A 56,124-nucleotide genomic window follows, 5' to 3' on the forward strand; every position below is an offset into this window, starting at 1 on the left:
CGTGATGGTGGCGACGACGGGGCCCTCCAGGGGCTCCGGCGCCTCGTGCTTGGGTGTCCACTTCGCCATGGGCAACAGCTTACGGGCCACGCCCGTCTACGCGCGGAGATAGCGCTCTTTCCCTTATATGTTCATACTGAAACCGTTTGTCTTTGACCACTTCTGTTCGTAGGAAACGCCAATGACCACCTCGGCCTCCGCCAGGGTCCCCGCCCCCGAGCAGCCGGGCGGCGCGCCCGCCCACGGTGCGCTCGACCGCTACTTCAAGATCTCGGAGCGGGGCAGCACGCTCGCGCGTGAGGTCCGCGGTGGCTTCGCCACCTTCTTCGCGATGGCCTACATCATCGTGCTGAACCCGATCATCCTGGGCAGCGCGAAGGACATGTACGGCAACCAGCTCGACAACGGTCAGCTGGTCACCGCCACCGCCCTGACCGCCGCCTTCACCACCCTCCTCATGGGCGTCATCGGCAATGTGCCGATCGCGCTGGCCGCGGGGCTCGGGGTGAACTCGGTCGTCGCGCTCCAGCTCGCCCCCCGGATGTCCTGGCCGGACGCCATGGGCATGGTCGTCCTCGCCGGTTTCGTGGTGATGCTGCTGGTCGCCACCGGTCTGCGCGAGCGCGTGATGAACGCCGTGCCGTTCGGTCTGCGCAAGGCGATCTCGATCGGTATCGGCCTGTTCATCATGCTGATCGGGCTCGTCGACTCCGGGTTCGTCTCCCGCATCCCGGACGCCGCCCAGACCACCGTCCCGCTCCAGCTCGGCGGCGACGGTCATCTCAACGGCTGGCCGGTGCTCGTCTTCGTCCTGGGCGCGCTGCTGACGCTCGCCCTGATCGTGCGCAAGGTCTCCGGCGCCATCCTGATCTCGATCGTCGCGATGACGGTCCTCGCGGTGATCATCGACGCGGTCGCGGACATCCCGTCCTGGGGCCTGACCACCCCGAAGTGGCCCGGCAACCCGGTCGCCTCCCCGGACCTCGGCCTGATCGGCGAGTTCAGCCTGTTCGGCGGGTTCGAGAAGGTCGGTGTGCTGACCGGTGTGCTGTTCGTCTTCACGGTCCTGCTGTCGTGCTTCTTCGACGCGATGGGCACGATCATGGGCGTCTCCGACGAGGCCAAGCTGACCGACGCCCAGGGCCAGATGCCCGGCATCAACAAGGTCCTGTTCGTGGACGGTGTCGCGGTCGCCGCGGGCGGTGCCAGCTCCTCCTCGGCCACCACGGCCTTCGTGGAGTCCACGGCCGGCGTCGGTGAGGGCGCCCGCACCGGCTTCGCGAACGTCATCACCGGCGGCCTGTTCACCGTCGCGCTCTTCCTGACGCCCATCGCCACCATGGTCCCCTCCCAGGCGGCCACCCCGGCGCTGCTCGCGGTCGGCTTCCTGATCCTCGCGAACTCCGTCAAGGAGATCGACTGGGCCGACTACACGATCGCGATCCCGGCGTTCGTGACGATGCTGATGATGCCGTTCACCTACTCCATCACCAACGGCATCGGCATGGGCTTCATCACCTTCGTGGTGCTGCGGCTCGCGGCCGGGCGGGGCAAGGAGGTCCCCGCGGCGATGTACGTCGTGGCGGCGGTGTTCGGCTTCTACTACCTGATGCCGGCGCTGGGCCTCACGTAAGGCCGTAGAACTTCTCTGTCTCTTCCACGGCGGTCTGGAACCGCTCGTCGAAGTCGTCGCGAATGAGCGTCCGGACCACATAGTCCTGGACGCTCATTCCTCTTTTCGCCGCATGGTGCCGGAGCCGTTCGAGCAGCTCCCCGTCCATCCGCAGGCTGAGCACGCTGGTCCCCATGGCTACGAGGGTCACCTCACGCGGCCGGACCGCGGGTCGCTTTCCGGATTCGGCTCACTCATATGGGTGACGGCGCGGTTCAGTGGCCAGGCTCACGGGGACGTGTGCGCGTGAGGCTGGTCTTTAGTCAGGGTAATGAGTTAACCTAAGGAACATGTCGGACCTTACCCATGGCGACGACGCTGCCGCCGTGAACTCCCTGCGCTCCGCGGTCATGCGGCTGTCCCGCCGGCTCAAGCACCAGCGGGTCGACGAGTCGCTGAGCCCCACCGAGATGTCGGTGCTCGGCACCCTGTCCAACTGCGGCCGGGCCACCCCGGGCGAACTCGCCCGCAAGGAGCACGTCCAGCCGCCGTCGATGACCCGCATCGTCGCGCTGCTGGAGGCCAAGGGCCTGGTCCGGCTGGAGCCGCACCCCGAGGACCGGCGCCAGAAGGTCGTCACGCAGACCGAGCAGGCCGAGGCGATGCTCGCCGAGAGCCGCACCAAGCGCAACGCCTTCCTGGCCACCCTGGTCGAGGGTCTCGACGAGGACGAGTGGGCGAAACTCCGCGCCGCCGCCCCCGTACTGGAGAAGCTCGCACACCTGTAAGCGTCATCCGAAGGAGGCGAACACTTTTGAGTACGGGATCCGGAGCAGCTTCCGCCCCCGCACCGGCCACCCCCACCACCCGCACATCCTCGATGTTCAGCTCGCTGCGCATCCGCAACTACCGCCTGTTCTTCCTCGGCCAGGTCGTCTCCAACACCGGCACCTGGATGCAGCGCATCGCCCAGGACTGGCTGGTCCTCAGCCTCACCGGCTCCGCGACCGCCGTCGGCATCACCACGGCCCTGCAGTTCCTGCCGATGCTGCTCTTCGGCCTCTACGGCGGCGTCCTCGTCGACCGGCTGCCCAAGCGGCCCACGCTGCTGGTCACCCAGGCGTCCATGGCCCTGACCGGCCTCGCGCTCGCCTTCCTCACCCTGAGCGGACACGTCGAGGTCTGGCACGTCTACCTCGCCGCCTTCGCCGTGGGCCTCGCGACCGTCGTCGACAACCCCGCCCGGCAGACCTTCGTCACCGAGATGGTCGGCCCCGACCAGCTGCAGAACGCGGTCAGCCTGAACTCGGCGAACTTCCAGTCCGCACGCCTCGTCGGCCCGGCGGTGGCCGGCCTGATGATCACCGGCGTCGGCACGGGCTGGGCCTTCCTCTTCAACGGCCTGTCCTTCGTCGCGCCCATGGCCGGGCTGCTGCTGATGCGCGCCCGGGACCTGCACGTCGTCGAGCGCGCCCCGCGCGGCAAGGGCCAGATGCGGGAGGGCCTGCGGTACGTCGCCGGACGCCCGGAGCTGATCTGGACCATCGTCCTGGTCGGGTTCGTCAGCACCTTCGGCTTCAACTTCCCCGTCTACCTCTCCGCCTTCGCCGACGACGTCTTCCACGCGGGCGCCGGCTCCTACAGCCTGTTCAACACCCTGATGGCGGTCGGCTCCCTGGCGGGCGCCCTGCTCGCCGCCCGCCGCGGCACCGCCCGGCTCAGGGTGCTGGTCGCGGGCGCGGTGGCCTTCGGCATGCTGGAGATCGTGGCCGCGCTGGCCCCGGCGCTGTGGATGTTCGCGCTGCTCATGATCCCGATCGGGATGTTCGGCATGACGGTCAACGTCACCGCCAACAGCAGCGTCCAGCTCAGCACCGACCCGGCCATGCGCGGCCGGGTGATGGCCCTGTACATGATGGTGTTCATGGGCGGCGCCCCGCTGGGCGCGCCGATCGCCGGCTGGATCACCGACGCGTACGGCGTCCGGGCCGGCCTGGCCGCCGGCGGGGTCGTCGCGGCGGCCGCGGCGGTCGTGATCGGGCTGGTCCTGGCCCGCGTCGGCAACCTCCGGCTGGCGCTCGGCTGGCACCGCGGCCACCCGGTGGTCCGGTTCGTGCCGAGGGAGCGGGAGCAGCTGGCACCGGCGGCCTGACTGGCAGGGTGGGCCCATGAGACTCTTCGCCGCGCTGCTCCCGCCGGACGACGTTTCCCGTGAACTGGCCACCGAGGTCGACCGGTTGCGGCAGCTGCCCGGCTCGGACGCCCTGCGCTGGACCGGCCGCCCCGGATGGCACTTCACCCTCGCCTTCTACGGCGAGGTCGACGACGACGTCGTACCGGAGCTGTCGGAGCGGCTCGCGCGCGCGGCGCACCGGACGCAGCCCTTCGCGCTGGCCCTGCGCGGGGGCGGGCAGTTCGGGCACGGCCGGGTCCTGTGGGTGGGCGCGGACGGGGACCTGCCGGTCCTGCGCCTGCTCGCCGACCGGGCCCAGGCGGCGGGCCGGAAGGCGGGGGTGGCGATGGGGGAGCACCGGCGGTACACGGCGCATCTGACGGTGGCCCGCAGCCGGTCGGCCGTGGACCCGCGCCCCTGCCTGACCGCCCTGGACGCCTTCACGAGCCGCACCTGGACGGTGGGGGAGCTGGTGCTGATGCGCAGCGAGCTGCCGGCGTCCGGGGTGCCGGGCGAGCAGCCCCGCTACGAGGCGGTCGCCCGCCTGCCGCTCGGACGGGCCGGTTAGGCTCGATGGCGTGGACCCGAAAACCCGGAACCGGATCATGGCCGGTGCGCTTGTGCTGATGTTCGTCGTGGTGGCCCTGGCCTCCGCCATCGGCGGGTGAGGGGAGCGCCCCGGCACCCGGCCGGACGCGCTCCCCTTCCCGCGCTACCAGGCGAACGCCTCCGGAGAGGGCCCCGGACCGGGGAAGATCTCCTCGAGGCCGGTCAGCAGCTCCTCGCTCAGCTCCAGCTCGGCCGCCTTCACCGCGGAGTCGAGCTGCTGCGCCGTGCGCGGACCCACGATCGGGCCGGTGACGCCGGGACGCGTGAGGAGCCACGCCAGGGCCGCCTCACCGGGCTCCACGCCGTGCTTGTCCAGCAGGTCCTCGTAGGACTGGAGCCGGGCGCGGGCGGCGGGATCGGCGAGGGTGTCGGCCGCGCGCCCGGAGGCACGGCGCCCGCCCTCCGCCTCCTTCCTGATCACGCCGCCGAGCAGACCGCCGTGCAGCGGTGACCAGGGGATGACGCCGAGCCCGTAGTCCTGGGCGGCCGGAATGACCTCCATCTCGGCGCGCCGCTCGTAGAGGTTGTACAGGCACTGCTCGCTGACCAGGCCGTACGAGCCGCGGCGGGCGGCGGTCTCGTTGGCCTGGGCGATCTTGTAGCCGGGGAAGTTGCTGGACCCGGCGTAGAGGATCTTGCCCTGCTGGACCAGGACGTCGATGGCCTGCCAGATCTCCTCGAACGGGGTGTCCCGGTCGATGTGGTGGAACTGGTAGAGGTCGATGTAGTCGGTGCCGAGCCGCTTCAGCGAGGCGTCGACGGCCCGGCGGATGTTGAGCGCCGAGAGTTTGTCGTGGTTCGGCCAGGCCGGGCCGTCGGCGCCCATGTTGCCGTACACCTTGGTGGCGAGGACGACCTTGTCGCGGCGGTCGCCGCCCTTGGCGAACCAGCTGCCGATGATCGACTCGGTGCGGCCCTTGGCCTCGCCCCAGCCGTACACATTGGCGGTGTCGAAGAAGTTGATGCCCGCGTCCAGCGCCGCGTCCATGATCGCGTGGCTGTCGGCTTCGTCGGTCTGCGGTCCGAAGTTCATGGTGCCGAGGACGAGTCGGCTGACCTTGAGACCCGTGCGTCCGAGCTGCGTGTACTTCATGACGGACCAGCCAACGCCGTAGAGCGGACTCGAAGCAAGCGTCCGTTACCGCAGTTCGGCGAACAGACCCCGTACGCGGCTGCCGTCCCGGGCCGTCCAGGGCCCGGCGACATGGCCGACGGCGCCCGCGGGAGGGGCTTCGGGGAGGCCGAGGCGGCGGTGGAGGCGGAGGGCGGTGCCGTTGCCGGCGGGCAGCTCGGTGCCGGCCTCGTCGTCCCGGGCCGGTCCGTGCGCCCGGAGGCCGCCGGTGCCGGTGAAGGAGCGGGCGATGTCCGGGTCCGGGGTGTTGTCGACGCTCTGCATCTGCGCCTGGGCGCGCCCTTCGACGAGAGCGAGCAGCTCGGCGACCAGCACCGGGTCGTGGCAGCCGTCGTAGGCCCAGCGCTTGCCCAGCACCCCGTGGTCCATGGTCCCGACGAGGGCGTGTTCGGCGCCGTCCAGCGGGGCGCCGCGGTAGGTGAGGGGGACGAGGTAGGCGACCCCGTCGGCGTCGGCCGCCACCATGAACTCGATCCCGACCTCGCCCGCCGGGTCGTCCAGCCGGAAGCCACCGGCCTTGGTCAGCTCCGGGGTGCCGTTGCCCGCGTACCAGGGGCGGGTGGGCAGCCACGTGGTGAGCAGGTCGAGCTTGGAGGGCTGGAGGGTGGTGTGATGAATGATCGCCATGCGCACTGATTCTGTCAGTCGCGGGGGAACTCGTCGGTCCTGAGGGTGAGGTCGACGACGGTGCCGGTGAGGTCCACCTCGTCACCGAAGGGCACTTTGGTCTCGGTGGCGTAGTCGTCGCCCTTGGGGTTCGTGTAGAGGTGACACCGACCCTGGTAGGGGTCGACGACCAGGTAGAGGGGGACGTCGGCGGCGGCGTAGGCGGACTTCTTGGGGCCGTAGTCGTTGGCGGCGGTGTCCTTGGAGATGACTTCGGCGACGAACTCGATGTCCTTGTACTGCCAGCGGCCCTTGTCGTCCTTCTGGGCGCCCTCCGCGAGAGCTGTCACATCGGTGGCGAACCCGTTGAGATGTCCGGGATAGTCGATGCGGACGTCGGACTTGACGCGCTGGCGCGGATACTTGGCGCGCAGCTGCTCGACGAGGTCCAGGATGATGTCCCAGTGATGGTCCCGCTGCGGCGACATGAAGATGTGCCCCCCGACGATCTCGGTCTTGTATCCCTCGGGGATGGGCATCTTCTCAAGCCACTCGAACATGACGTCCAGAGTGAGCTCGTCGTTGGCTTCGGCCATCTCGATCCTGTCGTCAAGGACGGTCATCGTGGCGCTCCTCCCCGGCTGCCGCTCGAACACGGTCAGCCGCGCAGTACAACGATACGAGCGGTCATGAGGTCACGAACCGCACTCAGGAACGTATTCCCCGCCGATCCCCCACCCCTGCCACAGCGCCTCCGCGAACGCCTCCGCGATCTTGTGCTCGCCGCTCGCGTTCGGATGGGTGCCGTCGTAGGTGTCGAGGGTGATGTCGTACGACGGCGGGGGCGAGGTCAGCAGCAGCGGTGAGCGGGGTTCGTCCAGGTCGGCGACGGCCTTCGCCAGGAGTTCGTTGAAGCGGGTGACCTGGGCGCCGAAATCCGGCTCGGACTCGGCCCGGATGTTGGGGACGACCGGCAGGATCGCCATCCGCACCGTCGGCCGGGCCGCCCGCGCCTCGGCCACGAACGCGCGCACGTTGTCCGCCGTCTGCTCCGGGTTCGTGTAGAAGCCCAGGTCGATCAGGCCCAGGGAGACCAGGAGCACGTCCGCCCGGTGGGTGCGCACCGCCTCGCCGATCAGCGGGGCCATGTGCAGCCAGCCCTCGCCCCAGCCCGCGAGGTGGGCCCGGGGGAAGTCGGGGTCGGCGTACTCGTACGACGTGGCCGCGCCCGTCGCCTTGTCGTACAGCGTCTCGCGCGGGCCGACGAGGGTGAAGGGGCTGCCGCAGGTGTCGCGCAGGTGCTGCCACAGCCGGTGGCGCCAGGTGTGTTCGCCGGCGCTTCCGATCGTCTGGGAGTCACCGACGGGCATGAACCTGAGCATCCGCTCATGATGAACGATCCGCGGGTCGGGTGGGGTGTGAGGCCGGACACGCCTGCCCGAACGGCCGGGCGGGATGGCAGGCTTGGCGGCATGCGCCGACCCTTCGCCGTCCTCGCCGCCGCCCTCCTCGCGGGCGCGTTCGCCGTGCCCGCCGCCGCAGCCGACGGCGACGACGGCTTCACCATCGAGGACCCGCGCATCACCGAGTCCAGCGGTCTCGCCGCCTCGCGCCAGCACCCGGGCATCTACTGGACCCACAACGACAGCGACGACGGCGCCTTCCTCTACGCGGTGGACAGCGCCACCGGCGACACCGTCGCCACGATTACCATGACCGGCGTCGGCGCCCCCCGTGACGTCGAGGCGATCTCCGTCGGTCCCGGCAACCAGCTCTGGGTGGGGGACATCGGCGACAACCTCGGCGGCACCTGGCCGCACGTGTGGATCTACCGGCTGCCCGAGCCCAAGGAGCTGCGGGACGCGACGGTCAAGGCCACCCAGTACGTCGTGAAGTACCAGGACGGGGCGCGGGACGCCGAGTCGCTCGTCGTGCACCCGAAGACCGGGCGCGTCTACATCGTGGACAAGCAGGACGGCGACAGCCACCTCTACGAGGGTCCGGCCGAACTCTCCGCCTCCGGCACGAACGTCTTCGAGCCCGTCGCCACCGTCGAGAACCTCCAGGCCACCGACGCCACCCTCGCCCCCGACGGCAGCACGCTCGTCGTGCGCAGCTACTTCGGCGCCGCCGCCTACGACTGGAACGGTGGCGACCTGAAGAAGACCGGCCGGCTGAGCGTGCCGTTCCTCGGGCAGGGCGAGTCGGTCACCTACACCGCCGACGGCTCGACGCTGATGTACGGCGCCGAGGGCGCGGAGAGCTCCGTCGAGCCGGAGGACGCCCCGGGGGACGCGGCGGGCACCGACAAGTCACCTTCGGGGGAGGGGAGTTCGGCGTCCGGCGGGGACGGTGAGGGGGGCGGGGACTACAAGGTCGGCGCCCTGGCCGTGGCCGCCGTCGTCGTCGCCGGGCTCGGTTTCCGGCGGCTGCTGCGGCGCCGCTGAGCCCCGCCCTCACTCCTCCCGGCGCCGGGCCACGAACACTTCGAGGCCGTCCAGGATGCGCTGGAGCCCGAACTCGAAGTGGTCGAAGTCGGGGCCCCAGGTGTCCTCGGCCAGCGAGGAGAGCAGGGGATACCGGCCGGACGTCAGGACCTTCTCCAGCATCGGCGTCTGCGCCTGCCAGAACTCCGCGTCGGTCAGGCCCGTCCGCCGCTCCGCCTCCTGCTGGTACAGCTGGGTGCGCGCGGCGCCCACCACATAGCCGTCGATCATGATGATCGCGGAGACCGTCTCGGGGTCGCTCAGGCCCATCGGCTTGAGCCGGGCCAGGATCTTCTCCATGCCGTCCAGGGCGCTCGGGCCGAGGAGCGGACGGGACTGGTTGACCTGGAGCAGCCACGGATGGCGGCGGTAGAGGTCGAGCGTCGCGCGGCCCAGCGCCTCCAGCGCCGAGCGCCAGCTGCCGTCGCCCAGGTCGGCGGGGTTCTCGGAGGGGCGCTGGACGCGGTCCAGCATCAGGTCGAGCAGCTCGCCCTTGCCGGGGACGTACCGGTACAGCGACATGGTGCCGGTGCCGAGTTCGGCGGCGACCCGGCGCATGGAGACCGCCTCGAGACCCTCGCCGTCCGCCACCCGGACCGCGGCTTCCACGATCTGGTCGAGAGTGAGGGCCGGTTTGGGGCCGCGGCTGGGGCGCTTGCCGGTGTCCCAGAGCAGCTCCATGGTGCGGGCGATGTCACCGCTGCCGCTGGTCTCCGTACCGCCCTTGCCGCTGGTCATGCCCTTCAGCTTAAGTCCTCCGACAAAAACTGGGTACGGCGTACGCGCAATCGGGTACGCTGTACTCAGTTACCGAGAAGGGGGACCCATGAGCGACGGATACGCCGTACAGGCCGAGGCGCTGGAGAAGCGCTACGGCGACAAGCGTGCCCTCGACGGCTTCGACCTGGCCGTCCGTGAGGGCACCGTGCACGGTCTGCTCGGCCCGAACGGCGCGGGCAAGACCACGGCCGTGCGCATCCTGTCCACGCTGCTGAGGCTGGACGGCGGCCGGGCGACGGTGGCCGGCCTGGACGTCGTCCGTCAGTCACGCCAGGTGCGCGCCAGGATCGGGCTCACCGGGCAGTACGCCGCCGTGGACGAGGTGCTCACCGGCCGGCAGAACCTGGAGATGTTCGGCCGCCTGTTCCACCTCGGCGGCAAGCGGGCCAAGGCGCGCGCCGCCGAGCTGCTGGAGCAGTTCGACCTGACCGACGCCGCAGAGAAGGGCGTCGCCAAGTACAGCGGCGGCATGCGGCGCCGCCTCGACCTCGCCGCCTCCATGATCCTGGCCCCCGCGGTGCTGTTCCTTGACGAGCCGACGACCGGGCTCGACCCCCGCAGCCGGGGCGAAGTGTGGGACTCCGTGCGGGCGTTGGTGGCGGGCGGCACGACCGTGCTGCTGACCACGCAGTATCTGGAGGAGGCGGACAAGCTGGCCTCCCGGATCACCGTCATCGACCAGGGGCGCGCCATCGCCGACGACACCCCGGACGGGCTGAAGAACCTCGTCGGCGGCGACCGCGTCGAGGTCGTGGTCGCCGACCGGTCGGAGATCCCGCGGGTGGTGAAGGTCGTCTCCCGGGTCTCGGACGGCGAACCCGAGGCGGACGAGGCCGAGTTGCGGGTCCACGCCCCGGTGACCGACCGGGTGAGCGCGCTCACCGAGGTCGCCCGCACCCTCCAGGACGAGGGCGTCCGGGTCGAGGACATCGGGCTGCGCAGGCCGAGCCTCGACGACGTGTTCCTGCGCCTGACCGGACACCGCACCGAGAAGGAGGCGGCGGCATGACCACCGTGGACCTGAACACGCAGGCCCCGGGCGGCCGTACGTACTGGCTGCTCTCCGACGTCTGGAACATCGTCCGGCGCGGGCTGACCCACTATCAGCGCCAGCCGGTCAACATCGCCTGGCAGCTGGGCTTCCCGATCCTCTCCGTCCTGCTCTACGGCTATGTCTTCGGCAGCGCCATGCAGGTGCCCGGCGGCGGGGACTACAAGGACTTCCTGATGCCCGGCATGTTCGTGATGACCATGGCCTTCGGCTTCATCAACACCGCGACCGTGGTGGTCTACGACTCCACCAAGGGCGTCCTCGACCGGTTCCGCTCGATGCCCATGGCCTCCTCCGCGGTGGTCGCCGGACGAGGGGTCACCGATCTGCTGGGTGCCTGCGCCGAGTTGGCGATCATGATGCTGACCGCGGTCGCGATGGGCTGGCGGCCGGACGGCGGGCTCAACTTCCTGGCCGCGTTCGGGCTGCTGCTGTGGCTGCGGTTCTCGCTGATCTGGATCGGGGTGTGGCTCGGACTGATCGTCCCCAACCCGGAGGCGGCGGGCGGCCTGTTCGCGGTCGCCTTCCCGCTGACGATGATCTCCAGCATCTTCGTCGCGCCGCAGCTGATGCCGGACTGGCTGGGCTGGGTCGCGGCCTGGAACCCGATCTCCTCCACGGCCGCGGCCACCCGCGACCTCTTCGGGACCCCGGTCGGCGGCGGCGACTCCTGGATCGAGCAGCACGCCCTGCTGATGGCGGGCGTCTGGCCCCTCATCCTGACGGCGATCTTCCTGCCGCTGGCGGTGCGCAGGTTCCAGAAGCTCGGCCGCTGACGGAGGTTCCCCAAGCTCCGGCGGTCAAAAGCGAGGGCGCCCGGCGATGTTCGCCGGGCGCCCTGCACTGCCGTACGGAGACTGCTTACAGCTTCTCGATCACGTAGTCGACGCACTTCGTCAGCGCCTCGACGTCCGCCGGGTCGATCGCCGGGAACATCGCGATCCGCAGCTGGTTGCGGCCGAGCTTGCGGTAGGGCTCGGTGTCGACGATGCCGTTGGCGCGCAGCACCTTGGCGACGGCGGCGGCGTCGATCTCGTCGGAGAAGTCGATCGTGCCGATGACCTGCGAGCGCTTGGCCGGGTCCGTGACGAACGGCGTCGCGTGCTTGCTCTCCTCCGCCCAGCCGTACAGCCGGGTCGAGGAGTCCTTCGTCCGGGCCGTGGACCAGGCGAGACCGCCCTGGCCGTTGATCCACTCCAGCTGCTGGTTCAGCAGGAAGAGAGTGGCCAGCGCCGGGGTGTTGTACGTCTGGTTCTTGCGGGAGTTGTCGATCGCCGTCGGCAGCGAGAAGAACTCCGGGACGTGCCGGCCGGAGGCGTGCACGCGCTCGGCGCGCTCGATCGCGGCCGGGGAGAAGACGCCGATCCACAGGCCGCCGTCGGAGGCGAAGGACTTCTGCGGGGCGAAGTAGTAGACGTCCGTCTCGGCGATGTCGACGGGCAGACCGCCGGCGCCCGAGGTGGCGTCGACCAGGACGAGGGCGCCCTCGTCGGCACCGGCCACCCGCTTGATGGGGGCGGCGACACCGGTGGAGGTCTCGTTGTGGGTGTACGCGTAGACGTCGACGCCCGCCTCGGCCCGCGGCTCCGGGTGCGTGCCGGGGTCGCTGGAGATGACGGTCGGCTCGGCCAGCCAGGGGGCGAGCTTCGCGGCCTTGGCGAACTTCGAGCTGAACTCACCGAAGGTGAGGTGCTGCGACTTGTTCTCGATCAGGCCGTGGGTGGCGATGTCCCAGAAGGCGGTGGAGCCGCCGTTGCCGAGGACCACCTCGTAGCCGTCCGGGAGCTGGAACAGCTCGCCGATGCCCTCACGGACCTGGCCGACCAGGTTCTTGACCGGGGCCTGGCGGTGAGAGGTGCCCAGCAGGGAGGTGCCGGTCGCGGCGAGGGCGTCCAGCGCCTCCGTCCGCACCTTGGAGGGGCCCGCGCCGAAACGTCCGTCCGCGGGCTTGATGTCAGAGGGAATCTGGATCTCAGCCACGGGGTGAGGTTAGCGGCTGGGGGAAACCGGGGCGAAATGCAGTCCGTCGGCTGAGACGTTTCGCTGGTTGAGTGGACGCATGACGGATCTAGAGGCGGAACTGCGCAAGGTTGTCCGGGGTGACGTCGGTTTCGGCAGCACCGCTCGCGCTCTCGTCACCATGGACGCGTCCAACTACCGGCGCGTCCCGCTCGGCGTGGTCGCCCCCCGCGACGCCGACGACGTGGCCGCCGTGCTGGAGGTCTGCCGGGCCCACGCGGTCCCCGTCGTCCCGCGCGGCGGCGGGACCTCCATCGCCGGACAGGCCACCGGGACCGGCGTCGTGCTGGACTTCACGCGGTACCTGAACCGTCTGGTCGCCCTCGACCCCGAGAGCCGTACCGCCGTCGTCCAACCGGGACTTGTCCTCGACCGGCTCCAGGAGGCCGCCGCGCCGCACGGCCTGCGCTTCGGCCCCGACCCCTCCACCCACAGCCGCTGCACACTCGGCGGCATGATCGGCAACAACTCCTGCGGCGCGCACTCGGTCGCCTGGGGGACGACCGCGGACAGCGTGCGCGAGCTGGACGTCGTCACCGCGCGCGGGCGGCGGCTGCGGCTCGGGCGGGAGTGGTCAGGGGCGCCGGAAGGGCTGCGCGGCCTGGTGGAGGGCGAACCGGCCCTGCTGCGTACCGGGTTCCCCGAGCTGCCCCGCCGCATCTCCGGCTACGCGCTGGACGCGCTGCTGCCGGAGCGGAGCGCGGACGTGGCCCGCTCCTTCTGCGGTTCCGAGGGCACGCTCGGGGTGCTCACCGAGGCGGTCGTGGACCTCGTGGCGGCGCCCCCCGCGCGGGCCCTGGCGGTGCTGGGGTACGCGGACGAGGCGGCGGCGGCCGAGGCGGCGGCGGGGCTGCTGCCGTACGGCCCGCTGACGGTGGAGGGCATGGCCGCGGACCTGGTGCCCGCGGCGGTCGCCCTGCCCCGGGGCGGCGCCTGGCTGTTCGTGGAGACGGGCGGGGAGTCGCCCGCGGAGGCACGCGCGCGTGCGGAGGCGATCGTGCGCGCCGCCGACGCCGTGGACGGCCTGCTCGTCACCGACCCGGCCGGGCAGCGGGCCCTGTGGCGCATCCGCGAGGACGCCGGCGGTACGGCGACCCGGATGCCCGACGGCAGTGAGGCGTGGCCCGGCTGGGAGGACTGCGCGGTGCCGCCCGCGCGGCTGGGGCCCTATCTGCGGGACTTCCGCGCCCTGCTGGCCGGGCACGGGCTGCGCGGCACGCCGTACGGCCACTTCGGGGACGGCTGCATCCACGTCCGGATCGACTTCGACCTGCTCACCGAGGCGGGCGTCGGGCGGTTCCGGCGCTTCTCGGAGGAGCTGGCCGACCTGGTCGTGGCGCACGGCGGTTCGCTGTCCGGCGAGCACGGGGACGGCCAGGCGCGGGCCGAACTGCTGCCGCGGATGTACGGCGAGCGGATGGTCGGCCTGTTCGAGCGGGTGAAGGACGTGTGGGACCCGGACGGGCTGCTGAACCCCGGCATGCTGGTCCGCCCGGCCCCCCTCGACTCCGGCCTGCGCTTCTCCGTCGTGCCCCGCGAACCCGTCGACGTGGCCTTCGGCTATCCCGCCGACGCAGGGGACTTCTCCGCGGCCGTACGCCGCTGTGTCGGCGTCGCCAAGTGCCGTACGGCCGCGGCGACCGGCCCCGCCGTCATGTGCCCCTCCTTCCGCGCGACGGGCGAGGAGGAGCACTCCACGCGCGGGCGGGCCCGGCTGCTGCACGAGATGCTCGCGGGCGAGATCGTGACCGACGGCTGGCGCTCGACGGAGGTCCGCGACGCGCTCGACCTGTGCCTGTCCTGCAAGGGCTGCCGCTCCGACTGCCCGGTCGGGGTGGACATGGCCACCTACAAGGCGGAGTTCCTGCACCACCATTACGCGGGGCGGCGGCGGCCGATGGCCCACTACACGATGGGCCGGCTGCCGGTGTGGCTGCGCTGGGTGGCGCGGCTGCGGGCGGCGCGGGTCGTCAACGCACTCGCCTCGGTCCGTGTGTTGGCGTCGGTGGGCAAGCGGCTCGGTGGGGTGGCCCCGGAGCGGGAGATTCCCCGGGTCGCCCCGCAGACGTTCAGCGGATGGTGGCGGCGCAGGCGGTCCACAGGTGTGGATGGCCCACTGGTCGTCCTGTGGCCGGACACCTTCACCGAACATCTCTCGCCCTCGGTCGGACGGGCGGCGGTGCGGGTGCTGGAGGCGGCGGGGCTGCGGGTGGCGCTGCCGCCGACCCTGCGGATGCGGGGGCGGCCGGTGGGGGACGGCCGTACGACATCGGCGGCGCCGCTGCTGGGCGCGGGGCGCCGGGGGAGGGTGTGCTGCGGGCTGACGTACCTCTCCACGGGCCAGCTGGACCGCGCCCGGGCGGTCCTGCGCACCACGCTGGACCTGCTCGAACCGGTACTGGCGGCCGGGGCCCCGCTGGTGGTCCTGGAGCCGAGCTGCGCGGCGGCCCTGCGCGCGGACCTGCCCGAACTGCTGCACGACGACCCGCGCGCGGCCGTGCTGGCGGCCCGGGTCCTGACCTTCGCCGAGGCGCTGGAACGCCTGGCCCCGGACTGGACCCCGCCCCGGATCGACCTCCCGGTCACCGGCCAGACCCACTGCCACCAGCACGCGGTCCTCGGGGACGCGGCCGACCGCCGCCTGCGCGAGGCCGCGCTGCTCTCCGGCGAACTGAGCGGCGGCTGCTGCGGCCTCGCGGGCAACTTCGGCTTCGAGAAGGGCCACGTCGAGGTGTCGGCGGCCTGCGCGGAGGACCAGCTGCTGCCGGCCGTGCGGCAGGCCCCGGACGGGGCGGTGGTCCTGGCGGACGGGTTCTCCTGCCGGACCCAGCTGGACCAGCTGGCGGGGGTGCGGGGTCGGCATCTGGCGGAGGTGCTGGCGGAGGGACTGGACCGAGTGTCAGTATCGAATTAGCTTCACACACCTGACATAGTCCACTACCCTGGACTCAGCAGTACAGCACGATGAACGATACCCGAGCCTCCAGGACTGCCCGTGACCTCCCCAGCGCCGACCACCACCGCCTCTGCCGCCTCCGTCCCGGCCGGTGCGCCCCGCGGCCGGGGTTCCCTCGGCCCGGTCGGGCTGGTCTTCGCCGGAGGGGTCTCGGTCCAGTTCGGCGGCGCCCTCGCGGTGACCCTGATGCCGAGGGCGGGCGCGCTGGGCGTGGTGACGCTGCGGCTGGCGGTGGCGGCGGTGGTCCTGCTGCTGATCTGCCGCCCACGGCTGCGCGGCCACTCCCGTACGGACTGGGGAACCGTGGTCGTCTTCGGCATCACGATGGCCGCGATGAACGGCCTCTTCTACCAGGCGGTGGACCGCATCCCGCTGGGCCCCGCGGTGACGCTGGAGGTGCTGGGCCCCTTGGCGCTGTCGGTGCTGGCCTCCCGGCGGGCGGTGAACCTCGTCTGGGCCGGTCTCGCCCTCGCGGGCGTCTTCCTCCTCGGCGGGGGAGGCTTCAGCAGCCTGGACCCGGTCGGCGTGGCCTTCGCCCTGGGCGCCGGAGCCATGTGGGCGGCGTACATCGTCTTCAGTGCCCGGACGGGCCGACGCTTCCCGCAGGCGGACGGGCTCGCGCTGGCCATGGTGGTCGCGGCGGTGCTGTTCCTGCCGCTCGGGGTGCTGGAGTCGGGCGGGAAGCTCCTGGATCCGGTCACGATCGCGCTGGGCGCGGCGGTGGCGATCCTGTCGTCCGTGCTCCCCTACACCCTCGAACTCCTCGCGCTGCGGCGCCTTCCCGCCTCCACCTTCGCCATCCTGATGAGCCTGGAACCGGCGATCGCGGCGGCGGCCGGTTTCCTCATCCTCAGCCAGGCCCTGGAAGCGACGGAGGCGATCGCCATCGCCCTGGTCATCGCGGCGAGCATGGGCGCGGTGCGGACGCAGGTGGGGCGGGGCCGGGCCAAGGCGCCTGCGGTGGCGCCCGAGGCCTGAACCCCCCGGCGGGGCTCAGGCGGCGAGCATGACGGGCGCGGCGGTCCGGTCGCGGCGGTCGGCGAAGACGTACAGGCGCAGCACGAGGAACCGGCCCACTCCGGCGAGCCCCGAGGCGCCGAGGTAGACGACCTGCTCGGTCGGCATCCCGGCGGCCGGGTGCGCCAGGTGCAGCACCGTGATGGCGAGGCTGGTGGCCAGGTAGGCGGCGGTGGCCGAACCCGCCGACTGCCAGTGCTCCCGCAGGCCCGCCCGGCGCCCCTTGCCGAAGGTGTACCGGGCGTGGAGCTCGGTGCACAGCAGGGTGGAGGCGACGGTGATCAGCGCGTTCGAGACGACCCACGGCACGGTGGTGGCCAGCAGCACGACGGCGAAGCTGGAGAGGATTCCTACGCCTCCGCCGAGGATCCCGAAGCGGAGGAAGGAGGTGAGTGATGACTTCACGGGGCTTCCTTCCTGTTTCTGATGATGGAAACGCTACGTTGCGTTCGAGATCTGGGCAACTGATTTATTGCACAGAAGGGCCGTCATTGCTGGTGACGGCGCGAAAATCATTGCAATGGTGCAGCGGAGAAAAGCAACGCCAGGCGAAGGTGCGTTGCAATGGAGAGGTGGTGAACGCACTGAGGGCCGCCCGCTGTGAAGCGGACGGCCCTCAGGGTGTTGCGAGCGGCTCTTGTGTCAGTCGAAGGCGCCGGCAGTGGTCGCGGCGACGAACCGGGCGAAGCTCTCGGGGGCGACGGTGAGAGTTCCGTGGGCGGGGTTCTTGGAGTCGCGGATGGCTATGCGGGGGGTGAGGTCGGCGACTTCGAGGCACTGGCCGCCTGTGTCGCCGCTGTACGAAGACTTACGCCAGGTCGCGCCCGTCAGGTTCAGGTTCGATTCCATACCGTTCCTCCATCACGCGGGCGATCAGGGCCGCCGAGTCGTCCACGGAGAGGGCGGCCGCCTGCAGATGATCGTAACGGACCGAACCCTCCCTGACGGCTTCAGGATTGGCCGTCATGTGCCCTTGGACGAAGTCCTCGGTGTAGACGATGTCGGGGTCCTTGTCGAAGCGCAGAAGGTTGAACGAACCCATCAGCCCCGTGTGTGCCCCGGCCTCGAACGGCAGCACCTGGATCTCCAGCCAGCGGCGCTTCTGCATGGCCAGCAGGTGGGTCAGTTGCTCGCGCATGACCTCCCGGCTGCCGATCTCCTGGTGCAGTACCGCCTCGCTCAACACAACCCACAGCACAGGCGGTTGCTCCCGCTCCAGGCCCCGTTGCCGATCCAGTCGGGCTGCCACCTTGCCGTCGAGATCACCCTCGTCCCGCGCACCGAGCACTGCCCGGGCGTACCCCTTCGTCTGCAGAAGACCGTCCACCAACTGCGCCTGGAACGAGGAGATGAACGCGGCCTTCGATTCCATCTCCGCATACGGCTGGAACCAGCTCGGCAACTGGCTCCGCAGAACCAGCCCCACCAGCCGGGAAAACGTCCCGCCCGTCCCCAGCGCCGCGTCCACTCGCTCGGAAAACTCCCGCTGTGGAACCTTCAGTGCCGTCTCGATCTGCCCGATCAGCGACCCCGTGCAGAACACGATCGACCCGAGCTGCGCCAGCGTCAGCCCCGCCGCCTCCCGTGCCCGGCGGAGTTCGTAGCCGTAGTAGTCCAGCGGTGACGCGCTCGGATCGAGTTGCCGGATGTTGGACACAGTGACCACCTCCCATCACCGAGAGTAGCCACAAGGGTGCGCACAGGTACGGGAGTTGTGGAAAACAAAATCATGCAAGCACGCTTGATTGATTCGGGGCCCGCTGCCATGCTCCACCCCATGGCCGACCCGACGCCCGTGTTCGACGACCTGCGTGCCGAAAGCGATGAACTCGACCGGCTGGTGGCCGAGTTGAGTCCGGGACAGTGGTCCCTCGCCACGCCCGCACCCCGCTGGACCGTCGCCCACCAGATCGCCCACCTCGCCTGGACCGATCACGCCGCCCTGCTCGCCGTCACCGACGCCGACGCCTTCGGCAAGGAGGTCGAGAAGGCGCTCGCCGCGCCCGAGACCTTCGTCGACGAGGGCGCCGAGGAGGGGGCGGGGAAACCGCCCGCCGAGATCCTCGCCGCGTGGCGCGCCGGACGTAAGGCTCTGGACGACGCCCTGCGCGCCGCTCCCGCCGGTGCCCGCTTCCCCTGGTACGGCCCGCCCATGGCCGCCGCCTCCATGGCGAGCGCCCGCCTGATGGAGACCTGGGCCCACGGCCAGGACGTGGCGGACGCTCTGGGTGTGGTGCGCACACCCACCGACCGCCTGCGGCATGTGGCCCGCATCGGGGTGCGCGCCCGCGACTACGCCTTCGCGATCCGCGGACTCACCCCGCCCGCCGAGGAGTTCCGCGTCGAACTCACCGCCCCGAGCGGTGAGGTGTGGACGTACGGACCTGAAGGCGCCCTCCAGCGGGTCACCGGCCCCGCCCACGACTTCTGCCTGCTGGTCACCCGGCGGGCCCACCGGGCCGACCTGGCGGTGCGGGCCGAGGGGGAGGACGCCGAGCGGTGGCTGGACGTCGCCCAGGCCTTCGCCGGCCCGCCCGGTGCCGACCGGGAGCCCAGGGGAGACGCCGCGTGACCCTCCGTATCGGCAACGCCTCCGGGTTCTACGGCGACCGCTTCGACGCCATGCGGGAAATGCTCACCGGCGGGGAACTCGACGTCCTCACCGGCGACTACCTCGCCGAACTGACCATGCTCATCCTGGGGCGGGACCGGCTCAAGGACCCCGGCGCCGGGTACGCGCGCACCTTCCTGCGGCAGCTGGAGGAGTGCCTCGGGCTCGCCCACGAGCGGGGCGTGCGCATCGTCGCCAACGCCGGAGGACTCAACCCCGCCGGACTCGCCGACGCCGTACGGGAACTGGCCGGCCGGCTCGGCATCCCCGTGCGGGTCGCCCACGTCGAGGGCGACGACCTCACCGCCGCCCACCCCGGCAGCCTCGCCGCCCACGCCTACCTCGGCGGCTTCGGCATCGCCGCCTGCCTCCGGGAGGGCGCCGACATCGTCGTCACCGGACGGGTCACCGACGCGGCCCTGGTCACCGGGCCCGCCGCCGCCCGCTTCGGCTGGGCCCCCACGGACCACGACCGGCTCGCGGGCGCCGTCGTCGCCGGGCATGTGCTGGAGTGCGGAGCACAGGCCACCGGCGGGAACTACGCGTTCTTCCGGGACCGGGACGTCCGCCGGCCCGGCTTCCCGCTCGCCGAGATCCACGAGGACGGCACCGCCGTCATCACCAAGCACCCCGGCACGGGCGGCTTCGTCGACATCGGCACCGTCACCGCCCAGCTCCTCTACGAGACCGCGGGCGCCCGGTACGCCGGACCCGACGTCACCGCCCGGCTGGACACCGTCCGGCTCACCCAGGACGGGCCCGACCGCGTCCGCGTCGACGGGGTGCGCGGCGAGGCCCCGCCGCCCACCCTCAAGGTCGGCGTCAACCGGCTCGGCGGGTTCCGCAACGAGGTCGTCTTCGTGCTCACCGGGCTCGACATCGAGGCCAAGGCCGAGCTGGTGCGCGCGCAGCTGAGCGACGCGCTCGCCAAGTCGCCGCCCGCCGAGACCCGGTGGGAACTCGTCCGCACCGACCGGGCCGACGCCCCGACCGAGGAGACGGCCAGCGCCCTGCTCCGGCTCGTCGTCCGGGACCCGGACCAGGCGGCCGTCGGGCGGGCGCTCAGCGGGGCCGCCATCGAACTCGCCCTCGCCAGCTACCCCGGGTTCCATGTGCTCGCGCCACCCGGAAAGGGCGCCCCCTATGGGGTCTTCGACGAGGTGTACGTCCCCCAAGGTGCCGTCGCCCATGTGGCCGTCCTCCATGACGGCCGCCGGATCCCTGTGGCGCCGCCCCAGGACACCCGCGTACTCGACGACCTGCCGGAGCCCGCGCTTCCCGAGCCGCCGGCGCCCGGCCCCCGTACCCGCGCCCCGCTCGGCCTCGTCGCCGGGGCCCGCAGCGGCGACAAGGGCGGCAACGCCAACGTGGGGGTGTGGGTCCGCACCGACGAGGCCTGGCGGTGGCTCGCGCACGAGCTGACCGTCGAGCGGTTCCGGGAACTGCTCCCCGAGTGCGCGGACCTGCCCGTCCGCCGCCACGCGCTCCCCGAACTCCGGGCCCTGAACTTCGTCGTCGAGGGCATCCTCGGCGCCGGAGTCGCCGCCCAGCACCGATTCGACCCGCAGGCCAAGGCGCTCGGCGAGTGGCTGCGCTCCCGGCACCTGGACATACCGGAGGCCCTCCTGTGACGGTTCTCAGCACCGCCCTCGACCCCCGGGGCGGCGACTACCGGGCCCACCGCGAGGCCATGCTCGCCAAGCTCGCCGACCTCGACGCCGAGCACGCCAAGGCCCTCGCGGGCGGCGGCGAGAAGTACGTCGAGCGGCACCGCAAGCGCGGAAAGCTCCTCGCGCGGGAGCGCATCGAGCTGCTCCTCGATCCCGACACGCCGTTCCTGGAGCTGTCCCCGCTGGCAGCCTGGGGGAGCGACTACGCCGTCGGCGCCTCCCTGGTGACCGGGATCGGGGTCGTCGAGGGCGTGGAGTGCCTGATCACCGCCAACGATCCGACCGTGCGCGGGGGCGCCAGCAACCCCTGGTCGCTGAAGAAGGCCCTGCGCGCCAACGACATCGCGCTCGCCAACCGGCTGCCCTGCATCAGCCTGGTGGAGTCCGGCGGGGCCGATCTCCCGTCCCAGAAGGAGATCTTCATCCCCGGCGGGGCCATCTTCCGGGACCTGACCCGGCTGTCCGCCGCCGGGATCCCCACCGTCGCCGTCGTCTTCGGCAACTCCACCGCGGGCGGCGCCTACGTCCCCGGCATGTCCGACCACGTGATCATGGTCAAGGAGCGCGCCAAGGTGTTCCTCGGCGGGCCCCCGCTCGTCAAGATGGCCACCGGTGAGGAGAGCGACGACGAGTCGCTGGGCGGCGCCGAGATGCACGCGCGGGTGTCGGGGCTCGCGGACTACTTCGCCGTCGACGAGCGGGACGCGCTGCGCCAGGCGCGACGGGTCGTCGCCCGGCTCAACCACCGCAAGGCGTACCCGGACCCGGGGCCGGCCGAGCCGCCCAAGTACGACGCCGAGGAACTGCTCGGCATCGTCCCGGGCGATCTGCGCACCCCCTTCGACCCGCGTGAGGTCATCGCCCGGCTCGTCGACGGCTCCGACTTCGACGAGTTCAAGCCGCTGTACGGGACGAGCCTGGCCACCGGGTGGGCGCGGCTGCACGGCTACCCGGTCGGCATCCTCGCCAACGCCCAGGGCGTGCTGTTCAGCGCGGAGTCGCAGAAGGCCGCCCAGTTCATCCAGCTGGCGAACCAGCGGGACATCCCGCTGCTCTTCCTGCACAACACCACCGGCTACATGGTCGGCAAGGAGTACGAGCAGGGCGGGATCATCAAGCACGGCGCCATGATGATCAACGCGGTGTCCAACTCCCGCGTCCCGCACCTGTCCGTGCTCATGGGCGCCTCCTACGGCGCCGGGCACTACGGCATGTGCGGGCGGGCCTATGATCCGCGCTTCCTGTTCGCCTGGCCCAGCGCCAAGTCGGCCGTCATGGGGCCCCAGCAGCTCGCCGGTGTGCTGTCGATCGTCGCCCGCCAGTCGGCGGCCGCCAAGGGGCTGCCGTACGACGACGAGGGGGACGCGGCACTGCGGGCCATGGTGGAGCAGCAGATCGAGTCCGAGTCGCTGCCCATGTTCCTGTCCGGGCGGCTCTACGACGACGGCGTCATCGACCCGCGCGACACCCGCACCGTGCTCGGCCTGTGCCTGTCCGCCGTCCACACCGCGCCCTACGAGGGTGCGCGCGGTGGCTTCGGCGTCTTCCGGATGTGAGGGACCAGCATTGATCACTTCTGTACTCGTCGCCAACCGGGGCGAGATCGCCTGCCGGGTCTTCCGTACCTGCCACGAGATGGGGATCCGGACCGTCGCCGTGCACTCGGACGCCGACGGCAACGCCCTGCACACGCGCGTGGCCGACACCGCGGTACGGCTGCCGGGGGCGACGCCCGCCGAGACGTATCTGCGCGGCGACCTGATCGTGAAGGCCGCCGTCGCGGCCGGCGCGGACGCCGTGCACCCCGGCTACGGCTTCCTCTCCGAGAACGCCGGCTTCGCGCGTGCCGTCCTGGACGCGGGCCTGATCTGGATCGGGCCGCCGCCGGAGGCCATCGAGGCCATGGCCTCCAAGACCCGCGCGAAGGAGCTGATGGGGCTCGCACCCCTGGGCGAGGTCACGGAAGGGGACCTGCCGGTCCTCGTGAAGGCCGCCGCTGGCGGCGGGGGACGCGGCATGCGGATCGTGCGCCGCCTGGACGAACTCGACGCCGCCCTGCAGGCCGCCCGCGCCGAGGCCACGAGCGCCTTCGGCGACGGCGAGGTCTTCGTCGAGCCCTATGTGGAACACGGCCGGCACGTCGAGGTGCAGGTGCTCGCGGACACGCACGGCACGGTGTGGGCGCTGGGCACCCGCGACTGCTCCCTCCAGCGCCGCCACCAGAAGGTCGTCGAGGAGGCACCGGCACCCGGCCTCCCGGCCCGGCTCGAGGAGGAGCTGCGCACGCTGGCCGTACGCGCCGCGCGTGCCGTCAGCTACGTGGGCGCGGGCACCGTGGAGTTCCTGGTCGCCGACGACACCGCGCACTTCCTGGAGATGAACACCCGCCTCCAGGTCGAACACCCCGTGACCGAAGCCGTGTTCGGCGTCGACCTGGTCGCCCTGCAACTGGCCGTCGCCGAGGGGCAGCCCCTCACCGGCGAGCCCCCACGCCCGCACGGCCACGCGATCGAGGCCCGCCTCTACGCCGAGGACCCGGCCCGCGACTGGGCCCCGCAGACCGGCACCCTGCACCGGCTCACCGTCCCCGACGGCGTGCGCCTGGACAGCGGCTACGGCGACGGCGACGAGATCGGCGTCCACTACGACCCGATGCTCGCCAAGCTGATCGCCCACGCCCCCACCCGCGCGGGCGCGCTCCGCAAGCTCGCCGGCGCCCTGGAACGCACCACGATCCACGGCCCGGTCACCAACCGCGACCTCCTCGTCCGCTCCCTGCGCCACGAGGAGTTCACCACGGCCCGGATGAACACCGGCTTCTACGAACGCCACCTGCCCGCCCTGACCGAGCCCGCCCCCGACCCCCACGCCCCCCTGGCCGCGGCCCTGGCCGACGCCCACCGCACGGGCTCCCGCTTCGGCGGCTGGCGCAACGTGCCGTCCCAGCCGCAGAGCAAGCGCTACGCCATGGCGGGCGAGGAGCACGAGGCGCGGTACCGCCACACCAGGACGGGCCTGGAGGCGGACGACGTACGCGTCGTACAGGTGGGCGCGGACCTCGTCGTCCTGGAAGTGGACGGCGTGCAGCGCAAGTTCGAGGTGGCCCGGTACGCCGACGCCCTGTACGTCAACGACACCGCCCTCGAACCCCTACCCCGCTTCCCCGACCCCACGGCCCAGCTCGCCCCGGGCTCCCTGCTCGCCCCCATGCCGGGCACGGTCGTCCGCGTCGCGGACGGCTTGGCCGTAGGAGCCGCCGTACGGGCCGGAGAGCCCCTGCTCTGGCTGGAGGCGATGAAGATGGAACACAAGATCACAGCACCGGTCTCGGGAACGCTGAGCGCTCTGGACGTAGCACCTGGCCAGCAGGTCGCGGTCGCCTCTCTGCTGGCGGTGGTCGAGCCCACCTAGGGGCGCGAGGAACTGCGCGACCAGCCACAACGAAGGAGCCACATGCCCACGATCGAGACCGAAGAACACAAGGCCCTCCGATCAGCCGTAGCCGCCCTCGGCAAACGCCACGGCCGCCATTACGACCGCGAAGCCCTCTGGGAAGACGCAGCCAAACTCGGTTATCTCGGCGTCAACCTGCCGGAGGCATACGGCGGTGGAGGCGGCGGCATCGCCGAACTCTCCATCGTCCTCGAAGAACTCGGCGCAGCCGGCTGCCCCCTCCTCATGATGGTCGTCTCACCCGCCATCTGCGGCACGGTGATCGCCCGTTTCGGAACGGACGCCCAGAAGCAGGAGTGGCTCCCCGCCCTCGCCGACGGCACCCGCACCATGGCCTTCGGCATCACCGAACCCGACGCCGGTTCCAACAGCCACCGCATCACGACCACCGCCCGCCGGGACGGCGCCGACTGGCTGCTCACCGGCCGCAAGGTCTTCATCTCCGGCGTCGACATCGCCGACGCGACCCTCATCGTCGGCCGCACCGAGGACGCCCGCACCGGCAGCCTCAAGCCCTGCCTGTTCATCGTCCCGCGCGACACCGAGGGATTCGAGCGGCGGCAGATCGACATGGAGCTCAACGCCGCGGAAAAGCAGTTCGAACTGACCCTGGACGACGTACGCCTGCCCGCCGAAGCGCTCGTCGGCGACGAGGACGCGGGGCTCCTCCAGCTGTTCGCCGGCCTCAACCCCGAGCGCGTCATGACCGCCGCGTTCGCGATCGGCATGGGCCGCTACGCCCTCGCGCAGGCGATCGCCTACGCCCGCGACCGCACCGTCTGGAAGGCCCCGATCGGCTCCCACCAGGCCATCGCGCACCCCCTCGCACAGGCGCACATCGAGCTGGAACTGGCCCGCCTGATGATGCAGAAGGCGGCCCATCTGTACGACGCCGGGGACGACATGGGGGCCGGGGAGGCCGCCAACATGGCCAAGTACGCGGCCGGGGAGGCCTGTGTGAAGGCGGTCGACCAGGCCGTGCACACGCTCGGCGGGAACGGCCTCACGCGCGAGTTCGGGCTCGCGTCCCTGATCACCGCCGCGCGCGTGGCCCGTATCGCGCCGGTGAGCCGGGAGATGATCCTCAACTACGTCTCCCACCAGACCCTGGGCCTGCCCAAGTCGTACTAGGCCGTCTTGGAGGAACGATGTTCCGCAGCGAGTACGCAGACGTCCCGCCCGTCGAACTCCCCATCCACGACGCCGTGCTGGGCCACGTCGCCGAGTTCGGCGACACGCCCGCGCTGATCGACGGCACGAACGGCATGACCCTCACCTACGCGCAGGTGGACCGGTTCCACCGGCGCATCGCGGCCGCGCTGGCCGAGGCGGGGGTCCGCAAGGGCGACGTCCTCGCCCTGCACAGCCCGAACACGGTGGCCTTCCCGACCGCCTTCTACGCCGCCACGCGCGCGGGTGCCTCCGTCACCACCGTGCACCCGCTCGCCACCCCCGAGGAGTTCGCCAAGCAGCTGAAGGACGCGGGGGCCCGCTGGATCGTCACCGTCTCCCCGCTGCTGGAGGCCGCCCGGCAGGCCGCCGGGCTCGCGGGCGGCATCGAGGAGATCTTCGTCTGCGACAGCGCGCCCGGACACCGCTCGCTGATCGACATGCTCGCCTCCACCGCCCCCGAACCGCAGGTCGGCATCGACCCCGCCGAGGACGTCGCCGCGCTGCCGTACTCCTCCGGGACGACCGGCGTGCCCAAGGGCGTGATGCTCACGCACCGGCAGATCGCCACCAACCTCGCCCAGCTCGAACCGGCGATGCCCGCGAAACCCGGCGACCGCATCCTCGCCGTCCTGCCCTTCTTCCACATCTACGGCCTCACGGCCCTCATGAACGCCCCCCTCAGGAAGGGCGCCACGGTCGTCGTCCTGCCCCGCTTCGAGCTGGAGACCTTCCTCGCGGCCATCCAGGACCACCGCATCACCGACCTGTTCGTGGCCCCGCCGATCGTCCTCGCCCTCGCCAAGCACCCCCTGGTCGCGCAGTACGACCTGTCGTCCCTGCGGCACATCGTCAGCGCCGCCGCCCCCCTGGACGCCCAACTCGCCGCGGCCTGCTCGCAGCGCCTGAACCTGCCGCCGATCGGCCAGGCGTACGGCATGACAGAACTGTCCCCCGGCACCCATGTCGTGCCCCTGCAGAGCATGCGCGAGGCACCCCCGGGCACCGTCGGCAAGCTCATCGCCGGCACCGAGATGCGGATCGTCTCCCTCGACGACCCCGCCAAGGACCTGGGCGTGGGCGAGGCCGGCGAGATCCTGATCCGGGGCCCGCAGATCATGAAGGGCTATCTCAAGCGCCCCGAGGACACCGCCGCCATGATCGACGAGGAGGGCTGGCTGCACACCGGCGACGTCGGCCATGTCGACGAAGGCGGCTGGCTGTTCGTCGTCGACCGGGTCAAGGAGCTCATAAAGTACAAGGGCTTCCAGGTGGCCCCCGCCGAACTGGAGGCACTGCTGCTGACCCACCCGGGCATCGCCGACGCCGCCGTCATCGGTGTCTACGACGACGACGGCAACGAGGTCCCGCGCGCGTACGTGGTCCGCCAGCCGTCGGCCGCCGACCTCTCCGAGGGGGAGGTCATGATGCACGTCGCCGAACGCGTCGCCCCCTACAAGCGGATCCGCCAGGTCCGCTTCATCGACGGGGTGCCCCGGGCCGCCTCCGGGAAGATCCTGCGGCGCGAACTCAGGGAGCACGCGTGACACTCATCGGCCGCACGCGTGCGCGTGGCGTCGAGACCCTCAGCCTCGACTCGCCGGGCAACCGCAACGCCCTGTCGGCGGCGCTCGTCGGCGACCTCACCGACGCGCTCGCCGACTGCGCCAAGGACACGGGCGTCCGCGCGGTCGTCCTCACCCACACCGGCAACACCTTCAGCGCGGGCGCCGACCTGCGCGACCCGCCCCACCCCGACGCGCTGGTCGGCCTGCTGCGGGCGATCGTCGAACTGCCCCGGCCCGTCGTCGCCCGCGTCACCGGCCACGTACGCGCGGGCGGCCTGGGCCTGCTCGCCGCCTGCGACATCGCCGCCGCCGCGCACTCGGCGACCTTCGCGTTCACGGAAGTACGGATCGGGGTCGCCCCCGCCGTCATCTCCCTCCCGCTGCTGCCGCGCACGGACCCCCGCGCGCTGGCCCGCTACTACCTCACCGGCGAGCGCTTCGACGCCCCCGAGGCGGCCCGCATCGGCCTGCTGACGGCTGCCGGGGACGACGTGGACGCCGTACTGGAGCCCGTCCTCGACGGCCTGCGGCGCTCCGCCCCCGAAGCCCTGGCCGAGACCAAGCGGCTGCTCACGGCTAGGGTGCTGGAGTCATTCGACCGGGACGCGGCCGACCTCACCGCGCTCTCGGCCCGGCTGTTCTCCGCCCCGCAGGCCCGCGAGGGGATGACGGCCTTCCTGGAGCGACGGGATGCCTCATGGGTGGTGTGAGTACGGCCGAACGCGACCGCGTTCCCAAGCAGGACCGCAGCCGGGCGACCCGGCAGCGGCTCCTGGAGGCCGCCGTGGCCTGTCTCGCCGAACACGGCTGGGCGGGCTCCACGGTGTCCGTCGTCGCCGAGCGCGCCGGGGTCTCCCGGGGAGCCGCCCAGCACCACTTCCCGACCCGCGAGGACCTGTTCACCGCCGCCGTCGAGTACGTCGCCGAGGAACGCTCCACGGCCCTGCGGGCACTGTTCCCCCAAGGCGCGGCGGGGGACCGGCGGGCGGTGGTGTCGGCGCTGGTCGACCTGTACACCGGGCCCCTGTTCCGCGCCGCCCTGCACCTGTGGGTCGCCGCGTCGAACGAGGAGCAGCTGCGCCCGCGCGTCACCGAGCTGGAGGCCCGGGTCGGCCGGGAGACGCACCGCATCGCCGTGGAGCTGCTCGGCGCCGACGAGTCCGAGCCGGGAGTGCGGGAGACCGTCCAGGGGCTGCTGGACATGGCCCGCGGGCTGGGTCTCGCGAACCTGCTCACCGACGACCAGGGGCGGCGCGAGAGGGTCGTGGCCCAGTGGGCCGCCCTGCTGGACGGGACACTTAAGGAAGGGACCCTCAGGGACTGAGCCGCTCCACCCGCCAGCTGCCGTCCGGCCGGATCACGTACCGCAGCCGGTCGTGCAGCCGGTTCTCACGGCCCTGCCAGAACTCCACCGACTGCGGCGCCACCCGGAAACCGCCCCAGTTCGGCGGCACCGGCACCTGCTCGCCCTCCGGGTAGCGGGCGGCCAGCTCCGCGTACGAGGCGTCCAGATCGGTCCGGGTCGTGATGACCGTGGACTGCTCGCTGGCCCAGGCGCCGAGCTGGGAGCCGTGCGGGCGGGTGCGGAAGTAGGCGGCCGTCTCGTCCCGCCCGGTGCGCCGCGCGATGCCCTGGACGATGACCTGCCGGGCCATCGGGTGCCAGGGGAACAGCAGCGAGACGTGCGGATTCTCGGCCAGGTCACGGGCCTTGCGCGAGTCGTAGTTGGTGTAGAAGACGAAGCCCTGCTCGTCGAACTGCTTCAGCAGCACCGTGCGGGAGCTGGGCCGGCCCTCGGCGTCCGCGGTGGAGACGACCATGGCGTTCGGCTCGAACAGATGAGCCTCGCTCGCGGCCTGCTTGAACCAGCGCGCGAACTGTTCCACCGGGGTGGCGGCCAGCTCGTGCTCGGCGAGGCCCGCGGCCCGGTACTGCTGGCGCATCGCGGCGGGGTCCGGCGGTACGGCGTCTCGGTCGGTCACGCGGTCATCTTGCCGCATACGGCAAGCCCGTTCGGCACGGTGTCCTTCATCACTGCGTGGCACTCAGTGCCGCAAGCCCTCCCCAAAGGTGGCACTCGGGGATATCGTTCTGATGCCGTTCGGTTGGGTGACCGCCAGTCGCACGGGGCATCACTGGGGTACCGCCCAGGACCGCGAGTCCTCCGAGCCACGACCGCGGATCCACCGGGCGCGCAGCCGTCCCTGCCCCACCGGAACACGGTCCGCACCATCGCCCCTACGACACCATCACCCCCACAACACCATCTGTCCCACACATCACGAGGGAGCCGCCTGATGTCCGACTTCGTACCCGGACTCGAAGGAGTCGTCGCGTTCGAGACGGAGATCGCCGAACCCGACAAGGAGGGCGGCGCACTCAGGTACCGGGGCGTCGACATCGAGGACCTCGTCGGCCAGGTCTCGTTCGGCAACGTCTGGGGTCTGCTCGTCGACGGGGCCTTCAACCCCGGCCTGCCGCCCGCCGAGCCGTTCCCGATCCCGGTGCACTCCGGTGACATCCGCGTCGACGTCCAGTCCGCGCTCGCCATGCTGGCGCCCGTGTGGGGCCTGCAGCCGCTGCTCGACATCGATGCCGAGCAGGCCCGTGAGGACCTCGCCAGGGCCGCCGTCATGGCCCTGTCCTACGTCGCCCAGTCCGCGCGCGGGCAGGGCCTGCCGATGGTGCCGCAGCGGGAGATCGACAAGGCGCAGTCCGTCGTCGAGCGGTTCATGATCCGCTGGCGTGGCGAGCCGGACCCCAAGCATGTCGCCGCCGTCGACGCGTACTGGACCTCCGCCGCCGAGCACGGCATGAACGCCTCCACCTTCACGGCCCGCGTGATCGCCTCCACCGGCGCGGACGTCGCCGCCGCGCTCTCCGGCGCCGTAGGGGCGATGTCCGGGCCACTGCACGGCGGTGCGCCCTCGCGCGTGCTGCACATGATCGAGGAGATCGAGCGGACCGGTGACGCCGAGGCGTACGTGAAGCAGGCCCTCGACAAGGGCGAGCGGCTCATGGGCTTCGGGCACCGGGTCTACCGCGCCGAGGACCCCCGCGCGCGCGTGCTGCGGCGTACGGCGCGTGAGCTGGGCGCGCCGCGCTTCGAGGTCGCCGAGGCGCTGGAGAAGGCGGCCCTGGCCGAGCTGCACGCCCGGCGTCCCGACCGGGTGCTGGCCACCAACGTGGAGTTCTGGGCGGCGATCGTCCTGGACTTCGCCGAGGTGCCGGCCCACATGTTCACGTCGATGTTCACGTGCGCGCGCACCGCCGGATGGTCGGCGCACATCCTGGAGCAGAAGCGCACAGGCCGACTGGTCCGGCCGTCCGCCCGCTACATCGGGCCGGGCTCGCGGGACCCCCGTCAGGTCGAGGGATACGACGACATCACCCCCTGAGGCGGGACGCCGACGCAGACGACCCGCGAGCTCGGATCCTCCGCCATGCGACGGAGAAGCCGGCCGGACGCACCGGCGAGCTCGCGGGTCGGGTGACTGCCTGGGATTGGGCCGGCTGCACGCATCTGTCACGTGCGGGTCCGGCACCGCAACTAATGGGGTGCTGGGCCGCTAGCCCGCAGCCACCTCACGCGTCCGGTTTGCATACATCTGCCGAACCACCTCCCTTCTCGTGTGCACCACACATTAGGAAGTGGTCCCGGCGGCTTCAACCGCTTTTTTCTCCGAGGTTGAGCGCTGCGCTCCCTGGGGAGATCCCTGACGTGAATGATCTTCAAGTCGTACCGGTGGACGGCGACCGCATGCTGGAGCAGTGGCGTCATGTCCACAACCTCATCGTGCCGCCCGACGAGCTGAGCCCCGCCGAGGTGCGGGAACGCAGTGGGCGGCACCGGCTGGAGAACGCCTATCTCGGGGACGAACTCGTCGGCTGCTCGACCGTGCGTCCGCCGGAGGGCGAGGGCGCCGTGGCGACGGTCATCGCGCGGGTGCTGCCCGAGTACCGCCGGCGCGGATTCGGCACGGCGCTGTACGAGCACTGCCTGGCGCAGGCGCGCCTGCTCGGTGCCCAGGGCATCCAAACCGTCGTCCTCGCCGCCAACAGTGACGGGTTGCGGTTCGCCGAGGCGCGGGGATTCGTCGAGGTGGAGCGGTACGTGGCGCCCGAGGACGAGACGGAAGTGTGGCTCACGCTGAGACTCGAGCGGTGAGTGGTACGACGTTTCCGGCGTACAACGATTCTCTCAATCTTGTGGGAACCCGATGTGTGCTGCGTCACGTTCGAGTTGAATGATTGTTAGTGGGAGAACCGCCGTACATATGTGTGCGGACGTGGCTTGGCAGGGGGTCCAGGTGAGTGCTTCCCGGCGTAGTGGGACCACCGACGAGCTGGGGCCGGACGAGCCCGAGGGGACCGGTCCCGAGGGCTCCGGCGGCTCCGACCTGCTCGCCGCGCTGCTGGACGGGATGGACGCGGCGCTGTGCGCCTTCGACGCCGACGGTGTCGTCACGCACTGGAACCGCGAGGCCGAGCGGATCCTCGGCTGGACCGCCGCCGAGGCGGTCGGGCGGCACGGCTTCGCCGGCTGGGCCGTGCGCAGCGCCGACGCCGAGGAGGTCGAGGGGCGGCTGATGTCCGCCATGGACGCCCCCGGACGGCAGGTGAACGAGTTCGCGCTGCTCACCAAGGACGGCGGCCGGGTCCTGGTCCGCACCCAGTCCGCGGCCGTCCGCGGACCCGACGGCAAGCCCGCGGGCGTCTACTGCGCCTTCAGCGAGGTGCACGCGCAGATCGACCTGGAGCGGTCCATCGCGCTCAGCGAGGCACTGTTCGAGGACGCGAGCTGGGGCGTCGTCCTCGTCGACGCCGACCTGCGCCCCGCCGTCGTCAACGCGCACGCCGCCCGCGCGCTGGGCATCGGGCGGACGTCCGTCCTGGGCCGCCCGCTCGGCGAACTGCTCGCCCAGGGCGTCGAGGAACTGGAGAGCGCCCTCACCCACGTCCTCGCGGAGGGCGCGCCGCCCGCCCCGGCCGAGATCTGGGTGAGCGTGCGCACCCCCGACGGCGAGCAGCGGCGCTGCTGGCGCTGCGGCTTCGTACGGCTGGCCTCACCGCTCGCCGAGGAGCCGGTGCCGCTCGGTGTGGGCTGGCTGTTCCAGGACGTCACCGAGGCCAAGCAGGGCGAGCAGGAGGCGGCGCTGCTGCGCTTCCGCACCAACCAGATGCACCGGGCCGCGCGGGCGGCGGCCGAGTGCGAGGACCCCGCGGAGGCGGCCACCGTCCACCTCGACTTCGCGCTCGCCGGATTCGCCGACCATGCCCTGGTCGACCGGATCGCGGGCGGCACCCTGAGCGACGCCGACGCGGCCGGCCCGGTCCGCCTGGTCAGGACCGCGGCCACCCCCTCGGGCGCCCCGGGCCCGAGCCTGCCCACCGGCGCCGCCGGTCTGCCCGTGCGCTACACCGAGGGCCACCCGGCGCTGCAGTGCGTGGCGCGCGCCGGCTCGGTCCGGGCCAGCGTCGGGAAGGTGCCGCCGGAACAGGCCCGCGTGTGGGCCGAGGCCCGCCAGTGGCCGCCGGACGCCGTACACGCCCTATGCGCGGTCCTGCGCAGCCGGGGCCGCACGCTGGGTGTGGTGACGTTCCTGCGGGGCGGCGGCCGGACCCCCTTCGAGCGCTCCGACGCGGCCTACGCGGAGGACGTGGCGGCCCGTATCGCGACGGCCCTGGACCTGGCGGCCACCGGCTGAGGGCTGCCGGCGGGGCTCATCGCCGGTAGAAGATCCGGTCCCCGTACTCCTCCATCACCCGTCCGTTCCACTCGTGCCCGCCGTCCACGTTGCCCGAGCGCAGCAGCGGCGGCTCGATGCCCCGGTCGGCCAGGGCGCCGGCCGCCGTGGCCAGGACGGCCTGGAGCAGGGCGGTGGTGACGACCGTGGACGCGGGTGCGAAGGGCGCGGGCACGGTGTCCAGGGTCAGCTCGGCGTCCCCGACGGCGATCTTGGAGTCGAGGACGAGATCGCAGTGGTCCCTCAGATACGTTCCGGACACATGGCGGGACGTGGTCTCGGAGGCGTACGCCACGGATGTCACGCCGATGACCTTCACGCCCAGCGCGCGGGCGTTCATGGCCATCTCCACGGGCAGTGCGTTGCGCCCGGACAGCGAGACGATCACCAGCACGTCCCCCGCGCGCAGCGGCGAGCTGTCCAGTACGGCGGCGGCCAGTCCGTCGACCCGTTCCAGCGCCGAGCCCAGGGTTGCGGGCATCACGTCGACGCCCACCACCCCCGGCACGGCCAGCAGGTTCATCAGCGCGAGGCCGCCCGCGCGGTAGACGACGTCCTGCGCGGCGAGCGAGGAGTGTCCGGCGCCGAACGCGAACAGCCGCCCGCCGTCTTCGACCGTGTCGGCGAGCAGCGTGCCGGCCGCCTCGATGGCACCGGCCTCCTCGTCGCGGACCCGCTGGAGCAGCCCGATCGCGGCGTCGAAGAACTGGCCGGCCAGCTTGCGGTCGCTCATGCGCGGGGCCCCTTTGCCTGCGGAGTGTTTGCCTGCGGAGTGCGGTGGCGGTCGTGATCTGTGTCGCGGATCACCGTGCGGTCTGGACCAGTGCGGTGTCAATACGGCGGTACGGCGGCCGTGAGGCACCCTGCGGGGGCGGCCCCGCGCCACCGGCCGGGAGCGCGAAACCCCCTGGTTTCAACGGCGCGGCACGGTTGTCAGCGCTATGCGTCAGAATTGAGGCCAGGGCCAGCGCACGCGCCGCGAAGCTGTCGCGCTTCCGGCAGATCTCATCAAGGGGCACGTATGTCCGGACTGATCGACACCACGGAGATGTATCTCCGCACCATCCTCGAGCTGGAGGAGGAAGGTGTGGTCCCCATGCGTGCCCGGATCGCCGAGCGGCTCGACCAGAGCGGGCCGACCGTCAGCCAGACGGTGGCGCGGATGGAGCGGGACGGACTGGTGTCCGTCGCCTCCGACCGCCACCTGGAGCTGACGGACGAGGGCCGCCGCCTCGCCACCCGCGTGATGCGCAAGCACCGCCTCGCCGAGTGCCTGCTCGTCGACGTGATCGGCCTGGAGTGGGAGCAGGTGCACGCCGAGGCCTGCCGCTGGGAGCACGTGATGAGCGAGGCCGTGGAGCGCCGGGTGCTGGAGCTGCTCCGGCACCCCACCGAGTCGCCCTACGGCAACCCGATCCCGGGTCTGGAGGAGCTCGGCGAGAAGGACGGCGCCGACCCCTTCCTCGACGAGGGCATGGTCTCGCTGGCCGAGCTGGACCCGGGCGCGGAGGGCAAGACCGTCGTCGTGCGCCGGATCGGCGAGCCGATCCAGACGGACGCGCAGCTCATGTACACGCTGCGCCGGGCGGGCGTGCAGCCCGGCTCGGTGGTGAGCGTGACCGAGTCGCCGGGCGGGGTGCTGGTGGGCAGCGGCGGTGAGGCTGCCGAGCTGGCGGCGGACGTCGCCTCGCATGTGTTCGTCGCCAAGCGCTGACCGTAACTACCGGGTCCGAGGGGGAAGTTGAGGCGAACGACGCGATCTCGTCGTTTCCGAGATTCAGTCCGCCGAATCGCAGCGCTGCGGCGCTTCGCGTGCAAGGCTGTCGCGAGGGGCATATGACCTGAGGGGGCGGAGAATGCGCCGCAGACGTGTTGAGGGCCCCGGCGCCTTGCGGCGCCGGGGCCTGTCCTCCCCTGTGCTGACCCGGAGCCCCGAGCTCTCAGGGTCATTCCCCTCGGACCGGTTTCCCCGAGCGGTCCGCCTCCCGTTGAAGATCTCCCCTCGGCTGCGGCCGTCAATCCCTGAGGGAGGTCACTCGAATGAGGGGTGTTGTCCGCCAAGACCGCGTTCTCGAATGAGGGTTCGATAATCTCCGGGTGACACCGGTGCAACGGCACGGCAGGCGGAGCTAGGGGGGTGCCAGACCTATGGCGCGGCGAATCGACGTGACCGGGACGGGCGGGGTACGCCTCGCGGCCTGGGAGTTCGGGGACCCACCCAAGCTCGACCGGCCGGCGTCCGCCGAGGGCGAGCCGGGGCAGGGCGTGCTGTTACTGCACGGGCTGATGGGCCGGGCCTCGCACTGGGCGGCCACGGCCCGTTGGCTCTCCGAGCGGCATCGCGCGGTAGCCCTGGACCAGCGGGGGCACGGGCGCAGCGACAAGCCGCCGCAGGCCGCGTTCACCCGCGAGGCATACGTGGAGGACGCCGAGGCCGCCCTGGAGCAGCTCCGCCTCGGGCCGGCCGTCCTGATCGGGCATGCGATGGGCGCGCTGACGGCCTGGCAGCTCGCCGCGAAGCGGCCCGACCTGGTGTCGGGCCTGATCATCTGTGACATGCGGGCCTCCGCGCTCGGCACGGCCTCGCAGCGGGAGTGGGCCGACTGGTTCAAGTCATGGCCCCTGCCCTTCGCGACGCTCGCCGACGTACGCAAGTGGTTCGGTGAGGACGACCCCTGGGTGGAGCGGCCCAATCCCGCGCGCGGGGAGTTCTACGCCGAGGTCATGCAGGAGGGCGAGGACGGCTGGCGGCCGGTGTTCGAGCCCGAGCAGATGCTGAAGTCCCGGGAGACCTGGGTGTACGACGCGCACTGGGAGGAACTGGCGCAGGTCCGGTGCCCGACGCTGGTCGTGCGCGGGCTGGACGGGGAGCTGGGCCGGGCCGAGGCGCAGGAGATGGTGCGGGTCCTTCCCAGGGGCGAGTACGCGGAGGTGGCGGACGCCGGTCACCTCGTCCACTACGACCAGCCGGAGGCCTGGCGCGGCGCGATCGAGCCGTTCCTGGACGCGGTACGGACGGTGTGAGGGGGCTGTCCTCCCCTTCCCCTCAGCCCTTGCTCACCGCCGTCAGGATCTCCGGGAGTCTCGCCGCCGTCCGCGGCGCGGCCAGCCGTAGGCCCAGTGCCGCGATCCCCGCCCCGTAGGCCGCCCCGACCGGCAGCAGCAGCCAGGTCAGGTTCTCGCCGTCCGCCGACACGTTCAGCCAGATCGTCAGGGCGATGTGGGGCGCGCAGAGCAGTGCCGCCGCGACCATCCCGCCGAAGATCGAGATCCAGGCCAGCCCCACCTGCCCCGGGGCCACGTTCTTGTAGCCCTCCTGCGGAATCGAGTACGGGAAGCGGGCCGAGGTCCAGGCGCCGGTCGCCAGCATCGCGCCGAGCAGGGCGAAGGACAGGCCCAGCGCCTCGGGCAGCCGGGTCCAGTCGCCCAGCAGGGCGGCCGTCAGGACGGTCACCAGCGTGGCGTACGGCAGGGTGATCAGCAGCAGCGTGCAGGCACGCGCGCGGAGCTCGACGTAGGCGTCCCGGGGCGACGAGATGGTCAGCGCGACCATCCAGAAGGCCGAGGTGTCCTGGCCGAACTGGTTGTACATCAGGATCCCGAGCATCCCGGCCGCGAAGCAGGCGAAGTAGATCGAGCCGGTGCCCTGGACGGCGTTGAACACCGGCACGATCAGGCCGATGGCGAGCGAGGTCACCCAGGCCGCCTTGGTCTTCGGATCCCGCCACATGTACCGCAGGCCGCGCTCCATGACCGTCCCGGTGCGCCCGGCGGGCAGCAGCCTGGCCAGGCCCGCGGACTGCCGTACGGCCGTCTCGCCGGCCGTGGGCAGGGTCGAGCCGTCCGGTTCGGTCATCAAGCGGGTCAGATGCCGGGACCATACGGCGATCAGGGCCGCCAGCGCCGCCGCCGCCAGGCCCAGTTGCAGCAGCGCGACACCGTAGGAACCCTCGCTCGCCGCGTCCACCGCGCCGATCGCCGACGCCGGCGGGAGCCAGCGCACCAGGTCGGCCGCCGGGTCGAGCTCCCCGAGCCCGGAGGAACCCAGGCGCTGGGCGCCGAAGTTGACGGCCTGTGCGCCGACCGCGATGACCAGACCGCTCAGGACCGCCAGATCTCGGCCCTTCCGGCTGGTCAGCAGGCGGATGTTGGCGGCGGCGACGGCCCGCGCGAGGGCCACGCACACCAGCAGCGCCAGGACGGCCCCGACGACGCCCACCACGTACGCCAGGACGCCGTGCGCGACCGCGATCACCGAGCCGGCCAGCAGGCAGAGGGTGAACAGCGGGCCGATGCCGACCAGGGAGGCCGTGAGGAGGGCGCGCACCAGGGCGCGGGGGCGCAGCGGGAGCATGACCAGGCGGGTCGGATCGAGGGTCTCGTCGCCGCCGGGGAAGAACAGCGGCATCACGGCCCAGCCCAGTGCCAGCACCGCCACCAGCAGGACGGCCAGGGACGCGGCGTGCGCGTGGCCGCGCAGGGCGATCAGGCCGATCAGCTGCAGCGCGGCGAACAGCAGCGTGACGACGACGGAGGCGACGTAGGCGGCGCGACGGCCGCTGGACTGGCGCAGGCCGTTGCGCAGCAGCGACAGCTTCAGCCGCACGAAGACGGAGGTGACGGAGGCGGCCGGCGCGGCCGGGGCGGTCGTGGGCGCGCTCATCGGGCCCCGCCGCCCAGCCAGTCGAGGTCGGACCCGGTGTCGCGCGCCTGGGCGCCGACCAGTTCCAGGAACGCCCGCTGGAGGGAGGGCGCGTCCCCGCGGACCTCGGCGAGGGTGCCGTGCGCCCGGATGCGGCCCGCCGCCATGACGGCCACCCAGTCGCACAGCGACTCGACGAGCTCCATGACGTGGGAGGAGAAGACCACGGTGGCGCCGGAGGCGGTGTAGCGCTCCAGGACGCCCCGGATGGTCTGTGCGGAGACCGGGTCGACGCCCTCGAACGGCTCGTCCAGGAAGAGCACTTCGGGGTTGTGGAGGAGAGCGGCGGCGAGCCCGATCTTCTTGCGCATGCCGGTCGAGTAGTCGACGACGAGCTTGTGCTGGGCGCCGGCCAGGTCCAGCACGTCGAGGAGCTGCGTGGCCCGCTTGTCGACCTCGGCGCCGGGCAGGCCCCGCAACCGGCCGGAGTAGGCGAGCAGTTCGCGCCCCGACAGCCGTTCGAACAGCCGCAGCCCTTCCGGCAGTACCCCGATCCGTGCCTTCACCGCCACCGGGTCCCGCCACACGTCGTGCCCGCCGACCTCGACGGATCCCTGATCGGGCCGCAGCAGGCCGGTCACCATGGAGAGCGTGGTGGTCTTCCCGGCCCCGTTCGGCCCGACCAGCCCGATGAACTTCCCGGCGGGCAGTTCCAGATCGATCCCCGCGACGGCGACTTGCTGCCCGAACCGCTTCCAGAGCCCCCGCACCACCACAGCTGACGTCATGCCCGAACCCTACGGCGCAGGCTTAGGCCCTGTCGTTTGGATCACCCCGGCGTCGCGGGCCCTGGCACGCACTCCCCCAGAGGGGGGACCCCCAGCCGCGTTGTCGTCGGTTGCCGACGCTCCGCGTCGACGCCCTCCTCCGCCTTGCAGCTGCACGCACCAGACCCCGCTCGGGTCGACCGAGAGAAGCCGCATCTCATAGCCGGGCTGATCCAAACGACAGGGCCTAACGGTCCCGCCCGCAGGCGTAGGCGAGGGGGGAGATCAACTCCTCGGCGTCCGGCAGCCAGCGGTTGGCGGGGGTGGGGCGGCAGGCCCACTGCACGGCGCCCCGGGAGCCGAACCGGGTCGGCGGAGCGGCCACCCAGCTGCCCTCGCCGAGCGGGTGGAGATCGAGCGAGGACGGCGACCAGCCGAGCTTGCGCACCAGGTCGGGGACCTTCGCCCCGGCTCCCGGCAGCACGAAGAAGTGCATCCGGCGGTCCGGCGCCAGGGTCACGGGGCCGAGCGTGAGCTCCATGCGCTCCATGCGGGCCAGCGCGAGGAACCCGGCCGTCTCCGGCACCGAGATCGCGTCGAAGGTACGCCCGGTGGGCAGCAGGATCGACGCCAGCGGCTGCTTGGACCACATCCGGCGGGCGACCGTCGCACTCCCCGTGGCCTGCGTCCCCCAGTCCGCGCGCGCGGGATGCGCCCCCGGCGCATCGCACGAGGCGTCGCCGCACGAGCAGCGCTGCATCCCGTCGACGGCTTCCAGCCAGGTGCCGGGAAACACGTCCCAGTGGCGCTCCTCGGCGTAGCGAACGGCGGTCTCCAGCAGCGATTCCCCGCGCTGCTTCGGAATCTGAGCGGCTTCAGTGCCCGCGATCGTCTCTTCCACGCACATCACAACTCCCGCACCCACCTCGGGTTACGGGCGTAGCGCGCGCGGGGGAGGAGCATCGATTCGGCATCTGGGGCGCATGGATGCATGTGTGGGGGCGCGCGGGAGGATCCGCGGTGGGAGCTGGGTAGCCACGAGTGGGGTCGGACACAGGTCTTACCCCGGCAATCCTCGCATGTCTCGCATTTTCGGTATGTCCGCGGGGCATTGATCTTCCCGGCCGGATCTTTTCGGTGCGAAGACACGTCAACTCGGTGCGTCGGCAGGCACCGCAGCCACAGGGGGTACGCCATGGCCGCAAGGCCGCTCGTCGCGCGGCAGCCGAACGAAAGGTTGCAGGCGCTCATCCAGGAAGCGGGCTGCTCGAACGCCGGGCTGGCCCGCAGGGTCAACATGTGCGGCGCCGAGCACGGCCTCGACCTGCGCTACGACAAGACGTCCGTGGCCCGTTGGCTGCGCGGACAGCAGCCGCGCGGACGCGCCCCGGCGATCATCGCGGAGGCCCTCGGCCGCAAGCTCGGCCGCACGGTCACGATCGACGAGATCGGCATGGCCAACGGCAAGAACCTCGCCTCCGGGGTCGGGCTGCAGTTCTCGCCGACCGTCCTGGGCGCCATCGAGCAGGTGTGTGAGCTGTGGCGCAGTGACGTGGGGCGGCGGGACTTCCTGTCCGGCTCGTCCGTCGCCGCTTCCGCGCTCGTCGAACCCAGCCGCGACTGGCTGATCTCGGCGCCCGACTCCCAGGTCGCGCGCGCGGCGGGCCCGCGCGTGGGCCAGTCCGACGTCGCCGCCGTGAAGGCGATGACCCAGGCCCTGGTCGACCTGGACCACCAGTACGGCAGCGGGCATGTGCGCCCGGTCGTCGTGCACTACCTCAACAGCGTCGTCTCGGGGCTGCTCGCCGGGTCGTACCGGGAGGCCGTGGGGCGCGAACTGTTCGCCGCGGTCGCCCGGTTGACCGAGCTGGCCGGCTACATGGCGATCGACACCGGCCAGCCCGGCCTCGCCCAGCGGTACTACATCCAGGCCCTGCGGCTCGCCCAGGCGGCCGGGGACCGCGGCTACGGCGGTTACGTCCTCGCCGCGTCCATGAGCCATCTCGCCGCGCAGCTCGGGAACCCGCGCGAGATCGCGCAGTTGGCACGGGCGGCGCAGGAGGGAGCGCGCGGTCGCGTCACCCCGCGCGCGGAGTCCATGTTCTACGCGGCCGAGGCCCGTGGCCACGCGCTCATGGGCGACGTACGGGCGGCGCAGACGGCGTCCGGGCGGGCGGTGAGCGCGCTGGAGGCGGCGGATCCGGCCGCCGGGGACGACCCGGTGTGGATCGCCCACTTCGACGAGGCCTATCTGGCCGACGAGTTGGCGCACTGCCACCGCGACCTCGGGCAGGCCGAGGCGGCGGCGCGGCGGGCGCAGGAGTCGCTGGCCGGGCTGCCGGAGAGCAAGGCGCGGCGGCGCGCGATCGGCTATGTGCTGCTCGCCACGGCGCAGGTCCAGCAGCGCGAGGTCGAACAGGCCTGCCACACCGGCCTGAAGGCCGTGGAACTGCTGGAGACCCTGCGGTCCAACCGGGGCGCCGACTATCTCGAGGACTTCCAGCAGCGGCTGGAGCCGTACCGGGAGGAGCCCGTGGTAAGGGAGTTCGGCGCCCGGCTGGATCTCCAGGCGGCCGCGTGAACGGGGCACGCTCCCGGCCGTGAACACAGGGGAAACCGCGGCACGGAAAGGGAGAGGAGGACGGGCAGGGGAAATGGGGGACCGCTCTGTAACGGCGGTCACAGGGACGGGCGTCGCGATCTTCGCTGCGTGGCACGCGGCTCTCGGGACCCGGTAGCGTGAGCCGACGATCCCGAAGGTCCCCCATTAGTAGGAGTCCCGGTGACGCAGAGTGGACAGGGCGAGGAGCCCTCGGCGCGACCCGCGCGCGAAGGCATCGTGCTGCCCTCCGACGGAGGCGAGCCGTTGCTCCCGGGCACGACCGGCGGACCCGGCGGCCCCCAGCAGTACGCCCACCCCGCCCCGCCGCCCGCCCCGGCGGCCCCGCCGGGCGGCCAGTCCTGGAACGGCGCCTGGGGTCCCGAGCAGCCCCAGCCCCCGGCGGCCCCGTCCCCGGGACCGGGCTGGACGCCCGCGCCCGCCCAGCCGTGGGCCGGACCGGAGCAGCCCGCCGCGGCCTGGGGCGCCCAGGACGGGACGCCGGCCCCCCGCCAGCCGCTCCCGCCGGAGAACGCCCCGGCACCGTCGTACGGCACGCAGGACTACGGCACGCAGGACTACCGCACCCAGGGCTACGGCACGCAGGACTACCGCACCCAGGGCTGCGGCACGCAGGACTACGGCACCCCGTCCCCGGGCTACGACTCCCAGGGCGCCGGAGCGCTGCCGCCCGCCGCGCCCTACGGTGACGACGGCGCCACCCAGTACCTGCCGCCCGTCGCGGACGGCGCCACGCAGTACATACCCCCGGTCGCCGGTGACGCGGCCACCCAGTACATCCCGCCGGTCGGCGGCGGAGCCCTGCCGCCCGAGGTCACCCCCCAGGCCCCCGCCGAGAGCACCCAGGTGCTCGGCCGCATCCGGCAGAACGCGGGCCCGGTGCCCGCTCCCGCGCCGAACCCGGACGCCGAGGCCACGCAGTACATCGCGCCGGTGCCCGCGGGCGACGGCGGCGAGCGGCAGCCGCCCGCCGAGTTCGACAACCTCTTCCGCAGCGAGCCGGGCGGCGAGCCGCCGGCCGCCTCCACCCAGCAGATGCCGCGGTTCCAGCAGCCCCGGCCGGGGGCCCACGGCGGCGGGCAGCCGACGTTCATCCCGCGACGTGAGACCCAGGACGACGAGGACCGGCGCCAGGGCGGCCGTACCGGCTCCCGGGTGACGCTCTTCGCCGCCATCGGCGTCGCCATCGCCGTGGTCGGCGTCGGCGCGGGCGCCCTGCTGGCCAGTGGCGGCGGGGACGACACCGGCGACAACGAGACCGTCGCGGCCACGGCGCCGGCGAGCGAGTCCGCCGCCTCGCCCTCCCCGTCCGTCGACCCGGTCCGGCAGCAGGCCGTGGAGCTGGACAAGCTGCTGGCCGACAGCGGCAACAGCCGGACCATGGTCATCAACGCGGTCGCCGACGTGAAGGCCTGCACCAACCTCCCCCAGGCGGCCAAGGACCTGCGGGACGCCGCCAAGCAGCGCAACGACCTGGTGACCAAGCTGTCCACGCTGGCCGTGGACAAGCTGCCGCGGCACACCGAGCTGACCACCGCCCTCAACAAGGCCTGGCAGGCGTCCGCGTCGGCCGACAACCACTACGCGGCCTGGGCCGACCAGGTCGCGCAGCGCAAGGGCAACCTCTGCAAGAAGGGGCAGGCCCGGTCCACCCCGCAGACCCAGGCCGGCAACACGGCCAGCGGCACGGCCAGCACCGAGAAGGCCAAGGCCGCGGGCCTGTGGAACTCGATCGCCAAGAGCTACGGCCTGACCGAGCGCCAGCCGACCCAGCTCTGAGCGGTCAGCCGAGGTCGGCCTGCTGAAGGGTCTTCGTCACATCGATGAAGCCCTTCCGGGCCGACACCAGCCGGCCGTTGCGTACGACCTGGAGGGTCACGTCGGCGTTGACCAGCTGAGGAAAGCCCACCGAGGCGAGGCTCTCGGTGTACTCCCAGTTCAGCGGCGGGGTGAGACCGCCGGTGCTGATCTCCAGACCGTCGTCCAGGGCCCGGCGGACCGAGCGGGCGGTCACCTCGCCGCCGCCGAGGGAGTCGATGACGGACCGGAACACGGTGTAGGCGATCCAGGTGGTCTGCACTCCGGCGTCCGCGGGGTCGATGCGGTTGTCGCCGAAGGCGTGCGCGCTGATCACCTTCTTCATCTCGTCCCAGCGCTGGTCGCTGGCGACGGGATACCAGCCGGTGATGTACGCGCCCTCGTAGGGCCCGGACTTGCCGCCCGAGGCGTTGATCACGGTCTGGTCGACGCTGCCCAGCACGGTCGCCGTGCGCACGTCGGGGTACTCCTCGCGGCCGCGCCGGAAGGAGTCCATGAAGGTGCTGGTGCGGTCCCCCAGGGCGGGCACCACACAGCCGGGGTTCGCCGGGTCGGCGCCGGTGTACGCCAGCGCCCTGTTCGCCTGCCCCGAGTACTCGGTCGCGTCCTCGGCCGCCAGCTGGTCGCCCGCGTCCGCGTGGCCGCCCGCGGAGAGGCCGGAGTTCAGCAGAGCGGGCAGCTCGTCACCGGCGATGCTGTCCGGCCGTACGAGCGCGACGGGCCCGCAGTCCTTGGCCAGCTCCCGGCCGAGGCCGGCCAGCAGAGTGGGCTGGCCGCCGTTGACGGGGTAGGAGAGCGGGCTGGTGAACTCGGCGCCGGTGACGCCGTAGCCGCCGATGTACGGGATTCCCGCGCTCTCCAGCGTGGGGAAGAAGGAGTCGCCGTGCTGGCTGTAGGAGCCGACGACGGCGACCACCTTCTCGTCGACGGCGCGCTCGGCGCACTTCGCCGCGAAGACGCTGTCGTTGCGGTCGTTGCAGTTCAGGACGCGCAGCTTGCGGCCGTTGATGCCGCCCTGGGAGTTGATCCAGCGGGCGTACGCCACCGCGAGAGCGGGCATCCCGGGCTTGTTGGTGGCGGTGGTGTCCTGCGGTGCCCAGGTCATGATGGTGATGGGATCGTCCCCGGCGCCCCCCGAGACACCGGGGATGACCCCGCAACCGACGGCGAGGGACGCGCACCCGATCAGGGCCGCCGCTCTGACGGTGCCGGCTCTGACAAATCGGGTGAGCGCGGGGAGGTTGGAACTGCGGAAACAACGCCTGCCGGTCATGCACACGCACGATTCCCTCACACAGCTAACCCTCGAGTCATCCATGGTCAACAGAAGGTGACGTCACGGTGAATTACGGGGGGCCGTGACCAGCGGCCGGGCGGGAACGTACGATCGATGACCGTGCAAGGTTCGGAGAACTCTTCCCGTCGCGGCCGTCGCTCATCCACCATGGGCGGCATGCCACTGAACGACATGCCGTGGTGGCGCTGGCGCAGCAATGTGCGCTCCGCGCTGCACATGCTCTCCGACCCGGTGTTCCAGCGCGATGCCTGGCTGGCCGGCGTCGACGGTTACGGAGACGTCACCGACGCCGTGTACCGCCTGGTCGAGGACACCTGGCTGGACAACTGGTCCGCCGAGAAGTACGTCGGCACGATCTTCCGGGACTCCCAGGAGGCGGCGCTCGTCGACACCGCCGTGCTGCGGGTGCTGCGGATCATGCACCAGGTCGGACCCGACGCGCCCGTCGCCGCGTACCTGGAGCACCAGGGGTGGCCGGACGCGGTGCGCGCCGCGCGGGACGCGCACGTACGGATGGCGGCGAGCGACGGGGACGACCCGGACGCACCCCCGCGCACCCTCGAAGTCCTGCGGATCATGACCAGGTCCGCCTAGCGGGACGACCGTGATCGGCGGGCTCGGGGTGTGGGACCCTGTGGTGCATGAACGAGCAGTCCGGCCGAGCCGCGGTCCCCACCGACCAGTACGTCCTGACCCTGTCCTGCCCCGACAAGCAGGGCATCGTGCACGCCGTGTCGAGCTACCTCTTCATGACCGGCTGCAACATCGAGGACAGTCAGCAGTTCGGCGACCACGACACGGGTCTGTTCTTCATGCGCGTCCACTTCTCGGCCGACGCGCCGGTGACCGTGGACAAGCTCCGGGCGAGCTTCGCGGCGATCGGTGACTCCTTCCAGATGGACTGGCAGATCAACCGGGCCGACGAGAAGATGCGCATCGTCCTGATGGTCTCCAAGTTCGGGCACTGCCTGAACGACCTGCTCTTCCGGGCGCGGATCGGGGCGCTGCCGGTGGAGATCGCCGCGGTGGTCTCCAACCACACCGACTTCGCCGAGCTGGTGGGCTCGTACAACATTCCTTTCCACCACATTCCGGTGACGAAGGACACGAAGTCGCAGGCCGAGGCGCGGCTGCTGGAGATCGTGCGCGAGGAGAACGTCGAGCTGGTCGTGCTCGCCCGCTACATGCAGGTCCTCTCGGACGACCTGTGCAAGCAGCTGAGCGGCCGGATCATCAACATCCACCACTCCTTCCTGCCGAGCTTCAAGGGCGCGAAGCCGTACCACCAGGCTCATACGCGGGGTGTGAAGCTGATCGGGGCGACCGCGCACTACGTGACGGCCGATCTCGACGAGGGGCCGATCATCGAGCAGGAGGTCGAGCGGGTCGGGCACGGTGTCACGCCGGACCAGCTGGTGGCGGTGGGGCGGGACGTGGAGTGCCAGGCGCTGGCGCGGGCCGTGAAGTGGCATGCGGAGCGGCGGATTCTGCTCAATGGCCGACGGACGGTTGTGTTCGCCTAAGGGCTCGGTGGTTCCGTCGCGCAGGCGGCTGCGGGTGCTTCGTGGTTGCTCGCGCAGTTCCCCGCGCCCCGTCTCAGGGGCGCGGGGAACTGCGCGAACGGCCCCCACCGGCCCGCAGCCGCCGATGAAGCCGCCACCCACCCCTACATCCGGCTCAGCGACGCCACCGAGAACAGCACGTCCCTGATGGCCTCGCGGTCGCCCACCTGCCCCGCTGCCGCCTCCGTCGGAGACACGTGGCCCGCGGCCAGGTGGCAGAACTCCACCCCGTCCAGCGCGACATGGGCCACCTCCCACTCGGTGGAGCCCACGGCCGCCGGGGAGTCCAGGGGGATCAGCCACTCGCCGCCCCCGGATCCCTCGATCTCCAGCCGGAGGCTCCGGCCGGGACCGCCGGCCAGGCCCAGGTGGCGGCCGTGCGGCGGGGCCGCCAGCCCCTCGCGGCGGCGTCCGGCCAGCGCGGCGGGCAGCATGCGGGCCGCGAGGTCGATCATGGCGTGGAGATGGCGGGCCGAGGGCGGGGCGTAGGGGTAGTCCACGGCCTCCGCGATGTCCTCCGCGTGCACCCAGCACTCGAAGGCCCGGTCCAGCATCGCGTCGTGCAGGGGCAGCTCGAAGTCGCCGTAGGGGACCGGCATTGCGCCCGCCTGGCCGCCGGTGAAGGAGACCGTCCGGACCAGGTCGTGGCTCTGCTCCCGCCACGGCGCCCGGACCGAGCGGGTGGGCGGGAAGTGGGAGGCGCGCCAGTACGCCTCGGTGCGGGAGGACGGGGTGGGGCGCTCGGCCGGGATGTCGCCCAGCGGGTCGTCGAGGCCGAGGGCGACGGCGACCAGGCCGTCGACGCTCAGCAGATGGGCGATCACCCCGGCCACCGTCGTACGGCGGGTCGTCGCCTCGTCGGACCTGAACCACCGCAGCCGCACGGGCGCGTGCCACTCCGCGTCCCCGAAGTCCTGCAGCAGCGCGTCCAGACGCGCGGTCTCCGCGTCGTACGCCGCCGCCCAGCCCGGCACCGGAATGCGCGGCGGGCGGCGCTCCAGGCAGCTCGACAGGACCCGGGTGCGCAGGGCGGGGTCCAGGTCGAGGCTCTCGGAGGGGTGCAGCAGGCCCACGGCCTCGCGCAGCCGCAGCGCCTCGTCGGCGCAGGAGCCGCAGTCACCGAGGTGTTCCTCGACGGCGGTCGTCTCCTGCGTCGAGCACGCGGCCAGCGCCCACGCGCCGAGCAGCGACTTCAGCACCCGGTGCTCCAGGACCAGCGGCACCGGATCCAAGGCGGGCTCGGGCAGCGGCCTGCCGGTGTCCTCCACGGAGGCGCGGGGCAGCGGTATGCGCGGCGGCTGCTCAGGGCCGCCGCCCCGGTCTTCGTGACCCCGCTCGTCCTCGGGCTCGTGATCGGGCTCGGGCTTGTGGTCGGGCCCGTCGTTCGTCTCGTTCCCGGGGTCGTTCTTGAAGTCGCCCTCTTCCTCGTGCGCGTCGAACGGCTCGAACCGCTCCGGGTCGTTCACACCGCACCCCCGTATCCCGGCGGGGCGCCGGCGTCGTGGGCGGTGGAGAGCAGTTGCAGTCCGAGGCGGAGCCGGCGGCGGGCCTCGTCCTCGGTGACGCCGAGGTCGGTGGCGGTCTGGCGGTAGTCGCGGCGCTGGAAGTAGGCCAGCTCCAGCGCGGCGCGCAGCGGCACCGGCATGGCCTGGACGATGTAGTCGGCGCGGGCGGCGACGGAGGCGTGCCGCACCTTGCGCTCCAGGTCCTCGGTGGTGCCGTGGCCGCCCTGGGCCAGCGCTGCGGTCTCGGTGGCGCGCAGGCGCTGCACGGCGAGGCGGTGGGTGAGGGTGGCCACCCAGGAGCGCAGCGGGCCCTGCTTGGGGTCGTAGGCGTCGGGGTGCTCCCAGACGTGGGTGAAGACCTCGCGGGTGACGCTGTCGGCGGCGCGCTCGTCGGCGAGGACGGTGTGGGCCAGGCCGTGCACCAGGGAGGCGAAACGGTCGTAGAGCTCCCCGAGGGCGGCCGCCTCACCGCGTGCGAGCCGCTGCTGCATCTTGCGGTCCCAGCGGGGCGGTGCGTCCTTCTTCGCCATGCGGCCCCCTCACCGTGCCTGTGCCCTGGTCAAGCCTGCTCCCACTGTCTCCTCGAATGTAGTCGGCACCTCTGACAGCGCACGCCCCTTTGTCGCAATGTGCGCCCCCCGATGGGCCCCGGGTGATAGTGGATCGTCGCCTACCCGGTCCGGTACTGATCGAACAAGACCGGAGATGACGGAAACAAGACTTTTCCGCTCTCTTTCTGTTTCTGGGCCGGTGTTTCAGGGCACAGCCGCTGGGCAGCCGCGCTGCATGGAAGCGTAGGGGCAGCTTCCGTTTGCGGGGGGTCCGGCGAGCGAAGGGCATGGCGGTGGCGTTCAAGGTGACCTGCGGAGAGCAGGACGGCTGGGCTGTCCTGCGGGTGTCGGGCGAACTGGATCTGGTGACCTCCCCCGCGCTGCGTCAACGCGTGCACGACGAAGTGGCCGAGGGCCGGCACAGCCTGGTGCTCGATCTGTCCGAGGTCTTCTTCTGCGACTCCAGCGGTGTGGGCGTGCTCATCGCCTCCCGCCGACTCGTCCGCTCCTGCCGGGGCCGGCTGCGCCTGATACTGCCCGCGCAGGGCGCGGTGGAGGGCTCCCACGTCAACCGCGTCCTCGGGGCGCTCGGTGTCCGCCGCCTCTTCGAGGTCCACCCCGACGTGGACTCGGCCACCGCCGACGAGTCGGGGCCGCTGTCGGCGTAGCTCCTCGCACTGCCACGCCGTTGTCCCGAAATTCCCCCGGTCTTGGCACATCCGTCGCTTTCCCGCTCCCGGACGGCCCCTGACGTCGTACGCTCCCTGGGAAAGCCGGGGCCCCGCGCCCCCCGTGACGTAAAGGCGGCACGAAAAGACATGGTCAGCAGCGAGTACGAGGGCAAGATCGCCGCCCGCTTCGCCACCTTCGACCAGGACGGCAACGGCTACATCGACCGTGCGGACTTCAGCGCGGCGGCCAAGGCGCTGCTCGCCGAGTTCGGTACGGCGGCCCGGTCCGACAAGGGTCAGGCGCTGTACAGCGGCGCCGAGGCGTTCTGGCAGGGCATGGCGGGAATAGCGGACCGGGACGGCGACCAGCGCATCACCCGGGGCGAGTTCGTGGACGGCGCGGTCAAGCGGCTGCGCGACAACCCCGAGGGATTCGCCGAGATCGCCCGCCCCTTCCTGCACGCGGCCCTCGCCGTGGCCGACACGGACGGCGACGGAGCGGCCACCGTCGCGGACGCCGCGCGCGTACTGACCGCCCTCGGGGTGGACGCGGACACCGCGAAGGCCGCGGCCGCCACCCTCGACGCGGACCGCGACGGCCGGGTGGAGGAGTCCGAGGTCGTGACCGCCTTCGCCCGCTACTTCACCGTCCCCGAGTAGCGCTCCCGCAGCTTGTACTTGAGCACCTTGCGCAGGGTGTCGTTGCGCGGAAGGGCGTCCACCACCTCCAGTTGCTCCGGCAGCTTGTGCACGGCCAGCCCTTCCGCGCGCAGATACGCCGTGACCTGCGCCAGGCTCAACTCGTCGGCCCCCGGCGGCTGTTCGACCACGGCGCACACGCGCTCCCCGCGCTCGGCGTCCGGCAGCCCGATGACGGCCGCGTCCGCGACCGCCGGATGCCGGTGCAGCAGGTCCTCGATCTCCCGCGCCGAGATGTTCTCGCCCTTGCGGATGATCACGTCCTTCAGCCGCCCGGTGAGCACCAGATGCCCGGTGCCGGTGAGCCGCCCCAGGTCGCCGGTGCGCAGGAAGCCGTCCTCGTCGAAGGCGCGCGCGGTCTGGTCCGGGTCGAGATAGCCCCGGCACACCGCTTCCCCGCGCAGCCGCACCTCCCCGTCCACGACCCGGATCTCCATCCCCTCGGGCGGCCGTCCCTCCGTGCCGGCGAGCAGTTCCGGGTCGTCGTCCGGGTCGCCCATCGTGATCATCGGCACCTCGGTCATGCCGTACCCGTGGGTCAGCTGCACGCCCATCTCCCGCACCACCGCGTGGTACAGCTCCGGCGGCTTCGGCGCCCCGCCGCCCGCCAGCAGGCGCAGCGTCGGAACCACTTTGGTGCCGGGCCGTTTGCGCTGCTCCGTCAGGAACATCGAGTAGAACGCCGTGGAACCGCCGGCCATCGTCACGCCGTGCCGCCGGTACTCCGCGAGCGCGTCCGGCAGCGCGAACTGCTCGAACAGCACGGCCGGGAAGCCGTACAGCAGCAGCATCACCAGGTAGTCCGGGCCGCCTATGTGGGCGTAAGGGAAGGCGATCGAGCCGACGTCGGCGCCGGTCGGGCGCAGGGCGTGGGCGAGGCAGGAGCCGCCGGCGATCAGCGAACGGTCGGTGTGCAGCACGCCCTTGGGGTCGGAGGTGGTCCCGGAGGTCCAGTAGATCCAGCGCACGGAGGTGCCCTCGGCCGGCGGGGCGGGCAGCCCCCGGGGATCGCCGTCCGGGAGCCGGTCGTACGCCTCGAGGACGCCCTTCGCGCCGAGCCGCCGCACCATCGCCGTGTGGTCGAAGCCGCGCCAGGTGCCCGGTACGGCGACGTACTCGGCCCTGGACTCGCGCAGGGCGAAGCCGACCTCACGGTCCCGGTAGAAGGGGATGACCGGGGACTGCACGGCGCCGAGGCGGGCCAGGGCGAGGGAGAGCAGGACCGTCTCGATCCGGGTGGGCAGTTGCCAGGCGACGACCGTGCCGGGGCGCACCCCCAGGTCGTGCAGGCCCGCCGCCACCCGCTCGGCACGCGCGCGCAGCTCGCCGAAGCTCACGGAGCGGTCCCCCTGGAGGAGGACGGGCCGGTCCGGGGTGCGGGCGGCGCGGTGGACGAGCAGCTCCCACAGGGTCCGGGCGGAGCTCAGGTCGGGTGCGGTGTCGGTCACGGCGGCGACCCCCTTTGCTGACGATGCGTCAGATAGTGGGCAGAGCGTAGGGCGCCCCGCCTTGTCGGTCCAGGGGTGCGGGGCTAGCCTGAGCTGACGGACCGTCAGATAGGGGCTCGCCGGATGGACCTCACGTACACGCCCGAGGAGGAGGAGTTCCGGGCGCGCCTGAGGCGGTGGCTCGGCGAGGTGCTGCCGAAGCTGCCCCCCGTGCCCGCCCCCTCCGACTGGCCCGGCCGGCGCGCCTACGACCTCGACTGGCAGCGCATGCTCCACGACGCCGGGTACGCCGATGTCCACTGGGACGCCTCCCCGACCACCCGGCTCATCTACCTGGAGGAGACAGAGCTTGCGGGCGCCCCCTACGTCGGCGCCAACTTCGTCGGACTGCTCCACGCCGGCCCCACCATCGCCGCCGAGGGCACCTCGGAGCAGCGGGCGCGCTGGCTGCCGCCGATCCTGCGCGGGGAGGAGGTCTGGTGCCAGGGCTTCAGCGAACCCGGCGCCGGATCCGACCTCGCGGCGCTGCGCACGCGCGCGTGGCGCGACGGCGACGCCTATGTGGTCACCGGGTCCAAGATCTGGACCTCCCACGCCGAAGTCGCCGACTGGTGCGAGCTGTTGGTGCGCACCGACCCAAAGGCGCCCAAGCACCGGGGCATCACCTGGCTCGCCCTGCGCATGGACGCGCCCGGCGTGACCGTACGGCCGCTGCGCACCCTCGCCGGGTCCACCGAGTTCGCCGAGGTCTTCCTCGACGAGGTACGGCTGCCGGTCGCGCACCGGGTCGGCGCGGAGAACGACGGCTGGCGCGTCACGATGGTCACCCTGTCCTTCGAGCGCGGCACGGCCTTCGTGGGCGAGGTGGTGGCCTGCCGCCGCGTCCTGCGCGAACTGGCCGCCCGGGCCCGCGGGAACGGCCGCTGGGACGACCCGGCGCTGCGGCGCAGACTCGGCCGCCTGAACGCCGAGTTCCGCGCGCTGTGGCGGCTGACGCAGTGGAACGTGAGCGAGGCATCGGCGAGCGGGGTGCCGGGTGTCGGCGGTTCGGTTTTCAAACTGAGGTACTCGCACGCCCGCCAGGAGCTCTACGACGCCGCCGCCGACGTCCTCGGACCCGACGCCCTCGACCTCGACCGGCCCTGGGTCCTCGACCGGCTCTCGTCGCTGTCGTACACCATCGCGGCCGGTACCTCGCAGATCCAGCGGAACATCGTGGCCGAGCGGATCCTGGGGCTGCCGAAGGGGCGGTGAGCATGCGTTTCCAACTGACCGAGGACCAGCAGGCGTTGCGGGCGGGGGTACGGGAACTGCTGGACCGGCGGTTCGGCGCCTGGGCGCTGCGGGCGGCGGCGGCCGAGCCCGTACTGGACCGGGCGCTGTGGCGGGAGCTGGGGAAAGCGGGGTTCTTCGCCCTGCGGGTGGCCGAGGCGGACGGCGGGGTCGGACTCGGGATGCCGGAGGCGGTGTTGGCGTTCGAGGAGGCGGGGCGGGCGCTGCTGCCGGGGCCGTTGACCGCCACGCATCTCGCGGCGGGCTCGGTGCCGGGGGCGGCCGGCGGGGAGGTGGTCGTGACGGCCGTGGACGGCCCCCTCGTGGAGTGGCTGGCGGGGGCCGACGTGGTCCTCGGCGATGCGGCGGGGGCCGTGCCCCTGCGGTCCGTGGACCCGCTGACGCCGCTCCACCGGGTGCCCGTACCGCGGGGGACGGAACCCCGCGCCGTCCTGCTCACCGCCGCCGAGCAACTGGGCACCGCCACGCGCGTGTGCGAGCTCGCCGCGCAACACGCCCGGACCCGGGAACAGTTCGGACGGCCGGTCGGCGCCTTCCAGGCGGTGCAGCATCTGTGCGCCGACATGCTGGTGCGGGCGGAGACGGCCCGTGCCGCCGTCTACGCGGCCGCCGTGACCGAGGACCCCGCCGACATCGCCGCGGCCCGGCTGCTGGCCGACGAGGCCGCCGTACGCGGCGCCCGCGACTGCCTCCAGGTGCACGGCGGAATGGGCTTCACCTGGGAGTGCGAGGTCCATCTGCATCTCAAGCGGGCGTGGGTGCGGGCTCAGCGTGCCGGTGGCGGAACGGAGAGTGAGGAAATGCTCGCCGCCGATCTGCTCGCATGAAAAGCCAAAAGCGTGCCGGCCTGCGGATCCGATAATGCGGCGGCCATAGGTGTCGCGGATTGTGGCGTACCGGAACTACGGAGCGTTGATATCGGGTTGTGTCCGATGTGTGACTCGTCACGGCCCGGAGTCGCCGTCGTGCTCCGGTACCTTGTGTGGGATGCGAGTGGTTCCGAGAACGAGCCATGCCGGAGTTGCCCTTGAGGCGGCTCCGGATCCGGCGGTGCGCGCCGGTTCTCGCAGGGCGGGCGCGGTTTTGTCCCCCGCCTGTTCGACTCCCCGTCAGGAGCGTCGCACAGTATCCCGCAGGGGTACTCCTTCGCGCTGGAATATGCCCGAAGCGCTTGTTGGGGTGACTGTACGTCAACCATGCTTTCCCGTAAGGGATTCACGTTCCGTGACCCTGGCTCCGGCCATTGTTCTGGTCATGCAAAAAATGGCTACGATCGTGGCCCTCGTGAAGCGCGGGGCTATGAGTCCGCCGGTTCGGATGGTGTGAGCGGTGCAGGTGCTTCAAGTGCAGCTGGAGATCCGGCCCGACCCCGCTGAAGTGGGGCGAGCCCGGAGGTGGGCCCGCTCGCGGCTCGCCGGATCCGGGATAGGGGTCGACGAGTCGCTGTCGGAGACCCTGATCCTGCTCGTGTCCGAACTGGTCACCAACGCCGTGGTGCACACCGGCTGTCCGGCCGTGCTACGGCTGTTCCTGCCCGGGGTGGCGACCGGCGCGGAGTCGGTCACCGTACGCCTGGAAGTGGTGGACGCGAGCGGCCGGGCCCCGGTGCCGCGTTGCGCGGGCGGCGGCGAGACGGGCGGGCGCGGCCTCGCGCTCGTCGACGGTCTCGCGGACCGCTGGGGCTGGATGCCCGAGGGGCCCGGCAAGCGGATCTGGTGCGAACTGGACCAGTGCGCCCAGGGGCGCGAGCCGGTCGTGACCTACGGCGGCGGGGCCTATGAAGGGCTGGCCTTCGAGGCGGTCTGAGGGTGAGCCCGCGGAGTCGGTGCGCGGGCGTCCGCGGAGTGGGCGGAGGCGGTCCGAGGTGTCCGCGGCGTGGGCGGGGCGGTTCGAGGCGTCCGCGGAGCAAGTGGGGGCGGTGTGCGGGGCGTCCGCGGAGTATGCGGCAGCCGTCGGTCCGGACCCGGCCGGATCGCTTGCGCCGGACGCGGTGCGGTGCGCCGGGACATGCTTCCACATGCGCCCGTCACATAGGGGACGTACATCATAAATCCCCGAGCAGGTGTTGACGAAGCGTGTCCGTTTGATCACGCTTGTGGTCAGCGATTCGCCGTGAGGGGACGACGAGGGTTCCGGTGACGGGAGCCCTCGACGAGTGTGGGTCGTGATTCGGCGTCGGCTCCCTCAGGATCCGAGGGGCAGCCGGGGCGGGAGCGCCGGAGTCGGATGGCGGTGCGCGCTGCCGTGCTCGGGGCGGGCAGATCGCGCGCCGCCAGCCGCACTTCAGGCTCAGAGGACGGCGACCGGTGCCACCGGGGCCCCCGTCGCGCCGACGAAGGGCTCGGGCGTCGCCGCCAACAGGAAGGCGTACCGCTCCTCTTGTCCACAGGCTGTGGACAACTTTTCGAGATTCCAGTTCTGCCCCTGCGGCATCCCCATCTCCACCAGGTGGAGCGCGTGCACGGCCAGCCACAGGTCCTCGATCTCCGGCGGGAAGATCTCGAAGGTGAGGGTGTCGTTGGCGACGGCGGCCACATCGCGCGCGTGGAACCACTCCGGCGTGCGGATCGAGAGCCCCGGCGAGGGATGGGCGTAGCCGTGCCGGTCCCCGGCGAGGTACAGCCCCATCTGCCCCGTGCGGACGAGCACGATGTCGCCGGCTCGCACGCGCGTGCCCGCGAGTTCCTCGGCCGCCTCCAGGTCCTCGGGCGTCACGGCGTGCGCACCGTCGAGCCGTTCCACGCCACGCGCGCGTGCCACGTCGAGCAGCACCCCGCGCGAGACGACGTGCCGCGCGGTGGCCATCCCCGCGAACCCGGCGCCGCCGTGCGCGGTGACGGTGCCCGCCGGGCGGCCGTTGTAGAGCCGCCCCGAGTGCGAGACGTGCGGCAGCGCGTCCCAGTGGGTGCCCGCCTGAAGGCCCATGGTCACCGCGTCGTCGCTGCACGCGACCGTGCCCGGCCCGAAGAGCTCCTGGTTGATCTGCACCATCGCGTGCAGCGGATTCACCCGCCCGGGGATCATCCCGGTCTGCACGCCGTCCTGGCGCAGCGGCAGCGCGAGCGGGATCCGGCGGCCGGCCCGGACACCGGCCGCGGCCTCGCGCACGACCTCGTCGGTGATCAGGTTGAGGGTGCCGATCTCGTCGTCGGCTCCCCAACGGCCCCAGTTGTTCACGCGCTTGGCGATCTCGTGGAACGCGTCCGGCAGTGACATCGGTCCCTCCCCGGGGCTTGTCTCCGGCTGTCCGGCGGGACATAGAATCTAACGGTCCGTCAGAAACCGCGGGAAGGGGCCGGGCATGGGGAACTTCTTGGCAGGCAAGGTCGTCGCCGTGACCGGTGCCGGGCGGGGGATCGGGCGGGCGGTGGCGCTGGCGGCGGCGGACGAGGGGGCGCGGGTCGTCGTCAACGACTACGGGGTGGCGGTGGACGGCGGCTCACCGGCGAGCAAGGTCGCCCAGGGCGTCGTCAAGGAGATCGAGGCCGCCGGGGGAGAGGCGGTCGCGGTGGCCGACGACATCTCCACCATGGCGGGCGGGCAGCGGGTCGTCGACGTGGCCGTGTCGTCGTACGGGCGGATCGACGGGGTCGTGTGCGTCGCCGGGATCCTGCGCGAGCGGATGCTGTTCAACATGACCGAGGAGGAGTGGGATCCGGTGATCGCCACCCACCTCAAAGGGACGTTCACGGTGTTCCGCGCGGCCTCCGCGGTGATGCGCGGGCAGCGCTCCGGGACCCTGATCGGATTCACCAGCGGAAATCACCAAGGGTCCTTCTCGCAGGCCAACTACAGCGCGGCCAAGGGCGGGATCATCTCGCTGGTGCGCAGCGCCGCGCTGGGTCTGCACAAGTACGGCGTGACCGCCAACGCGGTGGCCCCCGTCGCCCGTACGCGCATGTCGGCGAAGGTCCCCGCGGAGCTGACGGAGATCGGGGAGCCGGAGGACGTGGCGGCCCTCGTCGTCTATCTGCTGTCGGACCGCGCCAAGGAGCGGTCCGTCACCGGGCAGGTGTACACGATCGCCGGGTCCAAGGTGGCGGTGTGGGCGCAGCCCAGGGAACTGCGGGCCGCGTACGCCGAGGGCCCCTGGACACCGGAACGGCTCGCGGACTTCCTGCCCGGGACGGTGGGCGTGGACCCGATGCCGCTGCTCCGGCCGCCGAACACCCCGTAGCCGCCCGGCATCAGGAGGAGACCGGTGGACTTTGCATTCAGCGCCGAGGACGAGGCGTTCCGCACGGAGGCCGCGGTCTGGCTCCGCGCGCACGCCGACCCCGCCGTGGACCGCCGCGCCTGGGAGCGCACCCTCGGAGCGGCCGGCTGGATCGGCCTGTCCTGGCCCGGGACGGGGTACGGCAACCGGTCCGCCACGCTCACCCAGCAGGTCGCCTGGGCCGAGGAGTACGCCCGCTGCGGGGCGCCCCCGCGTTCCGGCCACATCGGGGAGAACCTGCTGGCGCCCACCCTGTTCGCATGCGGCACCGAGGAGCAGAAGGACCGCTTCCTGCCGCCCATAGCCGCCGGCGCCGAACTGTGGTGCCAGGGGTACAGCGAGCCCGGCGCCGGGTCGGACCTGGCGGCCGTGCGC

General features: G+C 72.0%; 54 protein-coding genes (2 of these 54 only partly in view). 33 read left to right on the forward strand and 21 right to left on the reverse strand.

The window, feature by feature from the left end; translation table 11 throughout:
• On the reverse strand, positions 1-69 hold the 5' end (the start) of the coding sequence (locus M8H82_RS08730; RefSeq protein WP_250071917.1) for a DUF2530 domain-containing protein. The gene continues 183 nt to the left of window position 1, outside the view; only the first 69 of its 252 coding nucleotides appear in the window; the start codon lies at positions 67-69; the stop codon falls past the left edge of the window.
• A 112-nt stretch (positions 70-181) separates the two neighbouring features.
• Here M8H82_RS08730 and M8H82_RS08735 point away from each other — a divergent pair, with 112 nt between their 5' ends.
• Entirely contained in the window at positions 182-1,633 is a 1,452-nt protein-coding gene (locus M8H82_RS08735) for an NCS2 family permease (protein ID WP_250071918.1), read from the forward strand.
• Here the strand turns inward: M8H82_RS08735 and M8H82_RS08740 are convergent.
• The gene (locus M8H82_RS08740; RefSeq protein ID WP_250071919.1) at positions 1,626-1,808 is read right to left on the reverse strand and encodes a BrnA antitoxin family protein; all 183 of its coding nucleotides are present in this window, start codon (positions 1,806-1,808) and stop codon (positions 1,626-1,628) included. The genes M8H82_RS08735 and M8H82_RS08740 overlap by 8 nt on opposite strands.
• A gap of 154 nt (positions 1,809-1,962) precedes the next feature.
• On the opposite strand from M8H82_RS08740, the gene M8H82_RS08745 reads away from it, so the two are divergent.
• Genes M8H82_RS08745 through thpR form a run of 3 tightly spaced genes read left to right on the forward strand, consistent with a single transcriptional unit; the run spans position 1,963 to position 4,353 of the window.
• A complete protein-coding gene (locus M8H82_RS08745; protein ID WP_250071920.1) occupies positions 1,963-2,400 on the forward strand; it encodes a MarR family winged helix-turn-helix transcriptional regulator in 438 nt (145 codons plus the stop codon).
• Positions 2,401-2,426: 26 nt separating this feature from the next.
• Entirely contained in the window at positions 2,427-3,764 is a 1,338-nt protein-coding gene (locus M8H82_RS08750) for an MFS transporter (RefSeq protein WP_250071921.1), read from the forward strand.
• A 16-nt stretch (positions 3,765-3,780) separates the two neighbouring features.
• A complete protein-coding gene (gene thpR, locus M8H82_RS08755) occupies positions 3,781-4,353 on the forward strand; it encodes an RNA 2',3'-cyclic phosphodiesterase (RefSeq protein ID WP_250071922.1) in 573 nt (190 codons plus the stop codon).
• A 144-nt stretch (positions 4,354-4,497) separates the two neighbouring features.
• Here the strand turns inward: thpR and M8H82_RS08760 are convergent, their stop codons facing one another.
• The 4 genes from M8H82_RS08760 to M8H82_RS08775 all read right to left on the reverse strand — a co-directional run bounded on the left by M8H82_RS08760 (position 4,498) and on the right by M8H82_RS08775 (position 7,514).
• The gene (locus M8H82_RS08760; protein ID WP_250071923.1) at positions 4,498-5,487 is read right to left on the reverse strand and encodes an aldo/keto reductase; all 990 of its coding nucleotides are present in this window, start codon (positions 5,485-5,487) and stop codon (positions 4,498-4,500) included.
• A gap of 45 nt (positions 5,488-5,532) precedes the next feature.
• Positions 5,533-6,153, reverse strand: coding sequence for a 1,4-alpha-glucan branching protein (locus M8H82_RS08765; protein WP_250071924.1), 621 nt, complete (start codon positions 6,151-6,153; stop codon positions 5,533-5,535).
• Between the two features lie 14 nt (positions 6,154-6,167).
• The gene (locus M8H82_RS08770) at positions 6,168-6,755 is read right to left on the reverse strand and encodes a Uma2 family endonuclease (RefSeq protein WP_250071925.1); all 588 of its coding nucleotides are present in this window, start codon (positions 6,753-6,755) and stop codon (positions 6,168-6,170) included.
• 72 nt (positions 6,756-6,827) lie between these two features.
• A complete protein-coding gene (locus M8H82_RS08775; RefSeq protein WP_250071926.1) occupies positions 6,828-7,514 on the reverse strand; it encodes an SGNH/GDSL hydrolase family protein in 687 nt (228 codons plus the stop codon).
• Positions 7,515-7,604: 90 nt separating this feature from the next.
• On the opposite strand from M8H82_RS08775, the gene M8H82_RS08780 reads away from it, so the two are divergent.
• Positions 7,605-8,579 carry an esterase-like activity of phytase family protein gene (locus tag M8H82_RS08780; protein ID WP_250071927.1) on the forward strand — a complete coding sequence of 325 codons (975 nt, stop codon included), beginning with the start codon at positions 7,605-7,607 and terminating at the stop codon, positions 8,577-8,579.
• Between the two features lie 9 nt (positions 8,580-8,588).
• On the opposite strand, the gene M8H82_RS08785 is transcribed toward M8H82_RS08780, so the two are convergent.
• Complete coding sequence (locus tag M8H82_RS08785; RefSeq protein ID WP_250071928.1) at positions 8,589-9,356, reverse strand: TetR/AcrR family transcriptional regulator; 768 nt, start codon at positions 9,354-9,356, stop codon at positions 8,589-8,591.
• A gap of 88 nt (positions 9,357-9,444) precedes the next feature.
• Between M8H82_RS08785 and M8H82_RS08790 the strand changes: the two genes are divergently transcribed.
• Positions 9,445-10,407, forward strand: coding sequence for an ATP-binding cassette domain-containing protein (locus M8H82_RS08790; RefSeq protein ID WP_250071929.1), 963 nt, complete (start codon positions 9,445-9,447; stop codon positions 10,405-10,407).
• On the forward strand, positions 10,404-11,225 hold the full coding sequence (locus M8H82_RS08795) for an ABC transporter permease (protein ID WP_250071930.1): 822 nt from the start codon (positions 10,404-10,406) through the stop codon (positions 11,223-11,225). Before M8H82_RS08790 ends, M8H82_RS08795 begins: the two co-directional genes overlap by 4 nt.
• An 85-nt stretch (positions 11,226-11,310) precedes the next feature.
• Here the strand turns inward: M8H82_RS08795 and serC are convergent, their stop codons facing one another.
• Positions 11,311-12,429 (reverse strand): phosphoserine transaminase, encoded by a 1,119-nt coding sequence (gene serC, locus M8H82_RS08800; protein WP_250071931.1) that lies wholly within the window; start codon positions 12,427-12,429, stop codon positions 11,311-11,313.
• Positions 12,430-12,508: 79 nt separating this feature from the next.
• On the opposite strand from serC, the gene M8H82_RS08805 reads away from it, so the two are divergent.
• Positions 12,509-15,382: an FAD-binding and (Fe-S)-binding domain-containing protein gene (locus tag M8H82_RS08805; RefSeq protein WP_250071932.1), complete on the forward strand. Its 2,874-nt coding sequence runs from the start codon at positions 12,509-12,511 to the stop codon at positions 15,380-15,382.
• A gap of 81 nt (positions 15,383-15,463) precedes the next feature.
• Complete coding sequence (locus M8H82_RS08810) at positions 15,464-16,402, forward strand: DMT family transporter (protein ID WP_250071933.1); 939 nt, start codon at positions 15,464-15,466, stop codon at positions 16,400-16,402.
• Positions 16,403-16,417: 15 nt separating this feature from the next.
• Here M8H82_RS08810 and M8H82_RS08815 read toward each other — a convergent pair whose 3' ends face one another.
• The 3 genes from M8H82_RS08815 to M8H82_RS08825 all read right to left on the reverse strand — a co-directional run bounded on the left by M8H82_RS08815 (position 16,418) and on the right by M8H82_RS08825 (position 18,098).
• Positions 16,418-16,846, reverse strand: coding sequence for a GtrA family protein (locus M8H82_RS08815; RefSeq protein WP_250071934.1), 429 nt, complete (start codon positions 16,844-16,846; stop codon positions 16,418-16,420).
• A 237-nt stretch (positions 16,847-17,083) separates the two neighbouring features.
• The gene (locus tag M8H82_RS08820) at positions 17,084-17,290 is read right to left on the reverse strand and encodes a DUF397 domain-containing protein (protein ID WP_250071935.1); all 207 of its coding nucleotides are present in this window, start codon (positions 17,288-17,290) and stop codon (positions 17,084-17,086) included.
• Positions 17,250-18,098, reverse strand: coding sequence for a helix-turn-helix transcriptional regulator (locus M8H82_RS08825; protein ID WP_250071936.1), 849 nt, complete (start codon positions 18,096-18,098; stop codon positions 17,250-17,252). The genes M8H82_RS08820 and M8H82_RS08825 overlap by 41 nt, the downstream gene beginning before the upstream one ends.
• Positions 18,099-18,218: 120 nt before the next feature.
• Here M8H82_RS08825 and M8H82_RS08830 point away from each other — a divergent pair, with 120 nt between their 5' ends.
• From M8H82_RS08830 to M8H82_RS08865, 8 genes are read left to right on the forward strand one after another with little or no spacing between them, the layout of a single operon-like run.
• A complete protein-coding gene (locus M8H82_RS08830) occupies positions 18,219-19,013 on the forward strand; it encodes a TIGR03084 family metal-binding protein (protein WP_250071937.1) in 795 nt (264 codons plus the stop codon).
• Positions 19,010-20,683 (forward strand): acyclic terpene utilization AtuA family protein, encoded by a 1,674-nt coding sequence (locus M8H82_RS08835; protein WP_308293239.1) that lies wholly within the window; start codon positions 19,010-19,012, stop codon positions 20,681-20,683. Before M8H82_RS08830 ends, M8H82_RS08835 begins: the two co-directional genes overlap by 4 nt.
• On the forward strand, positions 20,680-22,278 hold the full coding sequence (locus M8H82_RS08840; RefSeq protein WP_250071938.1) for a carboxyl transferase domain-containing protein: 1,599 nt from the start codon (positions 20,680-20,682) through the stop codon (positions 22,276-22,278). Before M8H82_RS08835 ends, M8H82_RS08840 begins: the two co-directional genes overlap by 4 nt.
• A gap of 10 nt (positions 22,279-22,288) precedes the next feature.
• A complete protein-coding gene (locus M8H82_RS08845) occupies positions 22,289-24,133 on the forward strand; it encodes a biotin carboxylase N-terminal domain-containing protein (RefSeq protein ID WP_250071939.1) in 1,845 nt (614 codons plus the stop codon).
• Between the two features lie 42 nt (positions 24,134-24,175).
• A complete protein-coding gene (locus M8H82_RS08850; protein WP_250071940.1) occupies positions 24,176-25,306 on the forward strand; it encodes an acyl-CoA dehydrogenase family protein in 1,131 nt (376 codons plus the stop codon).
• Positions 25,307-25,323: 17 nt separating this feature from the next.
• Complete coding sequence (locus M8H82_RS08855; protein WP_250071941.1) at positions 25,324-26,892, forward strand: 4-coumarate--CoA ligase family protein; 1,569 nt, start codon at positions 25,324-25,326, stop codon at positions 26,890-26,892.
• Complete coding sequence (locus tag M8H82_RS08860; protein ID WP_250071942.1) at positions 26,889-27,623, forward strand: enoyl-CoA hydratase family protein; 735 nt, start codon at positions 26,889-26,891, stop codon at positions 27,621-27,623. Before M8H82_RS08855 ends, M8H82_RS08860 begins: the two co-directional genes overlap by 4 nt.
• Positions 27,611-28,237, forward strand: coding sequence for a TetR/AcrR family transcriptional regulator (locus M8H82_RS08865; protein ID WP_250071943.1), 627 nt, complete (start codon positions 27,611-27,613; stop codon positions 28,235-28,237). The genes M8H82_RS08860 and M8H82_RS08865 overlap by 13 nt, the downstream gene beginning before the upstream one ends.
• Here M8H82_RS08865 and pdxH read toward each other — a convergent pair.
• Positions 28,227-28,895, reverse strand: coding sequence for a pyridoxamine 5'-phosphate oxidase (pdxH, locus tag M8H82_RS08870; RefSeq protein ID WP_250071944.1), 669 nt, complete (start codon positions 28,893-28,895; stop codon positions 28,227-28,229). The genes M8H82_RS08865 and pdxH overlap by 11 nt on opposite strands.
• Positions 28,896-29,210: 315 nt before the next feature.
• Between pdxH and M8H82_RS08875 the strand changes: the two genes are divergently transcribed.
• From M8H82_RS08875 to M8H82_RS08885, 3 genes are all read left to right on the forward strand, one after another.
• Positions 29,211-30,311, forward strand: coding sequence for a citrate synthase 2 (locus M8H82_RS08875; RefSeq protein ID WP_250071945.1), 1,101 nt, complete (start codon positions 29,211-29,213; stop codon positions 30,309-30,311).
• A gap of 362 nt (positions 30,312-30,673) precedes the next feature.
• Positions 30,674-31,081 (forward strand): GNAT family N-acetyltransferase, encoded by a 408-nt coding sequence (locus M8H82_RS08880; protein ID WP_284048702.1) that lies wholly within the window; start codon positions 30,674-30,676, stop codon positions 31,079-31,081.
• Between the two features lie 142 nt (positions 31,082-31,223).
• Positions 31,224-32,621 (forward strand): PAS domain-containing protein, encoded by a 1,398-nt coding sequence (locus M8H82_RS08885; protein WP_250071947.1) that lies wholly within the window; start codon positions 31,224-31,226, stop codon positions 32,619-32,621.
• Positions 32,622-32,637: 16 nt separating this feature from the next.
• On the opposite strand, the gene M8H82_RS08890 is transcribed toward M8H82_RS08885, so the two are convergent.
• Positions 32,638-33,393 (reverse strand): SIS domain-containing protein, encoded by a 756-nt coding sequence (locus M8H82_RS08890; RefSeq protein ID WP_250071948.1) that lies wholly within the window; start codon positions 33,391-33,393, stop codon positions 32,638-32,640.
• Positions 33,394-33,681: 288 nt separating this feature from the next.
• On the opposite strand from M8H82_RS08890, the gene M8H82_RS08895 reads away from it, so the two are divergent.
• Positions 33,682-34,374 carry a metal-dependent transcriptional regulator gene (locus M8H82_RS08895; protein WP_250071949.1) on the forward strand — a complete coding sequence of 231 codons (693 nt, stop codon included), beginning with the start codon at positions 33,682-33,684 and terminating at the stop codon, positions 34,372-34,374.
• Positions 34,375-34,808: 434 nt separating this feature from the next.
• Complete coding sequence (locus M8H82_RS08900; protein ID WP_250071950.1) at positions 34,809-35,684, forward strand: alpha/beta fold hydrolase; 876 nt, start codon at positions 34,809-34,811, stop codon at positions 35,682-35,684.
• Between the two features lie 22 nt (positions 35,685-35,706).
• Here M8H82_RS08900 and M8H82_RS08905 read toward each other — a convergent pair whose 3' ends face one another.
• From M8H82_RS08905 to M8H82_RS08915, 3 genes are all read right to left on the reverse strand, one after another.
• A complete protein-coding gene (locus M8H82_RS08905) occupies positions 35,707-37,323 on the reverse strand; it encodes a transporter (RefSeq protein ID WP_250071951.1) in 1,617 nt (538 codons plus the stop codon).
• Positions 37,320-38,090: an ABC transporter ATP-binding protein gene (locus M8H82_RS08910; RefSeq protein ID WP_250071952.1), complete on the reverse strand. Its 771-nt coding sequence runs from the start codon at positions 38,088-38,090 to the stop codon at positions 37,320-37,322. The genes M8H82_RS08905 and M8H82_RS08910 overlap by 4 nt, the downstream gene beginning before the upstream one ends.
• A 226-nt stretch (positions 38,091-38,316) precedes the next feature.
• Positions 38,317-38,976: a bifunctional DNA primase/polymerase gene (locus M8H82_RS08915; protein WP_250071953.1), complete on the reverse strand. Its 660-nt coding sequence runs from the start codon at positions 38,974-38,976 to the stop codon at positions 38,317-38,319.
• A gap of 288 nt (positions 38,977-39,264) precedes the next feature.
• Between M8H82_RS08915 and M8H82_RS08920 the strand changes: the two genes are divergently transcribed.
• The gene (locus tag M8H82_RS08920; RefSeq protein WP_250071954.1) at positions 39,265-40,650 is read left to right on the forward strand and encodes a transcriptional regulator; all 1,386 of its coding nucleotides are present in this window, start codon (positions 39,265-39,267) and stop codon (positions 40,648-40,650) included.
• A 201-nt stretch (positions 40,651-40,851) separates the two neighbouring features.
• On the forward strand, positions 40,852-42,468 hold the full coding sequence (locus tag M8H82_RS08925) for a hypothetical protein (RefSeq protein WP_250071955.1): 1,617 nt from the start codon (positions 40,852-40,854) through the stop codon (positions 42,466-42,468).
• 4 nt (positions 42,469-42,472) lie between these two features.
• Here the strand turns inward: M8H82_RS08925 and M8H82_RS08930 are convergent, their stop codons facing one another.
• The gene (locus M8H82_RS08930) at positions 42,473-43,780 is read right to left on the reverse strand and encodes an ABC transporter substrate-binding protein (RefSeq protein ID WP_250071956.1); all 1,308 of its coding nucleotides are present in this window, start codon (positions 43,778-43,780) and stop codon (positions 42,473-42,475) included.
• A gap of 117 nt (positions 43,781-43,897) precedes the next feature.
• Between M8H82_RS08930 and M8H82_RS08935 the strand changes: the two genes are divergently transcribed.
• On the forward strand, positions 43,898-44,398 hold the full coding sequence (locus tag M8H82_RS08935) for a hypothetical protein (RefSeq protein WP_186284491.1): 501 nt from the start codon (positions 43,898-43,900) through the stop codon (positions 44,396-44,398).
• A gap of 47 nt (positions 44,399-44,445) precedes the next feature.
• Complete coding sequence (purU, locus tag M8H82_RS08940) at positions 44,446-45,327, forward strand: formyltetrahydrofolate deformylase (RefSeq protein ID WP_250071957.1); 882 nt, start codon at positions 44,446-44,448, stop codon at positions 45,325-45,327.
• 143 nt (positions 45,328-45,470) lie between these two features.
• Here the strand turns inward: purU and M8H82_RS08945 are convergent, their stop codons facing one another.
• Both M8H82_RS08945 and M8H82_RS08950 read right to left on the reverse strand, forming a co-directional pair.
• Positions 45,471-46,832: a maleylpyruvate isomerase N-terminal domain-containing protein gene (locus tag M8H82_RS08945; RefSeq protein WP_250071958.1), complete on the reverse strand. Its 1,362-nt coding sequence runs from the start codon at positions 46,830-46,832 to the stop codon at positions 45,471-45,473.
• Entirely contained in the window at positions 46,829-47,401 is a 573-nt protein-coding gene (locus M8H82_RS08950) for a sigma-70 family RNA polymerase sigma factor (protein WP_250071959.1), read from the reverse strand. Before M8H82_RS08950 ends, M8H82_RS08945 begins: the two co-directional genes overlap by 4 nt.
• A 308-nt stretch (positions 47,402-47,709) precedes the next feature.
• Between M8H82_RS08950 and M8H82_RS08955 the strand changes: the two genes are divergently transcribed.
• Together M8H82_RS08955 and M8H82_RS08960 are read left to right on the forward strand one after the other, a co-directional pair.
• The gene (locus tag M8H82_RS08955; protein ID WP_250071960.1) at positions 47,710-48,090 is read left to right on the forward strand and encodes an STAS domain-containing protein; all 381 of its coding nucleotides are present in this window, start codon (positions 47,710-47,712) and stop codon (positions 48,088-48,090) included.
• A 150-nt stretch (positions 48,091-48,240) separates the two neighbouring features.
• Complete coding sequence (locus M8H82_RS08960; protein ID WP_250071961.1) at positions 48,241-48,753, forward strand: EF-hand domain-containing protein; 513 nt, start codon at positions 48,241-48,243, stop codon at positions 48,751-48,753.
• Here M8H82_RS08960 and M8H82_RS08965 read toward each other — a convergent pair.
• Positions 48,732-50,240 carry a class I adenylate-forming enzyme family protein gene (locus M8H82_RS08965; RefSeq protein ID WP_250071962.1) on the reverse strand — a complete coding sequence of 503 codons (1,509 nt, stop codon included), beginning with the start codon at positions 50,238-50,240 and terminating at the stop codon, positions 48,732-48,734. The two genes, M8H82_RS08960 and M8H82_RS08965, sit on opposite strands and share 22 nt — an antisense overlap.
• Before the next feature lie 123 nt (positions 50,241-50,363).
• On the opposite strand from M8H82_RS08965, the gene M8H82_RS08970 reads away from it, so the two are divergent.
• The 3 genes from M8H82_RS08970 (at position 50,364) to M8H82_RS08980 (ending at position 53,339) form a co-directional block, all read left to right on the forward strand.
• Positions 50,364-51,494: an acyl-CoA dehydrogenase gene (locus tag M8H82_RS08970; protein ID WP_250071963.1), complete on the forward strand. Its 1,131-nt coding sequence runs from the start codon at positions 50,364-50,366 to the stop codon at positions 51,492-51,494.
• A 2-nt stretch (positions 51,495-51,496) separates the two neighbouring features.
• Positions 51,497-52,360, forward strand: coding sequence for an acyl-CoA dehydrogenase family protein (locus tag M8H82_RS08975; protein ID WP_250071964.1), 864 nt, complete (start codon positions 51,497-51,499; stop codon positions 52,358-52,360).
• A 502-nt stretch (positions 52,361-52,862) separates the two neighbouring features.
• Positions 52,863-53,339: an ATP-binding protein gene (locus M8H82_RS08980; RefSeq protein WP_250071965.1), complete on the forward strand. Its 477-nt coding sequence runs from the start codon at positions 52,863-52,865 to the stop codon at positions 53,337-53,339.
• Between the two features lie 483 nt (positions 53,340-53,822).
• Here the strand turns inward: M8H82_RS08980 and M8H82_RS08985 are convergent, their stop codons facing one another.
• Positions 53,823-54,749 carry a cyclase family protein gene (locus M8H82_RS08985; protein WP_250071966.1) on the reverse strand — a complete coding sequence of 309 codons (927 nt, stop codon included), beginning with the start codon at positions 54,747-54,749 and terminating at the stop codon, positions 53,823-53,825.
• Between the two features lie 85 nt (positions 54,750-54,834).
• Here M8H82_RS08985 and M8H82_RS08990 point away from each other — a divergent pair, with 85 nt between their 5' ends.
• Both M8H82_RS08990 and M8H82_RS08995 read left to right on the forward strand, forming a co-directional pair.
• Positions 54,835-55,710, forward strand: a complete 876-nt coding sequence (locus M8H82_RS08990) for an SDR family NAD(P)-dependent oxidoreductase (protein WP_250071967.1) — start codon at positions 54,835-54,837, stop codon at positions 55,708-55,710.
• A 24-nt stretch (positions 55,711-55,734) separates the two neighbouring features.
• Positions 55,735-56,124 carry the 5' end (the start) of an acyl-CoA dehydrogenase family protein gene (locus M8H82_RS08995; protein WP_250071968.1) on the forward strand. It continues 762 nt past the right edge of the window, so only the first 390 of its 1,152 coding nucleotides appear in the window; its start codon is at positions 55,735-55,737; the stop codon falls past the right edge of the window.

Origin of the sequence: Streptomyces sp. YS415 (assembly GCF_023544665.1) — a bacterium.
Lineage (GTDB): Bacteria > Actinomycetota > Actinomycetes > Streptomycetales > Streptomycetaceae > Streptomyces.

Coding starts and splice junctions, on each gene's coding strand:
- M8H82_RS08910 (WP_250071952.1), bottom strand. CDS start 38,090: ATGACGTCAGCTGTGGTGGTGCGGGGGCTCTGGAAGCGGTTCGGGCAG.
- M8H82_RS08830 (WP_250071937.1), top strand. CDS start 18,219: ATGGCCGACCCGACGCCCGTGTTCGACGACCTGCGTGCCGAAAGCGAT.
- M8H82_RS08855 (WP_250071941.1), top strand. CDS start 25,324: ATGTTCCGCAGCGAGTACGCAGACGTCCCGCCCGTCGAACTCCCCATC.
- M8H82_RS08850 (WP_250071940.1), top strand. CDS start 24,176: ATGCCCACGATCGAGACCGAAGAACACAAGGCCCTCCGATCAGCCGTA.
- M8H82_RS08875 (WP_250071945.1), top strand. CDS start 29,211: ATGTCCGACTTCGTACCCGGACTCGAAGGAGTCGTCGCGTTCGAGACG.
- M8H82_RS08790 (WP_250071929.1), top strand. CDS start 9,445: ATGAGCGACGGATACGCCGTACAGGCCGAGGCGCTGGAGAAGCGCTAC.
- M8H82_RS08780 (WP_250071927.1), top strand. CDS start 7,605: ATGCGCCGACCCTTCGCCGTCCTCGCCGCCGCCCTCCTCGCGGGCGCG.
- M8H82_RS08760 (WP_250071923.1), bottom strand. CDS start 5,487: ATGAAGTACACGCAGCTCGGACGCACGGGTCTCAAGGTCAGCCGACTC.
- M8H82_RS08785 (WP_250071928.1), bottom strand. CDS start 9,356: ATGACCAGCGGCAAGGGCGGTACGGAGACCAGCGGCAGCGGTGACATC.
- M8H82_RS08895 (WP_250071949.1), top strand. CDS start 33,682: ATGTCCGGACTGATCGACACCACGGAGATGTATCTCCGCACCATCCTC.
- M8H82_RS08735 (WP_250071918.1), top strand. CDS start 182: ATGACCACCTCGGCCTCCGCCAGGGTCCCCGCCCCCGAGCAGCCGGGC.
- M8H82_RS08900 (WP_250071950.1), top strand. CDS start 34,809: ATGGCGCGGCGAATCGACGTGACCGGGACGGGCGGGGTACGCCTCGCG.
- M8H82_RS08905 (WP_250071951.1), bottom strand. CDS start 37,323: ATGAGCGCGCCCACGACCGCCCCGGCCGCGCCGGCCGCCTCCGTCACC.
- M8H82_RS08950 (WP_250071959.1), bottom strand. CDS start 47,401: ATGGCGAAGAAGGACGCACCGCCCCGCTGGGACCGCAAGATGCAGCAG.
- M8H82_RS08920 (WP_250071954.1), top strand. CDS start 39,265: ATGGCCGCAAGGCCGCTCGTCGCGCGGCAGCCGAACGAAAGGTTGCAG.
- M8H82_RS08990 (WP_250071967.1), top strand. CDS start 54,835: ATGGGGAACTTCTTGGCAGGCAAGGTCGTCGCCGTGACCGGTGCCGGG.
- M8H82_RS08795 (WP_250071930.1), top strand. CDS start 10,404: ATGACCACCGTGGACCTGAACACGCAGGCCCCGGGCGGCCGTACGTAC.
- M8H82_RS08880 (WP_284048702.1), top strand. CDS start 30,674: ATGCTGGAGCAGTGGCGTCATGTCCACAACCTCATCGTGCCGCCCGAC.
- M8H82_RS08775 (WP_250071926.1), bottom strand. CDS start 7,514: ATGCTCAGGTTCATGCCCGTCGGTGACTCCCAGACGATCGGAAGCGCC.
- purU (WP_250071957.1), top strand. CDS start 44,446: ATGAACGAGCAGTCCGGCCGAGCCGCGGTCCCCACCGACCAGTACGTC.
- M8H82_RS08890 (WP_250071948.1), bottom strand. CDS start 33,393: ATGAGCGACCGCAAGCTGGCCGGCCAGTTCTTCGACGCCGCGATCGGG.
- M8H82_RS08770 (WP_250071925.1), bottom strand. CDS start 6,755: ATGACCGTCCTTGACGACAGGATCGAGATGGCCGAAGCCAACGACGAG.
- thpR (WP_250071922.1), top strand. CDS start 3,781: ATGAGACTCTTCGCCGCGCTGCTCCCGCCGGACGACGTTTCCCGTGAA.
- M8H82_RS08985 (WP_250071966.1), bottom strand. CDS start 54,749: ATGTCACTGCCGGACGCGTTCCACGAGATCGCCAAGCGCGTGAACAAC.
- M8H82_RS08915 (WP_250071953.1), bottom strand. CDS start 38,976: ATGTGCGTGGAAGAGACGATCGCGGGCACTGAAGCCGCTCAGATTCCG.
- M8H82_RS08930 (WP_250071956.1), bottom strand. CDS start 43,780: ATGACCGGCAGGCGTTGTTTCCGCAGTTCCAACCTCCCCGCGCTCACC.
- M8H82_RS08975 (WP_250071964.1), top strand. CDS start 51,497: ATGCGTTTCCAACTGACCGAGGACCAGCAGGCGTTGCGGGCGGGGGTA.
- M8H82_RS08865 (WP_250071943.1), top strand. CDS start 27,611: ATGGGTGGTGTGAGTACGGCCGAACGCGACCGCGTTCCCAAGCAGGAC.
- M8H82_RS08745 (WP_250071920.1), top strand. CDS start 1,963: ATGTCGGACCTTACCCATGGCGACGACGCTGCCGCCGTGAACTCCCTG.
- M8H82_RS08820 (WP_250071935.1), bottom strand. CDS start 17,290: ATGGAATCGAACCTGAACCTGACGGGCGCGACCTGGCGTAAGTCTTCG.
- M8H82_RS08955 (WP_250071960.1), top strand. CDS start 47,710: ATGGCGGTGGCGTTCAAGGTGACCTGCGGAGAGCAGGACGGCTGGGCT.
- M8H82_RS08960 (WP_250071961.1), top strand. CDS start 48,241: ATGGTCAGCAGCGAGTACGAGGGCAAGATCGCCGCCCGCTTCGCCACC.
- M8H82_RS08805 (WP_250071932.1), top strand. CDS start 12,509: ATGACGGATCTAGAGGCGGAACTGCGCAAGGTTGTCCGGGGTGACGTC.
- M8H82_RS08935 (WP_186284491.1), top strand. CDS start 43,898: ATGACCGTGCAAGGTTCGGAGAACTCTTCCCGTCGCGGCCGTCGCTCA.
- M8H82_RS08970 (WP_250071963.1), top strand. CDS start 50,364: ATGGACCTCACGTACACGCCCGAGGAGGAGGAGTTCCGGGCGCGCCTG.
- M8H82_RS08740 (WP_250071919.1), bottom strand. CDS start 1,808: ATGGGGACCAGCGTGCTCAGCCTGCGGATGGACGGGGAGCTGCTCGAA.
- M8H82_RS08765 (WP_250071924.1), bottom strand. CDS start 6,153: ATGGCGATCATTCATCACACCACCCTCCAGCCCTCCAAGCTCGACCTG.